Below are 57,671 nucleotides of genomic sequence, written 5' to 3'. Positions count from 1 at the left end.
CGGTCGCAAGCCCTGATAGACAAGTAGTTTGCATTAGCGGAGATGGAAGTTTTCAAATGAATATGCAAGAAATTATGACTGCAGTAGACTTAGGGTTAAATGTAAAAGTCGCTATACTCAAAAATGGCTATCTCGGAATGGTGAGACAATGGCAGCAATTGTTCTTAAATAATAGATACTCAGCGGTGCGCATAAGTTCACCTGACTTTGCTTCATTGGCGAAATCGTTTGGAGCGCATGGTTTTACTGCAAGGACAATCGAAGAGGCACATGCCATTATTAATCTCGCTTTTAAAATAGAGGGGCCAGTCATTATGGAATTCTATGTAAATGAAGAGGCTAATGTATATCCAATTGTCCCGCCAGGTGCTAGTAATCAAGATATGATAGAGAATTAATAGGGTATGGGGATATGTCTTTTTTAAAATGATTGATGAGATTCGGGCAGGGATTGATGATCGTTCTGGATTAATTGATGACGGCTCGATGGTAATTGATGAGATTGCCGTAATAATTGATGAAGGTTTTAGATTAATTGATGAAATTGCTAGACCAGATCATAAATTAAGGCTGTTCCATGTAAGGAACAGCCTCGATTTTGTTATTCTACAATCAATTTTCCAACCATGTCACTATGGCCGGCGCCACAGAAAATAGAACATTCGTATTTGAATTCTCCTGTTTTATCTGCTACGAAAGAAATCGTTTTGTCTCCTTGTACCTCTTGGTTATAGCCATCAAATTTTACTGCATGATTTCCTTCTGTGTTTTTAAGAGTTACCTTTACAGTATCTCCTTTGTTTACTTTGATTTCTTTTAAATCAAATTCGAAGTTTGTTGCATCTATCGTGAATTCTTTTACCTCTCCATTTCCTTCGGCGGCACCACTATCTTTACTGCCACAAGCACCTAATAAAAGGGCGGATAAAATCACTAAACAGAAAGCCAACATCATTTTTTTCATAGTTTTAACTCCTCCTTGAACTTTTATAATTTAAGTTTAAAAGTAAAATGGCACTCTAACTATGATATAAATCACACTTATAAGGAAATGTTGACAGCCTGTCCTAATAGTGAAATTCCGATGAACCGTTGGTATTACTAAGTTTCACTACAAAAATCACACTAAAGTGCAGTTTCGTTCACAAAATTGTTATAAAAAGTCCCAAAGGAATCACCCTTTGGGAAAAAGTTATCTATCTATTTTTTTAGGTATAAATGGCCACCAGTTTGCTTTCCCGAGCATATTGATTAGGACGGGTACAAATAGAGGCAATATGATAAGAGCGTAAAATAATAATCCACTTAATACAAGCGTTGCGATTTGCAGCATCGATAAGACGCCTGATGGAAGCATAGCAGCGAAGGTACCTGCTAAAATGACGGCGGCACTCATAATGACAGTACCCATATTTTTCATCGCCATCATGATGCCTGTCTTCACATCTAGTTCCTTATATTCAGAGAAACGATCCATCAAGAAGATTGAGTAATCGACCCCAAGGGCAATCAGGATGACAAAGCCGAAGAATGGTGTAACCCAGTTGATTCCTGGGTATCCCAAAATATTTACAAAAATTACTTCCGTCATCGCAATGGAAGAATAATAAGTTAATAGAAGTGATGCAATAATATAAATCGGCATGACGAGTGAACGGAGTAAAATAATCAAGATGAGAACTATTCCAATCATCATGAACGTAACTGTTTTCGTATAATCGGAGTTGGACATTGCCTCAAGATCGTGGTTAATACTCGTAACCCCGCCTATTCCTACGTTCGCTTGTTCCAGTTTTGTATTTTTCGTTGCGTCCTTCACTGTTTTTTCGACTTCTGAAATCATCTCCATCGATTCTTTTGCATATGGATTTGAATCAAGCACGACATCCATCGTCGTCATTTTACCGTCTTTTGACATATAGATATCGAATACTCTTTGAAACTCTTCATCTGTTAAAAGTTCATCAGGTATATAAATGCCGGACTGTTGTAAGTCTGTATCTTTAGCTAAATTAGCTAAATAATTCTCGGCTTCCCCAAATCCATCTTCAATTTTCCCAAGACCTTCGCTGCTTTGAGCGAGGCCATCACTCAACTCCTCGAGCTGTCCACCCATGTCTCCGAAGCCCGTTTTTAGCTGTTCTTGACCTTTGGCGATGTCACCAAGACCAGATGCAATCGAAGGAATTTGCTTAACAACTTGATGCTGTCCATTTGTTGCCTGACCTAAGCCTGATTGAAGCTTTTCCAATCCATTTGCAATCTCATTTAACCCTTTAGAAAATTCACCTAATCCACCACTGATTTCACTTAAATTTGTGCTGGCCTCTTTCAGTCCAGCACTCACCTTTTCCAATTCTGCGTTTAATGCCGAAACTGTTCCACTTGCAATGGCAACTTGCTTTGTAGCGTCACCAATGATTGTTTGGATTTTTCCTAGATTTGGATCCTGCGCAATTTCCGGATGGTTTTGAATGAGCTTCGTGAGCGGTTTTTCAAGGGACATCAACTTACCTTGAGCACCTTCTAATGTGGCAGGAACTTTTTCGTATTCACTAATTAGGTTTGCTAGACCACCTTGAGCTTGCTCGTAGCCAGACAATAATTGGGCAGTGCCGCCTTGAAGCTCCCGTGCTTTTTTACTAGCTTCAGAAGCACCTTTTTTCAAATCACCTGCCCCAGCTGTTCCTTGGCGAATTCCATTTTCAATGGAGCTTAATGCAGTTTGCAGCTCCACGACTCCAGATTGTAACTTTTCCGTTCCATCATTTAACTCGCCAATTCCAGCAGTCGCTTTTTCAATTTCAGGCTTTGAGTCTTTAATAGAAGTTGCTGCTTCATTGAGACCATCTTTGATTGTAGCAATCCCTTCAGTTCCTTCTCCAATTCCTTTCCCAAGTCGATCTGCCTGATTTTTCACATAAAGGTCATCAATTTTATCGCCTGTTGGGCGTGTGACACTACGGACCTTATTTACATGGTCTAGGTTTTCCAATCTATTACTAATTGATTCTATTAAAGTGACATACTCCTTCGTTTTCATCGAATCATCGTTTTCGAGCACCACTTGGATCGGCATGATTTCCCCTGGCCCGAAGTTTTCTGCTACGAGATTAAATCCTTTCACAGAATCATAGTCATCGCCAATTTCATCAAGGGAATTAAAAGATAGATCCCCGTCATAGCTAACAAGAAGCGGTACGATAAACATAGCAACAATTCCGAGCGCAATGAGCGGCCTTGTAATAGCGAGATTTCCCATCCATCCCCATAGTTTGCTTTCAGAATGGGAGATATTTTTTTTCACCGGCCAGAATAATGCTGTTTTCAGTGTAGCCATGAAAAACGGAACGATTGTAAAGAGCGCAATCATTAAGATGAAAACTCCGACCGCCACCCCAACGGCTGATTGGTAAAGTTTAAAAGTGGCAAAACCGATGGATGCGAATCCAATCATGACAGCAATGGCACTAAAAATAACCGTTTTCCCAGCAGTTTTGTATGTGGCGACGATGGCGGATTGAGTATCCAGCCCATTTGAAAGTTCTTCTTTATAACGACTAAGCAATAATATACAATAATCGGTCCCAATTCCGAATAAAACCGCCACCATAAAGGTTTGTGTAAAATTAGAAACTGGAAAATTAAGTATATCCACCAAAAACGCGACAATCGCTTGGCTCACCAAATACGTCATTCCAACTGTAAGGAGCGGAATAAACGGAGCAACGGCCGAGCGGAACACAAGTAAAAGGATCACCATGATAAAGATGACGGTAATCACTTCCGTCTTGGCCAAACCTTTTTCAGAACTGATGATGACATCCTCCGTAATTAATGCATTCCCGGTCAAATAAGTATCCACATCTTTTGTGGCAACTGCTTGATCCAGCAGATCCCTTACATCTCTGATTTCTTTATCGCCCATTTTCACATCCAGCAAGGCAATGATGGTGTTCCCATCCTTTGAAACAAGTTGATCTTTAAGGGCTTCGTCTGTAAAATGTGTTGTAATATTACTGATGCCTAGTTGTGACTGATCCTTTTCCAGTTTTTCCATTGTTGCTTCAATTTCTGCTAGTTGTGAATCGGAAAACTTTTTATTATCATGAAAAACGGCGATAAAGGCACTCGTTCCTTTTTCCTTTGAAGAATGCTTCGCAACGATTTCTGAAGCGGCCTTAGAAGGATAACCATCTGCAACTTCAAGCTGCCCCTTGTCTCTAATTAATTGAGCCATATTGGGGGAATTCATCATAAGGACGATCGCTGAAATAATCCAAATCGCAAGGATTGCCCATCTAAATCTTAATATCGATCTCATTCTTCTTCCCCCTTGTAATTCTCTATATAGTCAGCTATTTTTACATATACATTAAGAAAACTTTCCATCTCCGTTTCTGGTATTTTTTTTACGATTGTATCGACAAATTCATTCACTTTACTTTCGATAGACTTATAAAGTTCTGTTCCTTCTTTCGTCAGACCCAAGTAAACATTTCTGCGGTCTTTCTCATCCCTTTGCCGCTCGACTAATCCTTTTTTAACGAGCTTATCGACTCTCACCGTAATTGCACTTTTATGTACAAGCTGCTTTTCTGCAAGTTCAGAAGCACGTACCTGTCCTTTCATGTACAGCAAACGTACAAGCGAAAACTGCTCAAGCGACAGTTCTTCCATCAGCTGTTCCGACATTAATGTAGATATACTCTTCGTACCATGCATGAAAATATCCATGTAACGATCGAAAATAAGTTGGGCTCTTTCTTTATTCATATTAGTTCACCTCATCAATAGTTGACCCACTAAACTATATAACAATACATATGCGCGGTCAATGGCGAAAATGTGAAAGAATCAAAAGCGGAAGCCCCTTTTAGTGAGTTAAAGCTTGATGAGCACAGTCGACAGTTAAACTTTTGCAAAAATAAAAACAACTTTGCCTTCATGGCAAAGTTGTTTTTTGTAGTCTTATCCGCGAATCATCGGGATTAAATAACTGATTATAAACCATAGGATTCCAAAAAAGATGATTAAATAAGCGGCGTATTTTATAAAAGTGGAAGCTACTTTACTGGAATCTGACTTCCTTTCAGTCCTTTCAACTTCCTTATGCTCGTCCATGATAATCTCTCCTTGTTTAAGGGTCTTGTATCTGTCATACCCATAAACAAGAAATGCAAAACAACGCTTAAAATGAGACCAGCTTTTCTGAGGGGTCTGTTCTTTTTCGTATTTTTCTTGCAATGATTTCTTTATCAAAATAGCCAATATTTAATACTCCAACAACTTTTTCTCCCGGTGCGACTTCAAGTGATTGTCGGAATTTCGGATCATGTATATGGATCGGTGTTTTCCAGACCATCCCAATTTCTTGTTCCCAAGCGAGTAGCTGAAGGTTTTGCAACATACAGCTTGTCGCAGCAAAGTCTTCTTCCCATACCTTTTGCCGAGGGTCTACATTCATAATGACAACCAAAAATGCCGGTACATTGACAAATTTATTCCTAATAATTTCATGCTTGTCTTTCTCATGACATTGTAAAATCACTTCAATAAAATCATCTTTGCGATCTCTCGAAATGAAAATAAAACGCCATGGCTCACGAACCCCGTGTGTTGGCGCCCAAACGGCATCTTTTAATAATGACAATACAAGTTCCAGACTAACTTCCTTATCGACGTAGCCGTTTTTAACAGACGTTCTTTCTCGGATGATGTCAGCAATCGACTTTACTGCTAGCATGGATAGCCTCCTTAAATAATAATGATAATCATTATCACTTATCTTATCATTCAGAAATTTGATTGACAAGCAAGAAATGCGAATGCGCCTGTTCATCGACGTACAAACTTCAGGGCCTTTGACTGAGATAAAGGAAACACAGCGAGGCACGAGCTGATGTTGACTTATCGTAGGGAAAAGGACAGGAAGTTTGCTAGTCGATAGGCGCTGTAGCAAGACAAGAAAAAAGAGCCTTCACCACGAAAGCCCACATAGAAAATTCTCATATCGTATAGATCAAAGGCAATGGAGAGGGTTTATCTATGGAATAATCATATGCCTCTGTAATCTGCTTTATGACCTCGACGACCTGTTCAGTATTACTATGAATTGTAGCAATGCTCTTTCCTGCCTCAACTAAATCCCCAATTTTTTTATGTAAAACAATTCCTACACTTAAATCGATTTCGGATTCCTTCGTTGCTCGGCCAGCTCCTAAAAGCATCGCCGCTACACCAATCTCATCAGCGACAATGCCTGTTACATAACCACTCTTTGTCGCATTTACAGGAATTTTATACTTAGCTTGCGGCAGCTTATTTATATCATCTACGACCGAAGCATCTCCACCTTGGGACGATAAAAACTGTTTAAATACTTGAAGGGCTTTTCCGTTAGTAATCACTTCTTCAAGCATTACACGAGCACTATCCTCGGAATCGGCTTTTCCAGCAAGAACAACCATTTTACTGCCGAGCACAAGGCAAAGTTCATGCAAATCTCGAGGTCCTTTTCCTTTTAATGTTTCGATGGCTTCTTTTACTTCTAGTGCATTTCCGACCGCGTATCCAAGAGGCTGGTCCATATTCGAAATGACGGCCAATGTTTTTCTTCCCACTTGGTTTCCAATTTCCATCATAGCTTGCGCTAGCTCCCTTGCATCATCAAGCTGCTTCATAAAGGCGCCTGCACCAACTTTCACATCAAGAACAATCGCATCTGCACCCGCTGCGATTTTTTTACTCATGATGGAACTGGCAATGAGGGGAATGGAATTAACAGTTGCGGTCACGTCTCTAAGGCTATATATTTTTTTATCAGCCGGTGTTAAATTTCCTGATTGGCCAATAACCGCAATTTTATTGCGATTGACTAATTCAATAAACTGCTCCTCAGGAATTTCCACATGAAAACCATGAACTGCTTCCAACTTGTCGATTGTTCCGCCCGTATGCCCTAATCCCCTGCCTGACATTTTTGCGACAGGAATTCCAAGGGCTGCCACAAGTGGAGCTAATATCAATGTCGTCGTGTCGCCTACACCGCCGGTCGAATGCTTATCGACTTTAATTCCTCCAATTCCAGACAAATCGATTTGATCTCCCGATTGCACCATCGCCATTGTCATTTCTGCCGTTTCTTCGGCGGACATCCCATTGAAAAATACAGACATCAATAAAGCAGACATTTGATAATCAGGAATCGTACCATTTGTATACCCCTCAATGATAAAATTAATTTCCTCTTTGTTAAGATGTCCTCCGTCCCTCTTCTTTTCAATCAAATCCACCATTCGCATAGTCATGACACACCTCTTTTTGGATATCTTACTTCCATTATTAATTTTTCAAAAGCTAAAGTCAAAAAACAAATAAATCACTTTACATTTTATTTGTTAACAACTATAATAATATCAGTTACTTACTTTTTGTAATAACATAATGAAGGAGGAAATAATAAAATGACAATTTCTAAATGGAATCTTGATAATGCGCATAGCAATGTTGATTTCTCGGTAAAACATATGATGGTATCTAAAGTTAAAGGTTCTTTCAACCAATTTTCAGCTGATATCCAAGCGGATCCAACTGATCTTACTACAGCAAGCTTGAATTTTACGATTGATGTGGCAAGCATTGATACACGAAACGAGGATCGTGACAATCATCTTCGTTCAGCCGACTTTTTTGAGGTTGAAACATATCCACACTTGACTTTTACGTCAACAAATATTGAGAAAAAAGGCGAAGATGAATACACTGTTACAGGAGATGTTTCCTTGCACGGTATAACAAAGCCTGAATCGTTCACCGTTACATTCGAAGGACTTGCAAAAGACCCAATGAGCGGCGCTGAAAAAGCAGGTTTTAGTGTTGAAGGGAAAATCAAACGCAGTGATTACGGTTTAACTTGGAACGCAGCACTTGAAACAGGCGGCGTCCTTGTTGGAGATGACATTAAAGTAACTATGGAAATTCAAGTATCTAAAGAAGCTTAATTCATTACAAAAATACCACACAAGGACATGTGTGGTATTTTTGTATCAATTCTCAGCTTTTTCTTGTTTTTGTTCTTTTAATAAATCCCTAATTTCAGCCAGCAGTTCTACTTCTGGTGCTACCTCTATTTTCTTCTCTACAACTTCTTCTTCCTTTTTCTTTTTTATGCTATTTAATATTTTTACAAACATAAAAATTGAAAAGGATATAATGAAAAAGTCGACTACGCTTTGAATAAACAATCCGTATTTAACATCAGCATCATTAATTGTGACTGATAGTTTTTCAAAGCTTCTACCACCTAACAATACACCAACTAACGGCATAATGATGTTATCTACCAGCGAAGAAACGATTTTTCCAAAGGCAGCTCCGATGACTACAGCAACGGCCAAATCTAGTACATTTCCTTTAATAGCAAACTTTTTAAACTCTTCCCACATATATTCCAACTCCTAAAAAAATCGTACTATTATTGTACAATAATAGTACGATCATGATAAGGACTAGATTTATAAATATAATATTGGTTTTTTCCATTATTTTTTGAACGATATAAAGCACTATCCGCCTTTGCATATAATGAATCAACATTTTCCTGTACGTCGGCAAACGCGATTCCTATGCTCATGGATACATTGATGTTATTCGGAAGATCATGGAAACGTTGCTCCATAATATTTAGCATTCCTGAAGCGATAATCCTGATATCGTCCTCCTGAACATTTGAGAATATAACACCAAATTCATCTCCGCCAATTCTAACCGCATTATCCTTTTTCCCAGAAAAAGAGGCTATTGTATCTGCCGTAATTTTGAGAATACGATCACCTTCCGAATGACCTAACCGATCGTTCACAAGTTTAAAATTGTCAAGATCAATCATCATTAAAGCAGTGTTTATATTTTTCTTTTCCAATTGCCCCCTTATTAAATCTTCAAAAGCCGCTCGGTTTTTTAACCCTGTTAAGCTGTCATGGAAAGCCAGAAACATTGGTCGTTCTATCCAGCGAGCAATAAAAAGGGAAAGTAATATGGCGGCAGTAAAAATGACAAGCAGCTGCACAACGAATTGTTTTGTATTATCCATTAAAGCTTTATCGAGGGGCGCCTCATTATAAATAATTTCGACAACCCTATCCGTTGAGACCCCTCTTTTCATAATTGCTTCATAAGGAACATATCGATACTTAACATCAAGGCCTTGCCATTTTCCTTTAACTTCTACAGGCTTTCCACTTTCAAGGGCCTTTCTAAAAAATGACCATCTTTCGGATGACGGCTTCATATCTTGTTGTTCATTCGTTTTACTGAGTAGAAAAAGGTGCCCACCACGATTATATATATTGATATTATTTACAAAAGTATATTTTTTCTCGAGTCCTTTTGCTAAATGAAGGAAATTAAAATGCTGAAAGATTTCTCCATCTGATAAAGATGCACCTAACTCGATTATGTACTTTTTATCCGGGGTCGGGGCATAACTATATTTTTTTATTTCACCATCCGATTGTTGGATGTCCATCCCATCATCAACAAATATACCTTCACTTCTCCTTTGATCGAGAAGTTCGGATAGACGCCTACAGCAATCACGGAAATTAAGGCCAACATCCTCTTCGAAACTACTATGTATAATGACATTTTGTTCATTTATTATGTATATATCCATCTCATAATAAGCTTTTAGCGCTTGAAGATTCCATTCATTAAAATCAGGTGTTTTTTCGTAAAGAGCAAGTAATTCATCAGAGTTCTTCTTCATTTTTCTAGCGATGTCATCGTCAAAGAGCATGTATGCCTTATCGATTGTATGTAATGATTCGATGATACTTTCTTCTGTTGCACTTAGTTTAGTCGCATATTCATCTATTAATCTATTCTTCAACTTCACTTGATCAAAAAAAGCTACGATAAAAGAGATAAAAATGGAAAAAGCGATTATTATTAAAGTTAAATGTAATCTAAAATTTTTCAAGAAAAATACCCCTTTATAAAAATCACACTCAGGACCATTATACTATTGTCTAAGGAGTCTCCGCCACTTAATGATTCGGGAGGAATTTGATTATGTTACTTGATAAAAAATTTGAGCATTTAATCGAAAGCAGTAATAAGCCATTTTCCGGTTGGGATTTTTCCTATGTAAATGGGACGGGAAGAATAGATAGTGAGCCCCTTACTTGGTCATATGGGAGCAAGGCATTCACTTTAATTGGAAATTCATCGGCGATGCTTGATATGGGTACTGGCGGTGGGGAATTTCTGTCGATGCTGCGTCCTTTTCCTAAAACCATTTATGCAACCGAAGGCTATGAACCAAATGTCCCGATTGCAAAGGATCGTCTTGAACCAGTTGGAGTAAAGGTTTTTAAAATTGAAGACGATCACAATTTACCATTTGAAAATAGTTTTTTTGATTTAATCTTAAATAAGCACGAAGCGTATTCAAATCAAGAGATCCGTAGAGTTATCTCAACTGGAGGCATGTTCCTTACTCAACAGGTTGGCGGATTGGATTGCCATGAGATTAACGATGCACTTGGCTTGCCTTATAATGAGGAATTTATCGATTGGAATTTAGATAAGGCTGCAACAGACTTGGAGAACAATGGTTTTAAGATAATAGAAAGCAGTGAAGAATTTCCGGTTCAAAGGTTTTTTGACATCGGAGCACTAGTCTATTATTTAAAAGCGATTCCTTGGCAAGCACCAGACTTTAATGTAGAAAAAGAAAAAAAGAAATTGTATGAAATTCACCTATTAATCCAAGAAAAGGGATATTTTGATGTAAAGCAGCATCGATTTTTTATTAAGGCGAAAGCTATTTAGACTTTTTAAATTATATCTTAATGACTGCTTTGGATTGGATGTTCAATGGGAAAGTGCTGAAGGCTTTTATATGATGTTGGGCACTTTGGGCGGCTCATTGTGACCTTTTTCATGAAAAAGAGGAGAACAGGGGCACATTGAACCGCTCATCGTGGCCTTCATCATGAAATAATAGGGAACGAGGGCACATTGAACCGCCCATCGTGACCTTTAACATGAAATAACAGAGAACAGGGGCACATTGAACCACTCATCGTGACCTTCAACATGAAATAATAGGGAGAAGGTCACGTTGAACCACTCAACGTGACCTTCATTCAAATTGAAAAGGGCATGTTGACATGGCTAAAGGTACATAAAAGGATGTTCCATAAAGATGGAACATCCCTTTTTAAATCCAGCCCTTCTCCTGGGCAACGGATATGGCTTCGATTTTATTCTTGGATTCTAATTTTTGAAGAATTTCAGACATATAATTTCTTACAGTTCCTTGAGATAAAAATAATGTTTTCGATATTTCCTTGCCTGTTTTTCCTTCGGCAGCTAATTTCAAAATTTCTTGTTCGCGTTCCGTTAACGGGTTATCTTTGTTATAAGAGTTCATTATTAATTCGTGAGAGAATTCCCTCTTTCCCTTCATTACATTTCGAATGGCACTGGCCAGTTCATCAATTGATCCGTCCTTTAATAAATATCCGTGAACACCTGCTTTCATGGCCCTTTCGAAATAGCCGGGGCGAGCGAAAGTGGTCAATATAATGACCTTGACTGAAGATCCTTCTTGTTTTAACTCACTCGCCACTTCAAGCCCACTTTTCAACGGCATTTCGATATCCATTAGACAAATATCCGGATTAAGTTCCTTTACAAGCTTTAATGCTTCTTCACCATTTTCAGCTTGACCTACTACCTCCAAATCATCTTCAAAGTCCAGTAACGCCCCGAGTGCTCCCCTTAAAATTCGCTGATCCTCAGCAATGACTATGCGTATCATAGGCGTCCTCCACTCCAATTTGCTTTTTTATAATAGGGATGGTGATTGTAAGCAATGTTCCTTTATTTGAACTAATCGTAAACGTCCCTTCTATTAAAGCAAGACGTTCTTTCATTCCTTTCAAACCATTGCCCTTTTGATGATGTTCGCTTAATCCTACCCCATCATCTTTTATAGAAATAGATAAAAAGCCTTCCATATCTTCAAACGTTACAATACATTTTTTAGCCTGACTATGCTTAACAATATTTGTTCCAGCTTCCCGGAGACACATCCCTATTATGTTTTGCTGCAATAAAGGAATATGGGAAAAATCTACATACCCTTGAACATGAAACTCCATTCCAGCAGCTGTTAAAATTTGCTCCATATCTGCTACTTCTTCAGAAATGGTAATGGAACGCATTTCGGATACGAGTTCTCTAACCTGGCTTAACGCAGAGCGTGAAGTTGATTCAATTTGCATTGCCTCCTGCCTCGCACGTTCAGGGGCCTTCTCCGTCAGTCTTTGTACAAGTTGACTTTGCAGTGTGATAAGCGATAGTGTATGTCCCAGTGTATCGTGCAAATCCCTTGCAATTCGTACTCGTTCTTCACGCTTGATCAATTCCTTGATTTGTTGATTTGCCTGATCAAGCTTCTGCTCCAATTCCATCTTTGTGTTCATCGAACGGATGCCAAAAGGAGTAGTAAGCATCACAATAAGAAAAGGAAAAAAGAAATAAAAGTCAGATAAATGTCCTTGTAAAGTAAAATATAATATCGGTAAAGCCATCACTACTGCAAAAGACAGCAACGCCATTTTAAATAGTTTTTTATCAGGAAACCAGCCAATAAAATTTGCTGTAAAAAAACCCATAAACATGTTGAAAGGATTAAACCAAATACTTAGAATAAACAGAATGACAAATTGTAATACAAGCCAAATAGAGAACTTTTTAAAAGGGACTAGAAAATACAACTGCCGGTACGTAACAAGGAAAAGCAGTATTAGAGCATAGCCAATCACTGCTTTAAGACCTTGTTCTTCCCTCATGTAAAAAGTCGGAAGAGCCAGATAAATCATAAATATATATGGAAAAACACCGTACCTTTTAGGAAAAACTTGAAACCTTTTCAATGATTACACCGCTTCCTGTTTCCTTCTTATATAAGTTGATAATACCATGAATACGAGAAGGTAGGATGCTAGAATCGCGATATTTTTCAAGTCTGGAGATTCTCCGCGGATAATTTCCCACGCCCCATTTCCAAAATTATACGAAGGAAGCCAACTTCCCACCCTTTGAACCATCTTAGGCAGTATATCCATTGGCATCCACATTCCACCGGTAATCGCAAGGAGCATATAAACCATATTGCTTACACCTGTTGCTGTATCAACTCGTTTCATCGTTCCTACCAATGCGCCAAGTCCGAGAAATGGCAATGAACCAAGAAGAATCCAAGCTCCGCTCATGAACCAAACGTGAATCGGAAGCGAAACACCATTGATCAATATCCCAGCAATAAAAATTATCATTATTGAAAAGAGATGTACAACAGTCTGCCCCATCATTTTTGCTAAAAAGTACACTGAACCAGAAAGAGGCGTCGTTTTAATAAAAGTAGTCCATCCTTCCTTGCGCTCTTGCACAATTCGGATCCCCATCGTCATGATGGCACTTCCCATTACACTGAATGTCGTCATCGACATTAAATAATGTGCATCCCATATCTTTTTATCTGGTACTTGGATGTTTACGATTTTTGTAAAAATGACATAAAATACGATTGGCATAAAAAGGGACCAAAAAATATAATATGGATTCCTAAACATACGCAATATTTCCGCTTTGCATTGATGAATAATCACGTTCATTTATATAACCTCCTTATGATCACCAGTCAGTTGTTCAAAGGCTTCTTCCAACCGACCGTTTTCTACGCGAATATCTTTAACGATTAGTTTCAATTCAAAAATTCTCGCCAGTACTAAGTCCGTATCTTCCGTCATGATATAAATTCTTCCGTCTTTTTCATACATATCAGATACAAAAGAAAGTTCGAGAAACATCTTTTTTGGTATAGCATGGTCGGCTATAAAAGAAACCGACTGTTTGGAAAGTCTTTTCTTAATTTCTTCTGGTTTGCCATCCGCGATAATTCTTCCTTCATTAAACAATAAAATTCTATCAGCAATATCATCCGCTTCTTGTAAATAATGGGTTGAAAATAGAATCGTTTTCCCTTGATTTGCTAACTCCTTCACGGTTTGCCAAAATATTTTCCGAGCCGATATATCCATTCCCACTGTCGGTTCATCAAAAAATAGTAAATCCGGATTTCCCGCTAGAGCAAGAGCAAAACCTACTCTGCGTTTTTGGCCGCCTGAAAGCTTCTCTGTTCGCTTTTTCAAATCATCTTGATTTAGACCAGTAATTTGTATTAGATGATCCAATGAATAAGGGTTTGGATAATATTGACGAATCAGACTAATGATTTCCTTTACTTTTAACCCATCCATTATGCTTACTTCTTGGAGCATGACTCCAATTTTTTCACGAATACTTTTCGATTTAGCGTCTTTTCCAAATAACTTTACTCCGCCTTTTGACGGACTCAACAAGCCAAGCATCATGAGCATCGTCGTTGTTTTGCCTGCTCCATTTGGTCCAAGAATCGCAACCACTTCTCCACGCTTTATTGAAAAAGAAACATCCGAAACAGCATTTTTATTCTTGAATGTTTTCGTTAATCCTGTAATTTCAACTACACTTTCCATTCAAACCGCTCCTCTGTTTGTTATTAATATCATTCTATAAATTTTTACATAGTAAAATCAGTAAGTATTGTCATGAAAACGAGGTGACATTTGTCATCTCGTTCCAAAGATTAATGTTATAATAGAAGAAAAAGTTCGTAGGTGATGTTATGTTCAAATCCGTTTCGTTTTATACCGATAAGATAAAATCATTAAAGCGATTTTATGGAAACATCATGAATCTTAACATTACAGAAGCAGCAAATGATCGGTTCACTGTTCAGATAGGTGAATCAACCATTACATTTATACAATCAGAGCGAAAGGCATTTTATCATTTCGCGATCAACATACCCGGCAATCAGTTTTCCATGATGAAAGACTGGATGCAAAATAGACTTTCCTTAAATCGGGAAAATGGCAGGGATGAAGTGTATTTTCGTAGTTTTGATGCGGATTCCATGTATTTTGAAGATCCAGCAGGGAATATTATTGAATTAATTGGACGTAGAAAAAGGGATTTGTTCGGCGATTTATCGGTGGCTTCTTTCCTTAACATTAGTGAAATCAGTATTACGACTCCTAATGTAGCAAGCGTTGGAGAAGATATTCAAGATTTTGGCATCCCACTGTTTGGAAGTACGAATGTTATAGCCGATGAATTGAATTTTCTTGGGAAGGGCGACACCTTTATTGTCCTCGTACCACCAGGTAGAAGATGGTACTTTTCCAAAACAAAGAGCGAAACACATCCTCTTGAGATTACGTTAGAGGATGGCCGTAAAATAAATATAAACGAAGAAGGGGAAATCTCTTTCTTTAATGAATAAGGGTGATCATATGAATGGAAAGATTGAATCCTCCAATTTAGAAGGTCTGCTCACGATAGTTCATAGTGAAATTGAATTGAAAAAAGATGCATACTTATTTCAAGAAGGAGATCTGGCCGATGGGATTTACTTTATCCGTTCGGGTAAGGTTCGAATTGGTAAAGTAACGCCGGACGGTCGTGAGATTGCGTTTCAGATATATAGCAAGGGTGATTTTATATATGAGATTTCTCTATACTCCGATCCCGCGCCATACACCGTTCATGCTAGAGCAATTGAAGACAGCACATGCGCTAAAATAAAAAAAGAGGATCTCGAGGAGAACCTTCTTCTTAAACCTAGCTTGAATGTCGAATTTATGAAAATGATGAGCCTTCACCATAAAAAAATGCAATCAAAATTCCGCGATCTCATTTTACATGGAAAAAAAGGAGCCTTATATTCAACTTTGATCCGCCTGACGAACAGTTATGGAATAGATCAGGAAGATGGCATTCTCATCGATTTGTCACTTACCAATCAAGAGCTTGCAAACTTTTGTGGCATGAGTCGCGAAGTCGTCAATCGGATGCTAGGCAGCTTGAAAAAAGATGGGAAACTGTCAATGAAAGATGGCAAATTAATTATTCATGACCTTGATTATTTAAAGGAAGAAAATCATTGCGAAATATGCCCGATTGAAATATGTAAGATCGATTAATGAGGAAATTCAGTCTTGATCGGATGAATATCGAGACTGAATTTCCGTTTTTCTATGATTTCAGTCTCGATTGGACGTGATTCGGGACTCAATTTCTTCTTTTCTGTGATTTCAGTCTCGATCGAACGCGATTCGAGACTCAATTTCCGTTTTTCTATGATTTCAGTCTTGATCGGACGCGAATCGAGACTCAACTTCTGTTTTTGAATCAGCTCAGTCCCGATTGAACGTGAAGCGAGAATAATTTCTTACTTCCATAATCGAATTGTTTTTATTTTTCCACCACTAATATTGCAATTCTAATTTTCTTCTAGCTTTATCCTTTTACCGATCCCGCCAGTAATCCCCTTACAAAATATTTCCCTAATATAATATAGACGAGTAAAGTTGGCAATGCCGCGAGGAGCGCGCCGGCCATCTGCACATTCCATTCTACAATTTGACTTCCTGATAAGTTTTGCAGTGCTACCATAACTGGCTGCTGTTTATTTGTTGTAATGGTGACCGCGAATAAAAACTCATTCCATATATTTGTAAACTGCCAAATTCCCACGACTACAAATCCAGAGATTGATAGTGGCATCATAATATTCCAGTAAATGCGTAAAAAGCCTGCACCATCCATTTTTGCAGATTCTATTAAATCCATCGGAATGTTAGCATAAAAGTTTCGAAACATTAGTGTTGTAACAGGAATCCCATATACGACGTGGACAAATACTAAACCTGGAATACTATTATACAGTCCAATATTTCGCAAAAATTCAATAAGTGGTATCAGAATGCTTTGATACGGTATAAACATACCGAATAATAAAGCGGTAAACACCCATTCAGATCCTTTAAATCTCCATTTTGATAACACATATCCATTCATCGATCCAATCATCGCGGCTAATATTGTCGCAGGAATAACGAGATAAAAGCTATTTATTAAGTTTGGCGCCAATTTATTAAAAGCAAAACGATAGCTTGAAAAATCTAGTGCGGAAGGAAACTTCCACATCGTAGCTAATGACACTTCAGCGAATGGCTTTAAACTCGTGATGATCATGACGTAAAGCGGCATAATGTAAAACAAGCTAAATAAGATTAGCAAAAGATAAAGAATCGTCCGAAGTCCTATTCGCTTTGCCGTCATGACATATCACCTCTTCGGTTCTTAATTAAATATGGAACGATGAAAATGGCTACGGATAATAGCATAATAATCGATATTGCCGATCCATTCGCATAATAATTTCCTCTAAACGTCGTTTCAAACATAAACGTCCCGGGAACATCCGTTACAAAACCTGCACCGGAGCCAGTCATGGCGTACACTAAGTCAAATATTTTCAATGAAATATGTGCCATTATAATGATAACGCTGACGGTAATTGGTGCTAATAATGGGAAAATTACTTTTCGATATAACTGAAATTCTGTCGCTCCGTCAACCCGGGCCGCTTCTTTTATATCGTCAGGTATCGCTCTAAGTCCCGCCAAATACATTGCCAAAGCAAAGCCCGTCAATTGCCAAGTGGCAGCAATTACAAGTGCGATAATCGCTACAGGTATACCGAATTCAATATGTCCCCATTTCCATGCTGGGATAATCGTTGTATCCACATACCACATTGGCTTTATGCCAAATTTTTGTAAAAATATATTGACTCCTGTTGTTGGATTCAATAACCATTGCCATACAACACCCGTTACGATAAAGGATAAGGACATTGGAAAGAAGAAAATGTTGCGAAATAAAGATTCACCTTTAATATTTTGATCGATTAAAATAGCTAGGAGTTGCCCAAGAACTATTACCGCTCCAATAAAGAGAATCGTAAAGAAAAACGTATTCCGTAAATCGGACTGAAACCTAAATTGATCAAACAAATAAGCGTAATTTTTAAATCCTGCAAATGAAAGATCCTTTACGATTGAATTCCAGTTGCTTAACGAAACATATCCACTCCACCCAATAAACCCGTAGACAAAAATCGCGATTAAAATGATCGATGGCAAAATAAACAATAAAGATAAAACACGATCTGTTGTTATTTTTTTCCTCGCCGATCTTCTTACTGGAATGGATATGTCCGTACTGATCTCTTTATTGACATTCATCGCGATCATCTCCCTTACTAATAGAAAGGAAGGGAAGAGTGATCTTCCCTTCTTGTTAGACTTTAAAGTTCTTGTGCTGCAGCGACTAATTGTTCAATAAAATGATCAACATTCTTTTGCGTCACAAACATGACCATCGCATCATTCACTTTTGTTACAAATCCTTCATTTGCAGCAGAACCGTGGGCAAGGCTTGGTCCTAAGTCATTCGTTTTAAAATCCTCCATCGCTGCCTTTCCGTATTCATCATATTTTTCTACATCTGCATCCACCCGTGCAGGGATAGAACCTTTTTTCGGATTAAAGGCATCCTGACCTTCAACTGATGCCAAAACAGCTAGGAATTCTTTCACTGTCTCTGGATTATCAATTTCATTTGGCAACCCAAAAGTATCTGTTATAACTACAAACATTCCACCACTATTTGGTGTTGGAGCCCATCCATAATCAGTTCCAACTTTTAAGCCACGACCGTCAAAATACCCTTTCGCCCAGTCACCCATTACGTTCATTGCCGCTTCGCCGTCAGCAACGAGTTGAGCAGCATCTTGCCAGTTTCGAGCACTATGGTCTTCATTTACATACTCAAGCATTTTGGCAAAAATTTCAGTTGCTTCTTTAACCTTTGCATCATCAAAGGCTAGATCGCCAGTCCAAAGTTTGCCATATTCAGCAGCTCCTAAATGACCTAACAAAACACTTTCATATAAATGGGTAGCCGACCAAGCTTCTTTATCACCAAGCGCTAATGGGGTGATGCCATTTTCCTTTAATGTATCGGCTACTTTGAAAAATTCATCAAAGGTAGTAGGTGCTTTCAAGTTTAATTCATCAAACACTTTTTGGTTATACCAAAGAACATTTCCGCGATGAATGTTGACGGGAACAGAATAAATTTGACCATCTTTACTAACTAAGTCGATTAGTTCTTGAGGGAACTTATCATTTAATTTTTCCGCATCAAAGAAATCATTCAAAGGTGTCATTTTTCCAGCTGCAACCCAACTCTCATTCAACTCCGCTCCACCATGAACTTGGAATGTGGATGGCGGATCCCCGCCTTGCATGCGGCTCACTAGTACGGCCTTAGCATTTGTCCCGGCACCACCGGCAACCGCAGCATTAATGACCTCAATTTCCGGGTGTTTTTGATTAAAAACATCAATTAGAGCGAGCAGTCCTTCTTCCTCACCCGCACCCGTCCACCAACTAAAAATTTCTAATGATGCTTTTTCATCTTCTGTATCAGCTGGTTTTTCTGCTGGAGGGTCATAATTTTCGGCTGGTTCCACAGGATCATTTGCAGCTTCGTCTCCGCCACATGCAGCAAGCACGATCATAAATGCAGTTATCAGTAACGCAAGAAACCACTTTTTCTTCAAATTTACTCCCCCTTACACTAATTGAAAACGCTAACAATATTATATAACTTTAAAACTATGATACTTCGATGTAATTGCTGTACGATTTTACTTCTTCCTTAACATCTTTGTGTTTTTCTCAGGAGAAAGTCCTTTCCGATACATACACCTTCATTTTTTTATGTTGAGTAGCACTTTTTTATAATGGCTATTTCCTTAAAGTTTGTTGTTGTAAAAGCCCAAGAGCCGGCTTTTACGCCTAATAAGGAAGTTTAGCGGTTTTATTAAGCTGGTAGCTCTTTTCCCAATTTAATATCAGTCCACGGATAAGATTTATTTCTCGTTTTTTAGATTACATTAGATAGCAACAAATGGCGGAAAAGAGCTTTATAATCCAATCTTCAATTGACTACTCCGATATTCTGAAGGTGAAAAGCCTGTAACACGTTTGAATACACGGCTAAAATAATTGGGATCCTTATATCCGACTTGAAAACAAATCTCTTTCAAACTTTTTTCTGGAAGTTTCATTAGCTCTTTCGCATGGTTGACACGAACTTCTGTTAAATAATCTATATAGGAGAGCCCACACTGTTCCTTAAAAAGTTTACTAAAATAATGGGGGCTAAACTGGACAATCTCTGCTACATCTTCTAGAGTGATGGATTTCTCATAGTGCTCGTTAATATGGCTTTTTGCCTTAGAGATCAAATCATTATCAGTTGAATGATTCGTTTGAACTTCTCTAGTCGTCTTCATGATTTCATCGAGTACAAGTTCTTGCAACCGGTACATAGATTTAACATCACTGTATTTTGTATGGAAGATAACTTCCACTTTCCTTTCATGCATTTGGCGATTTAATAGCACAAAAAATTCATTTATCTTTTCTTTTATTCGTTCAAGATCTCCACCAGACATGATGATAAGTTCATCAAAGTATTTTCGAAAAGAGTTCCTAGTTTCATCCAATTTCCCGAAAACAATATGTTCAAGCAATGTTTTTTCTCTCTCGAATAACTGATCAATAGATTCATTGCCTGAAAGCAGGTGATTATAATATGTACACGTGAAAGATCTAGTCGTTTTAGCCAAAGCAAAAAGCGCTTCATGATATGATTGGACAAAATCTTCTATTACATCATAACTTGTGCCAATGCCAATTTTTACTGGAGTGTGGGCGTACTTTTGTTGCAGCTTTTCAATGAGGTAACTTCCAATTTTCAATGATTGACTCATGATTGATTCATCATGGCCCCCATTACATAGTTGAATAAGGATGGGTAACTGGTTTAAATGGATTTCACCAACAAAACAAATATTTTCGGAAATGCTTAATTGGTTTGAAATATAATTTGCGATTTTATGCTTTTCATCCCCTGAAAGCTCATCTCCAAATTCTAGTACGATGACAAAACTTGTTTTTTCATAAACGCTTGTCCAATTTTCAGCAAAATTCATTTTTTCCGCTACATCATTTCCAACAATTAATGATGTAATTACGCGTGATTGGATGATTGATAATGCCCTATTATAGTTTTCCTTTAAGTTCAGTTGGTCATTTCGATTATGCCTTTCGATTTCAATTTCATTTGTAACTTTTGTTAAAACTTCAATAATTTCCTGATCTGAGCTCGGTTTTAATAAATAATCATTTACGCCAAGGCGAACTGCATGCCTAGCATATTCAAATGCTTCAAAAGCAGTCACCATAATTACTTTGACATTGCTATCCATTTTTTTAATTTCTGACGTTGCTTCAATACCATCGATTCCCGGCATTTTAATATCCATAAAGATAATATCGGGGCGAAATTCCGCTGCCTTTACTATAGCTGTTCTCCCATTTTCAGCCTCTTCTATGATTGCATCATTCCAAGCTGTAATAATCTTTTTTAAAGCTATTCTTTCAATTGCTTCATCGTCTACTAGTAAGATGCGGTACATTTTCATCCCCCTTTTGGCAATCGCAGTTCAACGATTGTCCCTTTTCCTATTTCAGACTGAATCGTAAAAAAATCTTTGCGATGATAAAAAAGTTGTAATCTACGAATGACGTTTTCCAAACCTAGGCCAGTGGAGTGGCCTGCCCCAGTTTGCTTCCATTTTTCTGTGTTGCTCAAAAAAGACTTCTGAATTTCCTCGCTCATCCCGACTCCATTATCAATAATTTTAAGGATGACATCTTTATTTTCTTCATATCCGATAATTTCAATGGATCCACCACCTTCAAGCGACTCTATTCCATGGATGAAGGCATTTTCTACAATAGGTTGAAGAGTTAATATTGGAATTTCCAAACCTAAACATGCCTCCTCTACTAGAACATCAAAATGCACCCTTTCTCCAAACCTTGTTTTTTGTATAAAAATATAGTCTTCAACTGTTTGAAGCTCATCTTTTAACTTCACTGGCTTTTCCAGCTTGCTTAAGTTATAACGCAATAGTTTTGAGAGTGACATGATCAATTGATTCACTTTTTCCGAACCCTCTATATAAGCAAGCTTTCCGATTGTATTCAATGTATTAAATAAAAAGTGAGGGTTGATTTGACTCTGCAGGCTTTTTAATTCCATTTCTTTAATCAGCTGATCCTGCTCTGATTTTTCCTGAATTTGTGTAAACAAATCAATAACGTCCCGTCTCATTTTGTTAAATGTAGCCGTTAAAAATCCTATTTCATCCTTTTTATGATATATTATTTCCTCCCCATCGAGTTTTCCAAGTGCGATTTCACGGGCTGCGTTCGTCAATTGCTGAATTGGCTTCGTAATATTATTGCTAAATAAGAGTGAAAACAGGAGCACCATAAATAAGATAGCTGAGAATAACGCAAAACCCATATACTCCATATTTTGATTCCTGGAATCCATTTCTACATAATACGATTGAAACTGAGTCAGCTCTTCGTTTAACAGGTGAAGGGTTTGGTCTTGCAAAAAGGATAATAGCTTCAGTGATTCCGCCTGCCTCGTAGGATAGCTTTCTATTTGTTCGCTCATAAACAATCCGATTGTCACATCTGTTTCTTCTATTAAACTTCCAATCATCACTTCATAATTTTTTACGGGAATATAATTGTTGTTATTCATAATCATCTTTTTTAGTTCCCGCTGCTTTTCTTTAAGTTCACGCCTGTATGTATAAAAGTCCGTTAAATCTTCTTGAGTTTTATGAAGAAGAAAGGAATTCATCGAATCAAATGTGTTCTGGGAGATTTGGGAAATATCATTCAATAATAAAAAACGGTCTAATAGATGATCATACTGAGCAACCGTTTGTTTATGATTTAGAAATAGGAAAATAGAGACCCCATTTAATAGGAGAAATAATGCCAGGAAGAAAACCATTAGCTTATTTTTCATTTTACTCATGATCGATCAGCCTAATATCTTTTTTCCGAAGTATTTTTGTCGTTGTATGGTATGTTTTTGGGATTTGACCACCCGTAACCACCTTATATAACATGGAAACACCTTTATACCCCATTTCATATTGATTTTGTTTAACCGTAGCGTGTATTTTATCCTCTTTAATCAATTCTAGCGTTTCTTTCAAATCATCAAACGCGTAAACAAGAATAGGTGTAATTGGATTGATTTTATTAATTGCTTGGGCAATCCCTGCTCCATCTAAAGCACTTGTACCAAAAAAAGCGGTAATTTCAGGATATTTCCGTAACATTTGATGTGCTTTTTCAGCTGCTTGGCTTTTACTAATATTTGAACTTTCAATCGCAACTACTTTAATATTAGGCGCTTTTTCAACCGCATCTAAAAATCCCTGAACTCGTAAAACTAGATTATTCGAATAAAGCAGCCCTGTAATGATCCCAACTACTGCCTGTCCATTGGTATCCTCTATTAGTGCCTCGCCAATCTTGTAACCGGCTTCATAATTATCAGTACCAATATAGGATATGCGCTTGCTGTCTTCGAGATCCGTGTCAAACGTAATCACGGGAACACCTCGATTTATTGCGTTATCAATGGCTGGTTTAAACTCTCGATTTGTCAGTCCTTGCGTTAAAATGCCGTCCACCTTAGCGGCAGTTGCCATTTCGATTAGTTTTATATGTTCTTCAACATTCGTCTGCCTAGGACCAACGTATTCTATAAATATATTTCTCTCTTTAGCCGCCGCTTCCGCCCCTTCAAAAATTTTACGATGATATGGATTATCTTTCTCTTGCCCAATTAAGACAAAATGAAAATCATATTTCGGAATCGGTGCGTTCCCATTAAAAGAAGCTTCATATTTAAATGATTCAAATAGAAAAAAGGCTGCCAACCCTAAGGATGTACAAATACATAAACATAGAAAAAGATAAAGAAAATTAATCTTCTTCATACTATCACCCCATTGTCCACACTGCCTTCCATTGTAGCATAAGCATTAATTTTCTCCGGCCGAAGTTTGTCGATTTATCCTAAGATGGAAAATAAGCAATTGCACTTCTAAAAGCGTCTTAGGACACCAAGTTTTTCTTTTTTCTTTTGCGCATCGTTCCGATAATCCAAAATAATAGTGGTATTCCTATCATATTGATAGGGAGCACGTAATAAACGAAGTATGTTTTCATGTATCCAAAAGTATATGAGGCGGATGGGACAAATTGGGCTAACATAAAGTAAATGATGCCCGTAATCCAAATCATTTTTCTCCAATCTTTTATTTTAAACAGCTGGGCAATCCCATAGCAGGCTAAAAAGAAATATACCGACAACTTAATAAAGACACTCAGAATCCAAACCAACATTCCAATAATATCAAGATTTTGTATGAAATCCATGACCGAGAGATAACTAACAAGATCAAAGGCTGGATGCCGTAACTTTCCAGATATTTCTGGCCCAAAAACGAAAAGTACACATAATGCAACTATGCTTACTATAATGGCTGCACTTGCAAGCCCCGAAATGGCACTTTTCATTGCATTCTCAGGCTTATCCATAAAAGAGACAAGCATTAACATCATCACAGCCGTTTCACCAAAAAAAGCCAGTGGAGTTAATGCTCCTCCCCAAATGGGGCCAAGCCCAGTATCAACAAATATCGGAAGTAGATTTGTTACGTCAAAGTCTTTTATTGAAAAAGAAATCAGAATAACTGCTGAAAATATGATTATGGGCCCAAAGACCTCAGCACACCGTGCAATTCCTTCAATTCCACCAATGAAAGTTACATATATAAGCAGCAAGAGCATCGTAATAAAAAAGACCCATGATGGTGTAGTGGGAAGAAGTACTGAAATCGTAAAATCGGCAAATTCCCTTAATATATTTCCTGCTAATGCGAACCATTGGACAAAATAAACAAGCGTTGCAACTATCCCTAACCACTTGCCTAAAATAAGTTTGCTGTACTGTATTAATGTATGTTTCGGATAAAGTAAAGCTGTTTTGATGGCAATATATACAATAAGGACACTCAATACACTTGCGATTATATAAGAAATCCATACATCTTGTTTGGCTTCTTGCATGACAGGACCAACTGTAAGCAATATAATATTTCCCGTTTCAAATGTAAACATTAACCAAAATATTTGCAATTCAGAAAGTTTCATTGCTTGCGCCCACTTCCCATAGATATGACAGATGATCCCTCGGTACCGATGTTATTAATTTTAATTTTAGCTTCTACTGAAATATTTGTGGTTGGAAATATGTGATCCCATTCATCCTTTAATGATCTCCATCTGATTGGATTCTTCCGATGAATGACTTCACCAAAACCAAAAATATCCGTACCGTATTCTTTTTGAACTTTTTTTATTGTCTGTTCGGCGTGTTTTTGCACCTCTTTTTCAAATTTCTTTTCAAGTAAATGAAGGCTTTTTTTATCCTTCAGATTTAAACCAAAATTGCTTTCCAGAACTGCTCCCTCACCATTCAAATTGACAACAAACCGAATTTGATTATCTCCACTATATTGGGGTTTTATATTGCATTTGATTTTCGTCAATTTAATGCTTGCATTTCCTTTCTTCTCGGATATGCTGATCGTCATTTTTTTTAGTAGTCCCATAATCCATAGTAAATATCTATTCTCTTCGTTATTTAGATGACCACGCATTTTTAAGTTTTTATCAAATACACTAACTCCTGCTATACGCAGCAACTTTTGGTTAGGAGTATCGGCTGCTTCACCTGACATACTTTCGATTGATTCGGTTATTTCAATTGTAGGAATAGATGGACGGATTCCCTTTTTATTCGCAGCAATAAGAAACTTTAAGTAAGCGGTATCCCCTCTGCCGCCACTTTGCTTATGTTCTTTTAACGCGGCAGTCGCGGGGGTTTTCTCTAAAGGGTTGGAAAGAGTAAGCAGTTCTTTTGCCGTCCCTCCTTTTACAACAAATAGATCGGCTCTAAGGCTGACCTCTGTTGCTCTCTGATTCACATCCATTTTTTTCTTTACTCCATGCTTAGCAAACTTTTCTCCAAAAAAGATGACCCGCCGCTGTCCCATAAACGCCTCCCTAGGAAGTTTCGTTTGTAAGTTTTGTTGAGCATCCAGTACATTTTTTCCTTTTGCGGAGATGGTAAAGAAACTTTGTGCATTCCCACCACTAGCATTTTGTTGGGTTTGTAAATTGGCAGGAATGATAATTTGACCACTTATTTCAATTTCTCCATCTTCGGCCAGATCCCATCCTGTCGCAATCCACAGTGCCCGTTCATTTAATTCCTTTCCGTTCCAACAGCCTGATAAAAAAAGGAAGCTGATAAGTAAAGCCATACAGATGACGGACATGTTTCTCATGTCTCATTTCCTCCTTTTTTAGGTTTCGGCTTTTGCCCAGAAGGAAGGCGTGATTTTTTCCGAAAAAATGTGAAGAGTGGTCCATACTGGTTAGCCCATCTTGGCTCCCTTATTAGTACATCCATTAAATCAGCTGGAATTTGCGGTGCCACAGGAGTAAAATATGGAACTCCAAACGAGCGCAGGTTAACAAGATGGATGTTCATGACAATAAAACCAATTACAATACCATAAAGACCAAACATTCCTGCTAAAAGCAGCATCGGGAACCTTATTAGCCGCAGTGCTGTTCCTAGGTTGTACCTCGGAATGCAAAATGAAGCAATTCCGGTTGCGGCTACAACTATAACTGCCGGGGCTGATACAATTCCCGCCTGAACCGCTGCTTGGCCAATGACAAGTGCTCCAACGATACTAACGGCTGAACCAACTGCTTTAGGAAGTCGAATCCCTGCTTCTCTAAGTCCCTCAAAAACAAGCTCCATCATCAATGCCTCAATGATAGTAGGGAAGGGGACATTTTCACGTGCTGCAGCAATACTGATAAGTAGCGAAGTTGGAATTAGTTTTGGATGATAGGTCGATAAGGCAACATAAATGGATGGTAAATAAATTGCGACATTAAACATAAAAAAACGAATAAAACGAATAAAAGAAGTATAGACAAATCGTTCATAATAATCTTCAGCCGACTGAAATCCACTCCAAAAGGTCATGGGGGCGATAAGTACAAAGGGAGTATTATCGACGAAAATGGCAACTCGACCTTCTAAGAGTTGGGCTGCAACAATATCAGGCCTCTCTGTATTTTCTATTTGCGGGAATGGGCTATAAGGTGCATCCTCAATAAATTCTTCGATATATTCCGATTCGAGAATTCCGTCGATTTCAATTCGTTTCAGTCTTAACCGGACCTCTTGCAAAAGTGATTCAGAAACAATTCCTTCGATATAAGCAATAACGACATCCGTCTGCGAAAGCTCACCAATGGTTAATGCTTCTAGTTTTAAGCGTGTGCTGCGGATTCTTTTTCGCAATAAAGACGTATTAACTCTTAATGTCTCTGTAAAACCATCTTTCGGACCACGAATCACAACCTCAGTTGAAGGTTCCTCAACACTCCTTTGTTCTGATCCTTTCATATCGACAATTAATGCTTTTGCTTCACCTTCAACCAATATGCCAAGCTCACCTTTTAAAATACTGTTTACGAGTATAGAGAATTCGGAAACAGTCGTAATAGAAGTACTAGGAAAGAGCTTTTGTTCAACAATTTTCCCTAATGTGACTTCCTTATTTGAATCTGTTTGTAAGCCTTGAATCATCAATGGAGAAAAAAATACTTTGTCGAGAGTTTTTGTATCGGTTAACCCTTCTATATAAAACAATGTAATTTTAGGCTCATTGTTAATAGCGACAGGACGAGTTACAAAATCTGAACAATTACTAAATAATTCTTTTAGGATTTCTTCATTTGTGAATAAATCAGTACTTAGCTGTTTATTTTGGATATCAGTCAGTAACGAAATTGTTGTGTTCTTTTTGAACTTTTGCCTTCGCGTCCAGGATTTTAACATAAAAAAACACCATTTCCTTCGCCCTCTATGAATACTGGTTATTATTCCAGTTGGTGGAAGTATTATGCAGGAAATACAAGCTCATCAAGGGTTAATATGCAAAAAAATTATCTATTCGTACTGAGAGGACTAAACAATTTTTAAGTCCTTTTATTTTTTGTCTAAATTTCAACATCGTGCATTTCTTAACTTGAAGTGTGACTTTTCTCACTGTGATGTGCATCACAAAAAAGTACGATTTAACCATAAACAGCAATATAGGAGGATGTCAGATGGCCAAGAAGAAACACGGTTCAGATGTAAACCTTAAAGGAACGCTCATCAGTGTTTTTGCAGTTGGAATTATCATTTTAGTTATGTGGTTTGCCGTTTACGGTCTTTATGTTGCGAGATAAAAAGGAGAAGTAGGTGAAATCATGGATTTTCATAAGTATGAAAAAATTTGGTTAGTTTTCGGTATTTTATCATTAGTCATTTTTTTAAGTATTGTTGGGGTAACAGCCTTTGGGCAAGGACATACACCTGCGGGTGGAATGGACATCATTGATCCGGAAAAAGTGAGTGAAACAGCTCCATTCGATAACCCGGGTGTGAGGCAAATTGATGATAATACGTATGAAGTAGCAATCATCGGAATGGCGTTCGGATACAATCCTTCCGAAATAAAGGTTCCTGTTGGAAAAGAAATTATTTTTACATTAACAAGTACAGATGTTGTTCACAGTTTCACCATCAAAGATACAAAAGTGAATATGATGGTTGTACCTGGAAGGATCACTCATAAAAGCTACACATTTAATAAACCGGGAAAATATTTAGTCCTTTGCAATGAGTATTGCGGTACGGGCCATCATTTTATGCAAACAGAGATTGAGGTGTATGAACCATGATAGAAAATCGGAAGCTCGAGTTATACGAGAAAGAGATTGATTCAAACCGTTCTCCCATGGTAGGGATACAAGATCGTAAGCTGGCATTATGGAATGTTGGAGTGGCATACATTGCATTTATTATCGGAACCTTTTGCGGATTGCTGCAAGTGTTTGTGCGAAACGATGCACTCAATCTTCCTACATGGCTGAATTATTATCAAATATTAACGGCACATGGCGTCTTACTGGCACTTATTTATACAACATTTTTCATATTCGCTTTCCTGATCGCCGGAATGAGCAAAACTTTAGGCGGTTTTGGACCAAAAGTAAATTTATTCGGGTGGTTGGGATTCATCGTAACGACAATTGGGACGGCACTTGCGACAGTTATGATTATCTCAGGAAAAGCATCTGTAATGTATACATTTTATGCACCACTAAAAGCTAGTGGATGGTTTTATGTCGGCCTCGCATTAGTCATTGTCGGTACATGGTTGAGCAGTTTTGCCCTTATAGGTCATTATATTGTGTGGAAGAAGCGAAATAAAGGTCAGTTAAGTCCACTATTTGCATACATGACAATCTCAACATTAATATTATGGATCATTGCATGTCTTGGCGTTGTTGCGACAGTTGTCTTCCAATACATTCCTTGGGCATTTGGTTGGGTAGATACCATTAACGTTGAACTTAGCCGTTCTCTATTCTGGTATTTCGGACACCCACTCGTTTATTTCTGGCTCTTGCCTGCATATATCGCGTGGTATGTAGTCGTACCGAAAATACTTGGTACAAAAGTGTTCAGTGACTCTTTAGCTCGTCTGTCATTTGTATTGTTCATTTTATTTTCAATACCAGTTGGATTCCATCACCAGTTAACTGAGCCTGGAATCTCAAGCTTCTGGAAGTTTTTACAAGTCGTTTTAACATTCATGGTTATTATACCTTCTTTAATGACTGCCTTTTCTATGTTTGCAACATTTGAAATTTCAGGTAGAAAAAAAGGTGGTACTGGATTATTCGGATGGTTTAAAAAACTGCCATGGAAAGATGTACGCTTTACATCCATTTTTATCGCGATGGCGTTTTTCATCCCTGGTGGCGCCGGCGGGATTATTAATGCAAGCTTCCAATTGAATGAGCTCGTGCATAATACACTTTGGATTGTCGGCCACTTTCATATTACTGTTGGAACTCCAGTAGCCATGACATTTATGGGAATTACCTTCTGGCTTATTCCATATTTGACAGGGCGGAAGTTCACAAAACGTTTACAAAGATTAGCCTTTATACAAGTCATTTCATGGTCTGTTGGTATGCTGTTAATGTCAACCGCGCAGCATATTTTAGGATTGCTTGGTGCACCAAGAAGGACAGCTTATTCTGGTTATAACGGAAATGTAAATGCATTGGAATGGTTTGACGGAATATTATCAAACCATGTCACAATGGCGGTAGGAGGGACAATTTTATTCCTATCAGCAATGCTATTACTCTACATCGTTGCCAACCTATTATTCGTTGCACCAAAAGCGCAATTGAATGGGGAATTTGAAGAATTTCCAATAGCAGAAAGTGATAAATCCCATACCCCTAAATTCTTAGAAAACTGGTGGATATGGATCGGTGTTGCAGTCGCCCTCATCATCATGGCGTACGCATTACCACTAAGCCACATGATCCAGCACTCCCCTCCTGGATCCGGCCACCACATCACATGGTAGGAGTTGATAAACATGTTTTTAGCCATCGGAGCTATGTTAATCGTCCTTGTAACCACTACAGTAATCTGCGTCGAAGTAAATACAGTCGAAGAAGAATAGGAGAGTTGTTTGAATGTTGTTTGGGTGCCAGGCACCCAAACAACTTCGAAACAATTTAAAACATTTTGAATTAAACCAAAGCTGTTCCAGTGCCTGGCACTGGAACAACTTATTTATCCTAATATAGGTTTGTCGGTAAAGTTTACTGCTTGCTTGTGTTTATGCAGTTCGAAGACGATGATTTCATTGTCGCCTTTTTGGAGATATGGTGCTGGGATGTATAGTGTTTGTTGCGGGCCGATTTCCCAGTAGCGACCAAGGTTATGGCCGTTGATGAATACGATGCCTTTTGTCCATTTGGACATGTCGATGAATGTATCAGCTACTACATCAATAGTTAATGTGCCACGATGGAAGTGCGGATGATTTTCCTTGGTCACCACTCTTGCAAATGATAATTTGCTTACATCATTTAATGGTAATGGATAGACTGTCCAATCAAATAAAAATTGATTGTTCAATCTAACTCCTTCTGTAATTCCTTTAAAATCAACAAGGAATGGACCATAATTGATACGTCCCATATTCTCGACAATAATTTGAAGTGTCGTTTCATCCTCGGTAATATCTACTTCTAAACTGGATTCGCCACTAATTCTATCTACCAATCCAACATATTCCCCATTCAAATACACTTGTCCTCTGTCATGAACATCTTGAACGGTCAATCTTTGCTTGCCATAAGCTCCTTTAATAACCGTTTCATAAACAATAAAGCCGTAGCCTTGACCATATTCCTCCATCGTTAACGGAGCTTCACTTTTTTGAGGAGTGGACAACTGCTCCAAAGAATCAAATAAAGCAACACTCTCTGTTAATTGAACTTCACCGTATTGCTTTTTCGGCACAGGAGCGGGCAGCTTTAGTTCTGGAAGATCTACATATTTTTCAAATGTTTTTCTGACGGCATGAAACTTCTCCGTTACATCACCAGATTCCGTCAACAATCCATCATAATCATAACTCGTGATCGTAGGTTGATAGATTTCTTCATTATGGTTTGCTCCATTATAAAAACCAAAATTCGTTCCACCATGTGCCATGTAAAAATTGACTGAGCCATTTCGTTCTAGCATTTCTTCCAATGTTTCTACAACACTATCAGCGGATCTCGTATGATGTTCTTCTCCCCAATGGTCAAACCAGCCATGCCAGAATTCCATGCACATGAAAGGAGCATTTGGTTGCAACTTTTCCAGCTCCACAAATGCGGTTTCAGTCCTTGAACCAAAATTCACTGTCTCAAATACGTTTTCGATCATCCCGCCATGAAGCATGCTTGGGAGTGGACCGTCTGAAGTAAAAAGCAATTCATCTCCAACTCTTTTTTGAATACTGTCGCGCATATATTTTAAATATTTTTGATCATTGCCAAAGCTTCCATATTCATTTTCAATTTGCAGGGCGATGATTGGCCCGCCATTCGAACTTAAAAGTGGCTGAAGCCTTTTAAATAATTCATCAAAATAAGCATCTACTTTTTCCAAATATGGCTTATTGAAGCAGCGTAATTTGATATTTGGGACTGTCATTAACCAATACGGGAATCCCCCAAATTCCCATTCAGCACAAATATAAGGACCTGGCCTAACAATGACATGGAGCCCCACTTTTTCAGCGGTCCGGATGAAGCGTTCGATATCAGCCATTCCGTCAAAAACAAATTCGCCTTCCTTAGGTTCGTGCATATTCCAAGCTACATATGTTTCTACCGTATTCAGACCGCATTCTTTTAATTTCTTTAACCGATCTTCCCAATATTCGGGCACCGTTCTAAAATAATGCATAGCCCCACTTAATAGCAAAGTTTCTTTGCCATCAAGTAAAAATGATTTTTCATTATACGTTAACTTTGGCATGTTGAACCTCCTCAATTGGACGATGTGCCCCTTGATCGATCTTAATCACTTTCCCACCTGAACGAATGGATTCAGTTGCTGCACAACCAACCGCAACACTCATACGGCCTGCAAATGGAGTTGTTAAAGGCTCTTTATTGTATAAAACTAGATTAACAAAATCCGAACAAATACGTGGATCTGCTCCATCGTGGGTTCCAGGCCTTTTTTTCATTTCATAAACAATATCGCTCATTTCATGCCAAGTACCTGATTTTCTCGTTTTGACGTATACCTTATCGTTAATATCATCATTTTCAATACGGCCTTTCGTACCGATGAACGTGTAATTACGAGAATATTCTGGGGTAAAATGACATTGCATATAAGAGGCCTTAATGCCGCCTTCAAGCTCCATGATGACCATATTATTATCTTCAACATCAATTTCTTCACGGAATGCACATTGTGTTAATGTGGTTAAACTTACATCCGGACATGTATCCTTTAATTCGCAATCTGGACAGTGTAAATCATTTGGCTTGTTCCCACCAAAATAATCTAGGCTCCCAAAGGCCGATACCTTTTTCGCATATTGCCCAGTTAACCAATGGATGACATCGAAATCATGGGATGCTTTTTGTAAAAGTAAAGATGTCGTATTTTTAGAAGCGCCATGCCAATCATGGTAATAATAGTACCCTCCACGTCCGACGAAATGTCTGACCCAAACTGCTTTAATATCGCCAATGACTCCGGAATCAATGATTTCTTTCATCGTTTGGTACATGCTCATATAACGCATATTGAAGCCAATCATTAAATGCTTTCCGGAAAGCTTCCATTCCTCAAGAATGCGATCACATCCCTCTGGAGTAATGGCAAGCGGTTTTTCACAATAGACATGTTTTCCTGCTCGGAGCGCCGCAATTGCATGTTCCTCATGTAAATAATCCGGTGATAAAATAGCTACTGCGTCAATATCTTCTCTAGTAAGTAACTCTCGATAATCCGTCGTTACGAAACCTTCTTTATTGATCTCTTGTTTAAATTGTTCAAGTGCTTTTACTGAAATATCCGCAGCTCCAACAACTACTGAATTTCCTTCTGGTTGATGCCAATACTTCACGATATTACTTCTAAGTCCAATTCCGATAATCCCGATTCTCAATTGCGTCATAATTGCACCCCTTTATAGCTGAATTTGAACTCTTGTTACCTTTTTAGCAATGCTAAAAATGATATCCCTTGATTTACTGACCGTCCTTGCGGATTTACTGGCCGTCCTTGCGGGTTTACTGGCCGTCATCCCCAGTTAACTGGCCATCCTCTCGGATTTACTGGCCGTCATCACGGGTTACTGGCCAACACATAAGCGAAGTCAACAATTTTGCTTACGCTTGCCTTCTTTTTAAAAAGTTATATACCGCCCCGACCATGCCAGCATGGTTTGATAGTTTCGCTAAGACAATTTCAGTATTTTTATAAATAGAAGGTTGTGCGTACTTTTGGACTTCCTGTTGGATTTCTTTTAAAAGTGTATCACCACGTGCGGTAACACCGCCGCCGACAATCACTTTTTCGGGATTAAAAATGTAAATTAAGTTTGTGATCCCAATCGCCAAGTGCTTGAAGAAGGTATCTACCGCCAATTTAATATCGGCATCGCCTTCATCGTACAATGCAAAAATTTCTTTTCCAGTCCACTCGCGGTCTTCTTTGTATTTTCTAGCAAGATTGACCAAACCAGAGACAGAAGCAACTTTTTCAAACTGCTCCCCCTCAATTAACATATATCCCCACTCACCTGCGCTGAACGTGTGACCGGAATACATATTTCCATCAATGACAATCGCCCCGCCAATTCCAGTACCTACTGTAAGTGCGATAAAATTATTTACATCATGACCACCAAGCCATTGTTCGCCCAATGCAGCGCAATCGACATCGTTTCTTACTTCAACAGGCAACTCGAGTGCCTCTTCGACTAGGCGTTTTATTTCCACGTCCTTATAGTTTGGAATTGTGTCACCAGCTCCAACGATTGTTCCCGTATTGAAATCGACTTGGCCTGCTGTACTGATTGCAATCCCACAGGCGGAGTGATCCTGCAGCAAACTTTTCCCTTTGGCAATCACTTTATCAATGATAGATGGACCGCCCTTGTGCGCTTCCGTATCCATTAATCCGTGTGAAATAATATTTCCATCTTCATCAACGATGCCATATTTTATTTGTGTACCGCCAATATCGAATGCTACATATTGCTTCATTTTTCAATTCCTTCTGCAAATGATTTAGTAATCAATTGTGGTCTTGTAATCGCACTTCCCACAACGATCGACCATGCACCTAATTCGAGCATTTTCTTTGCGTCCCGTGGTGTATTGATGCGACCTTCGGCAATAACAGGAATCGGGGAAGTCTTACTTAGTTCTTCCAATAATTCAAAATCAGGTCCTTCAAGCTTTGGACTATCAGCAGTGTACCCCGATAGTGTCGTTGAAATCATGTCCGCTCCACACCTAGTCGCATATTCGGCATCTTGTATTGTTGCAATGTCTGCCATGACTAGCGTATTGCTATGCTCATGAATATAGCGGATCAACTCTTCTAACTTTTCCCCGTTCGGTCTTTTACGGATTGTCGCATCGAGTGCTATGACATCCGCTTCTACTTCAAGCAATTCCTTTACTTCCTTCAGGGTGGCTGTAATAAATACTTCACTATCTTCATAGTCGCGTTTGACCAAGCCAATTACAGGCAGTCCCGTTTGTTTCTTTATCGCCGCCACATCTTGCGCGGAATTACTTCTAATGGCGACTGCTCCGCCTTCCTTTGCTGCTTGTGCCATTTTCGCCATGATTTCTGATCCGTGGAGCGGTTCATGTTCAAGTGCTTGGCAGGATACGATTAACTTCTTATGTATTGCATTAAAAAACGATTGTTTGTCCATTCGTTTATCCTCCTACAATTGTTAAAAGGAACAGGCAAATCATTCGTGTTTTACCTGTCCCAGTTTCCTTTATTATGATTTTAACCAATCAAGTGTAAAGCTGCCAAATTGAATGTCCATATTATTCCAATCCGAATAATCAACGACACGCTCATATAGAATACCGATCTCTCCATTTTTAAGGACCGTTAAACATGAATAACCAAAATAGCCGTCTTCTACAACTTTGCTAAAAGGCCATGTTTTTCCTCCATCCTCACTTAAACGAACGGTACCTTTCACCCTCGTTTTTTCATCAGCAGGATTTGAGAAAAGGACACGTACCTTGCCATCGCCTAAATCCGGATAAAGAACAACGCTTGATTGACAGATTGGATCGATAAGTGCTTCGTCGAAAGTCACATCTCCCCATGTTTCCCCGCCATCTGTACTTGTCGTTACAGCTGTTCTTTGGAGACCGTAATGATTACGAAGATAGTATTTCAATTCTCCCGTAGGCAATTGAATCACTTGGGATTCAGTTAAGAATTGTTTTTCCTCGGAAATAGTTTTTGCAGTTAAAACTTCTCCATCCAATTCTCTTCCATCATTCGGAGATTCTCCACGTTTCCAAGTAGCACCGTGGTCATCACTATAAATACAAGCACAAGATAAATGCCCTGTTTCATTAGAGAAATAAATTGGAAAAATGAGTCTTCCTGCTTTCTCACCATGCTTTAGTTGTATTCCGCATCCAGGACCCGATCCGATAAATCGCATCCATTCTTCCTTTAACATCGGATTCAGTTCTCTAGGCTTTGACCAAGTAAGTCCGTCATCATCACTTTGGATGACCTGTAAAAAGGAGGTTCTCGCTTCAAGCAAACTTTCATTTGGATCTACGCCTTTTTTAAAATAAATATTCCCTCTAGCTTCGCCGTCTTGAAAAACAAATCCTTTTTCGTCCACAGTATAGTCTGTTTCACTTTGAACAGAATTTAAAACTTTCCCGTCTTCTGCTAGGAAATAAACATTACCTTCTTTATCATATAATTTTCTACGCCCTTCAGAATCAAAGCCCATTCCTGCTTCACTCGCCCATAGTCCAATTCCGCCTGGAGTATGCATAAATAACATAAAAATAGTTCCAGTTTTTTCATCTTGCAATATTGAGGTATCAATAGCTGCTGCACCATCTAACCCTTCTCCTGCATAGGCAACTAGCTTTTGAACAGGCCCCCATGTCTTGCCATTATCTTCGCTTCGTCTGATCGTCACATCAATTTTGTTTGGATTATCCGTTTGATCCACTATTCTCGCATCAATTCCTGCAATAACTGTTCCTTTCGTTGTCGTGATCATTGATGGAATTCGATACGCTTTTGACCCAGCAAAATCTGGATAAAAAATCGCTTCCGCTTGAATATTTGGCATGTCGCAAATCTCCCTATCCTTAATAATTTGGCGCCGCTAGCCCAACTAATAAAGGGTCCCGCTAGTGTCTAGCACTGCGGGACGACCTTTTTATTATTGTTTACCTTGTAAAAGGTCGGAAACTAATGGTGCTTTATCTAATTCTTCAATCATTTCCTTACCGCCATTTTTCATCCAGCTGTCAACATATTTATCCCATTCTTTGTCGACATCCACTTCACCAACAATCGCTTTCATTCTGAATTCATCTACAATTGTTTTAAGTTGTCCACCATAACGCTTGTCAATTTCTCTTAAGTTTGTTTGATTTAAAAGATCCCATTTGTAAGGACGAATTAACATTTTTTCTTTAACATCTTCACGAGCATACCATTCATCTTTTAATTTTAATGTGTATTCGGAAGTAAACCATTGCATTCTTTCTTTATCATACGTACGGAAGTTGTAAGCCCAGAATCCAGTTTCGCCTTCTTCTAATGAGAATTCAGGACGAACTTTAATCGCTGACTTATTAGGTTCTCCTTCCCAATCAGAATGCTCACCAATTTCTCCGTACAATGTCCATCTTGCTTCATTGTCAAAGTTAATGTAATCAAAGATTTGAAGAATACGTGCTAATTGCTCGTCCGTTACTTTTTTAGAAATATAAAAGCTGTCTGCCAAGTTAACGACCGGTAAATACGCTGCAATCCCTTGTTGACCATCTGGACCAATTTCAGGTGCAGTAGCTAGAACTTTTGCTGTAGAATTTTCACTTTCTACGATATTTTGTGGAGCACGTCCTCGTGTCCAGTCATCCATTGCAAGGTAAGCAGGCTGTGCAATAAAATAACCAATTTTACCTGTTTTGTATTTTTCCCAAGTCATTTTTTCATCTAATGTTGTAAATTCAGGATCAACAATACCTTCTTTGTACCATCTTGCCATAACTTTTAAGAAGTCTTTATAGTTCTCAGATACTTCCATACGAACTAATTTATCGTTTTCAATAAAGTTGTAGCCGTTACCTAATTGGAAAGCTCCTAGTAGTGTTGCTGCCCAGTTAAGGTTGTTGTTAGCAGGTAAAATACCATATGTGTCATTTTTACCGTTTCCATCTGGATCTTTGAATGTGAAGTCTTTTAAAATTTTCTCTAACTCTTCTAAAGTATAACCATGTTCAGTAAAGTAGATTTTCTCACGACCACCGCTTGGACCTACTGGTTTTGCATCGGCAGGTACTTCATAGCCTAAATTTTCAAGCCAATCTAAACGTAATGTTGGGCCCCAAGCCATTCCATCTACGTGTGCATATTGTGCAATTAATTGTAAATATTCATTATCTGTGTCCTTTTTCAAGTTCATGATAGGACCAGGTTGATTTTCTTCTAACATTTTCATATAACGTGGTGCATATTTTTCTAACATTTCTTTAGGGATGGTTCTTGTTAAACCTGAATCAAACATTTCTTGAGGGGTTTGACCACCTGCAGTGAATGAAAAAGTATCAGGTAAGTCTCCGGAAGCAACCATTAAGTTTGTTTGTTCCGCATCCCAAGTATCTACTTTCGTGTTAACGATTTTAACGTTAAATTGCTCTTCTAAACGTTTTTGAACATAGCTGCCATCTTCTGCTTTCCCTCTCGTAAACGATCCAGAAAGTTTTAATGTTTGTTCTTTTGAGAAATCTCCAACTTCAGGCAATTGCGAGACATCAACTTTTTCAGCCGCCTTGTCATTGCCGGCTTTCGAACCACATCCAGAAACGATTAGAGCTGTTCCCAAGAAACCTGCTATCAATGCTTTCTTCATCTTTTTCATTCTTTTTCCTCCTTTTTTTGATCGGTTACCCCTTAAGCGAACCAATCATAATCCCTTTTATAAAATATTTTTGAACGAATGGATATACAAGAACAATCGGACCGATTGATATGATAACTGTCGCAGCACGCACATTAGCTAGCAGCAAGTTTTGGGATGAACCCCCGCCTGCACCAATGGCCGCTGCGTTTTCTGATTGTGATGCATCCATCGCGGTCAACATTTTTCGAACAACGATTTGTAATACACTTTTGGCATCGTCTTGTATATACACAAGAGCGTGGAACCATTCATTCCAATGGAAAACAGCTGCCCATAGTGAAATCGTTGCGATTACTGGTTTTGATAACGGCAGAATAATTTTTGTTAAAATAGTGAAATATCCTGCCCCATCCATCATGGCTGACTCTTCAATTCCTTTATCGATGGTCATGAAGTAGTTTCTCATGATAATGATGTAAAAAACGTTTACAGCTGTTGGCAAAATTAAAGCCCATCTTGTATCAATCAAACCCAAGTTTTTAACTAATAAATAATCAGGAATAATTCCACCCGAGAAAAACATAGCGATCAAAAAGAAGATGGTGATCGTATTTCGGAATGGCAAGTCTTTTTTTGATAACGGATATGCCGCTAACATTGTGAAAGCTACGATTAAAAATGTCCCTGATACTGTACGGAAAACGGTATTGGCATATGCCTTCATCGTATTTCCGTAAGTAAATACATATTGATAAGCATCAGTAATCCAATCTTTTGGCCACAAATTCATTCCTAATCCTGAAATTTGTTTAGGATCTGAAAAGGAGATGACGATTGTTTGCCAAAAAGGATATAAGACTAAGATTGAAAAGAATATAAATCCAATGATCAAACAAAATTCAAATATAGAGAATTTTTTCTTCACTTAAATGATCCCCTTTCTACCAAATTCCATGTTCACTTTTTCGACGAATAATGGCATTGGCACCTAGAATAAAGATGATGCCGATCACGTTTTTAAATAATCCAACTGCGGTTGCATAATCGAACTGGAATTGTTCCAAACCACTTCGATAAACATACGTATCGATAATATCCGCAACTTCGTAAACAAGAGGATTATACAAGTTCAAGATTTGGTCAAACCCGGCATTCAAGATGCCTCCAAGCCTGAGGATAAAAAGAATAATAACCATCGGCATAATCGAAGGAAGTGTAATATGAATCATCTTTTTAAATCTGCCTGCTCCATCCATTTCAGCAGCTTCATATAATGCCGGATCGATTGATGCAATCGTTGCTAAATAAATGATGGCACCATATCCAATTTCCTTCCAAATATCGGTTAATAAAAGAACCGGAATAAAGAATACTTTACTAGCCAAGAAGTTTACAGGATCTCCACCGAACGATGTGATGATAAAGTTTATGATCCCTCTTTGCGGTGAAAATACTTCAATAATCATCGCTGACAAAATTACCCAAGACATAAAGTGTGGTAAGTAGGAAATCGATTGGGTTACTTTTAAGAATTTTTGATTACGGATCTCATTGAGCAAAAGGGCAAAAATAATAGGTGCCGGAAATGCTATAGCGATTTTCAAAATACTAATAATTAACGTATTTTTTAACGCTCTCAAAAACATAAAGTCTGTAAATAATCTTTTAAAGTGTTCCAAATCATTCCATGGGCTATCCCAAATCCCGAGTCCTGGTGAAAAATTCTTAAATGCTATAATGACCCCATACATGGGGAGATAATTGAATATAAATAACATGATTGCTGGGAACAGCAGCATGACATAAAGCAATTTCATTTTCTTCACTTGTTCCCAAGTAGAGTTTTTTGGGTTTTTAATCTCTACTGTTTTATCTGCGATGTTCGCTTTCGCTTCCATTTTTTCTCCTCCTTTACATCAAAATGCTTAATTATGCGTAAATCTTTATTAAGCTCTCAATCTCTTGATTAAGTTCTCGCAATGATTCCCAATCATTTTCTTCTACCGGCAATAAAGGTAAACGAGGTGAACCCGTTTCAATGCCTCTTAAACTTAAGATTGCTTTTGTCGCACCGTATAAGGAAGGATAGCTTAATAGTTTTGTAATAATAGTGTTAATTTTATTTTGTAGATCTTGAGCTTTTTCAATTTGACCTTGTTTGAAAAAAGTGTCTAGTTGGCAGAACAATTCAGGCATCACACCGTACGTACCGCCAATTCCTCCGTCTGCGCCCATAATTCGTCCACCCAAAAATTGCTCATCAGGACCGTTAAATACTAGAAATTCTTTTCCACTATTTGCTTTAAATTGCTGAAGTTCAAACACACTCTCGCCAGACATTTTAACTCCAATAACCTTATCTTGTGCTGCCATTTTCTTAAATAAGCTTTGCGTCAAGTTAAAGCCTGTTGTTTGAGGAATATTATAGATAATGAAAGGAAGTGATGAACTATCAATCATTTCTTGCCAATGTCTTTCAACCGCTTTCTCAGACAGGCGATAATAAATTGCAGGTACTGCTGATATGGCATGAGCGCCTAGAGCTTCTGCATGAATAGCTAATTCCTTGCTTTCTTTTGTTGAGTTGGCCGCAACGTGAACAATGATTGTTAGTTCTTGTCCAACTTCTTCCATAACCGCTTTCAAAACTGCTTTTCTTTCATCAGCGGTTTGGAGAATCCCTTCACCAGAGCTCCCACCGACATATAATCCTTTTACTCCGGAGTTCACATAATATCTAGCAAGCTTCTTTACTCTTTCCGGGCTTACCTCTCCCGCCTCGTCATAAGCAGAGTACATCGCTACAAAAACACCTTTAAACTTGTCCAAATCCCATGCTGTCATATTTTCATCTTCTTTCTTATTTATTGACATAGTATATATTCAAAACTATCATACTATGGTCTTACCAGTTAGATAGATTCTAATTTTAACCAACTTAAATCTTACAGTTGATTAAAATTTTTCCAACGTGTAAAATTAACTTAACGGTCATCTGATGGTCTGACCACTTGAAGCTTGTAATTTAAAATTAATCGCTTTCAGGAAAAATGTCAATCATTTTTTATAAAAAATATTTTAGTAGTTATTCTGCGAGAATCTATCGTTATAATAGAGTAGTAAGAATTCCCTAATTCCACTTAAATTAGATTGGGGCGTAAGCCATGTTTGTCCAACGTAAACAGACGTTATCAGAAGTTGTTAGTGAAAGAATCAAATCATATATATCCGAAAATAAATGCCAGCCTGGTGATCGTCTCCCTACTGAAAAAGAAATAATAGACATGCTTGGGGTGAGCAGGACTATTGTAAGGGAAGCGTTAAAGACATTACAATCACAAGGGATTATTGAAATTAAACAAGGACTTGGCATTTTTGTAAAAGAAATTAAGATTCAAAGCATTTTACGAAATATATCCCCTTTTTTAACGATTGATAAGGTGAAATTTAAAGAAGTCATTGATACGAGAATCATTTTTGAACTAGGTGCAATAGGTCTTGCCATAAATCATGATGACCCAGAAAAAATTAAGCAAATGTCCTATTGGAACGAAGCCCTTTTGGTAAAAGCAAAAAAATGGAGAAAAGCCCAAAAACGAAGATTTGCATTTTCATCGTTCGTTAATGAATGCTACGGGCAATGAAACTTTTATCCAGTTATCCTCCATCATTACTGAATATTTTAGCATGAATCAACTAGAAAAAATTGTGGATTTAGATGAATATGTTGCCTCTTATAAAGAACATCAAACAATTATTGAGTGTATTCTAAATAAAGATGTAGAAAAAGCAAAGCAAGCGATGGAGACGCATCTACATCATTTGTATAGTTTACTCGATGATTGGAAAGAAGATTAAAACAAATTAAGGCTGTGATTGTATTGAAACGGATTGAAGATAGAGAAAGATTTACTTTAAGTAAAATTGTTAGTGAAAATTTAAGACAATATATTATTGACCACCAATTGAAAACAGGTGACAAGCTTCCTTCTGAACGGGATTTAGCCGTAATGTTAGATGTTAGCAGGGTGATTGTAAGAGAAGCGTTGCGCGCATTGGAATCAACTGGAATTATTGTGATACGCCACGGGGAAGGCGCTTTTGTTAATACAGATGATACTAGCGTCATTCTAAACCATTTATTATTTTTCTGGAGAATGAGTAATGACCGGATTGAAGAGCTTTTTGAACTAAGACAGTTACTTGAAAAAACGGCGATTGAACAGATTATCAACAATTCAAATACAACGCAACTGACAGTATTGGAAAATATAATCTTTGATATGTCGCAAACAAAGGATTCCAATACATTCAAAGAACTAGATATCGAGTTTCATAAAGAATTAATTAAAGCAACGAATAATGAGCTGTTTAAGCAATTAACCGATGTCATCGTTCAATATTTTTCGGGCGTCTCCCTTGATATGGACGAAAAAAATAGAAACAAAACGACCGTTGAGCACCAATTAATAGTTGATGCGATAAAAGATAAAAACAAAAAGCTTGCGATTCAGCTTTTAAATGACCACTTGCAGTATTCAAAACATCATACAGTTAGTATTTAGAGTGGCAAATGCAATCGCCATTCTAAATGCCTTGGAACGAATAAAATTGTAACCATTCCGTGTACCTTAGAAATCGAGCATATGCATTTATGCTCTTTTTTATTTTGCTTGCTTTTGGAAGCAAAAACGAAATCTTATTCATATTTTTTATTTAGTGGTTCAAACTATAGAGGCAAATATGGAAGGGAGCGAAAAAATATGAGTCGTGGCAAAGGTTTTAACCATAAAGAAAAAGGTCATCCCGGTAACTTTCCCAAAAATAGCCTAACTGAAGAGAAGAATCACACTAGGCAAACCGAGCAAATGGAAAACATTGTTACTCATGAAGCCTTTAAAAATCGTATTAAAGAAGACGAAATGCCTTGATATAAGTTAATCAAACAGAATAGCAATATTCCTCGAGGCAAGCTAATATATCTGCAAATTTTCTAGTTGGCGACTCTTTGTTGGAGTCGTTTTTTTTATGAAGGTACTGGCCTCTTGTCACGGAATTCCTAGGGACTTTTTAAATTAGAAACTGAAAAATAGGTCGCCTTATACCTTTTTAATAAAAGTTATAGCTGCACCAATCCATCATTCAATAAAACGCAACTACACATTAATTCACAAAAAAATAATTTTTATGAAACTTAGAAAAGTAGGAGTCAAGCTTTCATACATCCAGTAAAATAAAAATATATTTAACTCAAGCCTATTTTTTTTGAAGCGTGTAACTCCTCATTATCAAATTCGTCTAAATAAATGCAGGCTGTTTTTTTAAAGTTTATTGTTTGTAAAAGTCCAAAAGCAGGCTTTTACAGCTATTTGGAAGTTTAATGAATTTTAGAACAAAATCTACATTTAATAAGAAAAGAGCCAACATAAACCTGGCCCCTACGGAGGTGAAATACGTGATTGCTATGTTAAAAGAAGATTTACTATTCATTTACTTTTTTCTTTCCATTTGCTTTATTGATATTGTTTTTAGATTATCGACGATCAATACGTTTTCGTATACAGATATTGTTATTTCCTTTTATTTTCTAGCTGCCTACATGGTGGCAATCTATTTAATATGCAGCTTTTTCCAAGGTACTGCACGATTGCTACTTTCTAGTTTTCTTTTTATCGCAGTAATTTTTATATATGTTTCTCAGCTTATTTATTTTCAATTTTTCCGAACATTTTACAGTATGTACTCTTTAGGAAAAAGCGCTCAGGTTTTTGAATTTTGGAAGGATGTTGTCCAATACTTACTTAACCATTTGATCGTTGCCATCCTATTATTATTTCCTATTATAATATTTATTGTCTTTGGCAAGAAAATGTTTCCGTTAAATAAGATAAGCTGGGTAAAACGCGGTGTATTTATATTTTTATTTTTCCTATGTTATTTAGCAGGGATTGTTTCGGTATATGCAAGCGGAGATGAGCAAAACACTGCTTATGACTTATATTTTAACAATAGTTCTACCCTGCTTTCGGTTGAACATCTTGGATTACTCACCTCAATGCGAATCGATTTCCAAAGATTGGTTACTCATTGGTCTCCCGATGTAAAGGCTCCCGTTATATCTGAGCCCGAACCAAATCCAATTGAACAACAACCTGCCGAAGAGCTGCCAGAAAAGCAACAGGAAGAAAAGGTAGTGGAATACAATGTGTTGGATATTGATTTTTCCAAACTTATTTCCGAGGAAAATGATCAAGCAATCCAAGACATGCATAAATATTTTGCTAATATTCAACCGACGAAAAAAAATGATTACACTGGGAAGTTTAAAGGATACAATCTTATCCTTCTCACAGCGGAAGGTTTTTCACCAGCCGCCATCGACAAGAATGTAACGCCTACTTTATATAAACTCGCCAATGAAGGGTACCAATTTACAAATTTTTATACACCTATTTGGCAAGTAAGTACTTCAGATGGGGAATATGTTGCCTTACAAGGATTAATTCCAAAAAGTGGCGTTTGGAGTTTTCAAGAATCAAGTAAGAACCATCTCCCCTTTGTCCTTGGGAATCAGTTGCAAAAGAGAAATTATTCGACGAGGGCTTATCATAACCATACGTACACATATTATGGCAGAAATACTTCACATCCGAATTTAGGATATGACTATAAAGCTCTTGGAAAAGGACTTAATGTGAAAGAAACTTGGCCAGAATCTGATTTGGAAATGATGGAAAAAACGGTTCCGGAATACATTGCTGATGAGCCATTTCATACGTATTACATGACAGTTAGCGGCCATATGCAATATTCTTTTACTGGAAATTACATGTCGTGGAAAAACAAAAAATTTGTAGAAGATTTGCCTTACTCCGATCAGGCAAAAGCTTATTTAGCCGCACAACTCGAACTAGACCGTGCTTTAGAGCATTTGTTGGCTGAATTAGAAAAGGCAGGAATTGCCGAGCGAACTTTGATTGCTTTGAGCGCTGACCACTATCCATATGGCCTCGACGACCAGACAATTGATGAACTTGCCGGTCATCCTGTTGAAAGAAACTTTGAACTTTATAAAAATACCTTTATCCTTTATACAAAAGGAATAAAACCGGAAGTCATCACAAAACCTGCATCAAGCTTAGATATCTTACCAACACTATCTAATTTGCTGGGTCTTGATTATGATTCCCGACTTCTAATGGGAAAAGACATTTTTTCTGACGCTGACCCGCTTGTACTATTTTTAAATAAAAGTTTCATAACCGACAAAGGAATGTACAACGCCGAAACCCGCACATTCACAGCAAACACCGGCGAACAAATCGATAAAGACTACATTAAATACATTTCCTCCATCGTAGAAGCAAAATTCTACTACTCAACGGAAATACTCGAAACAGATTACTATCGCAAAATTGAGTGAGTGCCAGGCACCCAAACAACTCCGAAACAATTCGAAATTGGTTGAATTGTTCGAGTGCCTGGCACCGGAACAATTAAGGAGTGGCATGTGTTGATTATTTGGATTAATGGGACGTTTGGGTCGGGAAAGTCGACGACTGCATATGAGTTGCAGCGAAGGATTGAAGTGTCTCATGTGTATGACCCGGAGAGGTTTGGGTATGTTTTGATGAGGAATGTGCCTAGGGAGATAGCGGAGGGTGATTTTCAGGATTATCCTTTATGGCGGGAGGCAAATTATAAATTATTAAGACATGTGGCGGAACAGTATGATGGTATTCTCATTGTACCGATGACTCTAACAACTGAGGCTTATTTTGAAGAAATTGTTGGACGGTTAAGAGCTGACGGTATTGAGATTAAGCATTTTACTTTGTCTGCTTCGAAAGAGACAATTGAAAAAAGATTGAAAAAGAGGTTAGATGGAAAGAATTCATGGGCACACAAACAAATAGAGGGACGTCTGGAAAGCTTATCGAAAAATACATTTCGAGAGCATATCTATACCGATGATATGACTATTGATGAAGTCGTTGAGAGGATTGCTCGACTATCCAATGTGATATTACTTCCGGACCGCCGGACAAAAATTAAAAAAACAATCGATAGACTGTCAACCGGGTTAAGGGAGATAGGATTATTTAAATAAAACTTGGCAAATGAAAACTAGCAGGACTCTTTAAGTAGAAATACAACGGAAAGCGCACATTGAACTTTTCATCGTGTGGGCTTTCCATTGAAAAAGATGAGTGAACGGGCACATTGGAGCCCTCATCGTGACCTTTCCATTGAAAAAAACGAATGGACGGGCACATTGGAGCCTTCATCGTGACCTTTCCATTGAAAAAAACGAGTGAACGGGCACATTGGAGCCCTCATCGTGACCTTTCCATTGAAAAAAACGAGTGAACGGGCACATTGGAGCCCTCATCGTGACCTTTCCATTGAAAAAAACGAGTGAACGGGCACATTGGAGCCCTCATCGTAACCTTTCCATTGAAAAAGATGAGTGAACGGGCACATTGGAGCCTCATCGTGACCTTTCCATTGAAAAAAACGAGTGGTCGGGCACATTGTACTGCTCATCGTGACCTTTTTGTAGAAAAAAACTGGTGTATGGGCATATTGAACCGGTCATCGTTGCCTTTACATAAAAAAGCAAGGATACGGGTGCATCTATGCATTTTACCCGTATCCTTACCATCTTCTACACAATTACATTTTCGTTGCCGTCTATTCCATCCACATCACTTTCGCTCTTATCCCCACTATCGCCATTTTCACCATTCTCACTAATCAAACTTGCCAGCACATGTACTCTTAAAATGATCCCTTTTATTTGCCTTTCCTCATCCACGACGACAATCGGATATTTAGATTCTAGCACTTTTGGAATAATGTCCTGCACATATTCAGCAGGATCAACCGTGTTGACGTCTGTGTCTAAAACATTTTGCAACGTTTTCTTTTGTTTCAAACCTTCGATCGCCCCGTCAATCGTAACAAGTCCTTGGATCCGCCGACCTCGATCGACGACAAAGGCACTCGATATCCCATTTTCTCTCATCACTTTAATCGCCACGTTCAATCCGTCTTTTAAAGACACTAGTCCAAATGGCTTCACCATTATATGTTCGGCTTGTAAAATTTTGGAGCGATCAATATCTTTTATAAAATCAGAAATATATTCATTCGCGGGCTGTTCTAATATTTCCTCCGGTGTTCCAATTTGTTCGACATTTCCATCTTTCATCACTGCGACACGGTCTCCAATTTTAAACGCTTCATTCACATCATGGGTAATGAAAATTATCGTTTTCTGAAGTCGATTTTGAATATCTAGAAGTTCCAGCTGCATTTCTCTACGAATTAATGGGTCAAGCGCACTAAATGGTTCATCCATTAATAAAATATCAGGATCATTCGCCAAGGCACGCGCAATCCCAACGCGCTGCTGCATCCCTCCGGAAAGCTCATCCGGATACTTATCTTCATACCCTTTTAACCCAACTACTTCTAAATGATTTTGCGCGATTTTTCGTCGTTCCTCTTTAGGCAAGCCTCGTACTTCCAAGCCATATTCAATATTTCCGAGGACCGTGCGATGGCTAAAAAGACCAAAATGCTGGAATACCATTGCAATTTTCTTTTGGCGATAATATTTTAGCTGTTGCGCATTATATTCAACGATATTTTCGCCATCTACATAAATCGCTCCGGTTGTAGGGCGATTCAACATATTTAAACAGCGAATTAAAGTTGATTTCCCGCTTCCGGAAAGCCCCATAATAACAAAGGTTTCCCCTTCCATTATTTCCATGGATGCATTATAAACGCCGACAGTATGGCCTGTTTTCGCTAAAATGTCACTTTTTGATTCTCCCTTTTCAATCATAGGGATTACCCTTTTTGCTCTTTTACCAAATATTTTAGATACATTTTCAAGTTTCATTTTTACAGTCACGAGTCTTCCCTCCTGTGCTTTTGAAGACGCTCAGCAATTCCACCTGTAATGCGGTCGATTATAATTGCCAGGAAAACGATGCTAATTCCTGCTTCAAATCCTAATGAAATATCGATGCGATTGATTGCGTATAAAACTCGTTCACCAAGTCCTTGCGCACCAACCATGGAACCGACGACCGCCATCGCAAGGGCCATCATCGTTGTTTGGTTAATTCCAGCCATCATCGTCGGCAATGCCTGAGGCAGTTGTACTTTTACTAACATTTGCATGGTCGAAGATCCGAATGACTGCGCTGATTCAACAACTTCCTTGTTCACATTTCGGATCCCAAGTTCGGTTAAGCGACTAACAGGCGGCAATGCATAAATTACCGTCGCAATCACGGCCGGAACGTTTCCGAGCGGGAAAAAGAAGATAACTGGAATTAAATAAACAAAACTCGGCATCGTCTGCATCGCATCAAGCAAAGGCCGCATCGCTTTTGATAACACTTTATTAAATGCCATTAAAATTCCAAGTGGGATTCCGATGATTAGAGAGAGTAAAACGGAGATCAGTACGATGGCAACGGTGGTCATCATTTCTGGCCACAAATTGAAAGACCCGACTAAAAACATGAAAAACGAAAATAGCAAGCCACCGTACACATTTGTAAAATACCAACCTAGTAAAAAAACAATAATGATGAAAACCCACCATGGAATCGAGATTAACGCTGATTCCAATCCTTTGATCGACATTGATGCGATGACAAATATAAAATCAAAGAACGCTTTAAAATTTTCCGCTAAAAAGTCAATAAACTTTTCTACGCCATTACCAATCGGTATGCGTATATCAGGAAATTCACTCATATGAATTGGGCTGATTAATACAGCCGCCCCAACACCTTTCCAACACAAATTTTATCCACTATCTTTAAAAAAGAGGAGAACTGCAACTAATGCAGCTCTATCCTCATTCCTTTACTTCAATGATTCCTTCACTTTTTTCGCTACATCTTCAGGTACCCATTTAGTCCAAACATCTTCATACTCCTGCATCCACCACTTCGCGGCATCATCTGCTTCCGCTTCGTTTTCTTCCATATAATCGAGCGCTTTTTCTGTTAGATCGTTGCTTGTTTCATAGTTTTTTAGAAACTCAAATACTTCTTTTGCTTGATTCGGAAAATCTTTATGAACCGCAATGACAACATCATTTGGCGGGAATTCAGTTCCTTTATTCTCTTCCCACACTTCTTCATCATAAGGATGATCTTCAAGCAGTGTTAAGTCGTAACCAGCTGTTACCCAAGTTGGCGACCAATAATACCCAACCCATGGCTCTCCTTTTTTATATGCTCCCGCTAATGATGCGACAATGGCAGAATCCGATCCAGGCGCCAAGTAATTAAATTTATCATCCAACCCATATGTTTCCACCTTAGTCGCTAAATGCTCACTTACGACCCAACTTGATGGTGCACCAACGATTCTCCCCTTACTTGTATCTTCCGGATCTTTAAAAACCTCTGGATATTTCGCTAAGTCTTCAACTGTTTTTAAATCCGGGGCAACTGGTTCAATTCCTCGTTCCGCATCTCCTTCGATCACATACGTAGGAACATATAAGCCTTGGGTATTATCATCAAAATTGGTCGAAGCCTTAACAATACTTCCTTTTTCAATTGCCTTTTCATAAACTTCTTTAATATTATCTGTCCATAGTTCCATGTATACGTTGACATCGCCTTGTTCCAACGCTTGCACTGTTGCTGCCGTCGTACCAACAGTTACATCAGTGTCATACCCATATCCTTCTTCGATGATAAGCTGCGCGATGCTATTATGGACACGAATACTATCCCAGCCGGCATCTGCAAATTTTATTACTTTAATACTTTCTGAACTTGCGCCGCTACTACATGCAGAAAGTAAGAGTAGCATACTAGTAAACACAAACATGTAAATTTTTCGCATAACAAATAAAACCCCTTTTTCATAGTTTTTTAAATTAAACAGGTTGTTTTTAAAGAATAGAACTTTTACAGATTTATGGAAGGAAGAATCTGAAGAATAACTTGAGCACCGAAGCGGATAAACGACCTATATTTAATGGTACGGGGATTCCGGATTCATTACAAATAACTAAATACGATGTATAAGTGCATATGCTTCCATTCAATAACCTCTCGTCATGTTACACAGACTTTTCATTAAAATTACTGCCATATCCTCCGCAATCATCGTTTTTAATGTTGTTTACCACAAATACGACATGATAAACATTAAAAAAAGATGGCGCCGACATAAATATGCAACAACATCTTTATCGTGAATTGTTATCAGTTTCCGTGAAACCTTATTTCTTTACGGATAAACGGACTTCATGTATTTTTTGCCTTTTAACTGTCAATACTTCTGCTAATCTTGGACATGCTCCTTACCAAATTTTTTAACCGTTTTTTTAAGCAAAATATGGGTATCTATACTAGGTTTCATGTTATAATTGCTAAAAATACATGATGTTTTTTCTACTACAATTATCATAAACTTTATTATAAGGAATTTTATTATCACTAAGTTAACAAGGGAGGCGTGTAATGGTATGACTGCAGAAAATTTGGATAAACAAACGATAACTGTTAATTCATCCATCTCCTTAAAAGGAATCGTGAAAGCAATTTTCAAAGATAATGTTCATGTCCAAATTGGTGGAAAAGTGATTTCTTTACCTTTATCCAATAAAGACGTAGTAAAATAATTTAAACAGGTGATGCCGCAAACGGGCATCACCTTTCTTGTCTTTTGGATTCTTTCTTTTCAGGATTCATTAATAATGTTAGCGATTGGTCATTTCCATTCATCAAATTATAGACATAAGCGGATGTTAGCTTAAATCCATTTTCAATTTTTTCTGCTAAAAAGCTGGCACGTTCAAATAGTACTGATCGAAGGTGGCTTATTTCTCTTAATATTTTCTCCGTTAATGCCTCTTGATTTTCTAACCTGCTTGATACTTGTTCCTGAATATCCTTTTGTCCTGAAAGTTCTTCTTTCATTAGTTTTTGCAATTCAATCTGTTCTTTCATTTTTAATGCGAGCTGTTCATTGGCAGATTCAGATTTTTTTAAACGATTGACGATTTCTTCATTCATTTCACTTAATTTCGACATTTGTTCAAGCCATTCTTGTTTTAAAGCATGTTCATTTTCTATCATCTGTGCATTCTTTTTATTCAGCTTCGACAGCCATTCAATGACTTCTCCTTCAAAATGTTCATGCTTCAAATGAATATCCCTTAATTCATCCAGATGATCACCAATTTCTGTCCACTGTTCCGTATGCGTTTTTTCCTGCTGTTCATATAAAATTTTTAAATCGAGGAAAGAATGAGTCAACACCTCATTGGCTTCCCTCTGCTGCGTAATCAATTCTGACAAGTAATCAACCTTATAAAACTCTTGGTTATGTGTACGAATTTGTTCATTATTTTTAAAAACATTTGGATTCTCGTTCTTATTAATAAATAGCCCCACTCCGTTTTCACCCCTCACTGCATGGATTGTATTATCTTATGCATTGGGTGTATGCAGGGGGTACAATTGTTGGGATTTCGTTAAGGAATTTATCGGCCTAGTAAACTAAAAAAAGCCTAAAGTTTATGAACTTGAGGCTTTTTCAGATTAGCAGTACCAAGTACTACAATTATTCCAATTCGATTTGTTTTGTTTCTTTTCCTAAAAAAATGACAGCAATTACGCCAATGACAATGGCGATACAAAATATCCCGAAAACAATGCCGATATCGATTTTGGCGGCGACAAGGGACCCGACTAATAACGGTCCCAATACTCCGCCTATCCTGCCGGCAGCAGCAGCCATCCCGGCACCAGTTCCGCGGATAATTGTCGGATATTGCTCCGGTGTATATGCATAAAGCGCTCCCCATGCTCCCAAGTTAAAAAATGATAGGAAGATACCAGAGGTGAGTAGGATAGCTGTTGTGTCAGCATTCCCAAAAATCAGTGCACTAATAGCCGTACCAAGCAAATATAGAGCTAGTACAAATTTTCTGCCCATTCGCTCAATCATCCAGGCCGCCGTAAAATAGCCCGGAAGCTGTGCAAGTGTCATTATTAGAACATATTCAAAGCTCTTAATGAGGCTGAAACCTTTCATTACCATAACACTCGGCAGCCATAGAAACATACCGTAATACGAAAATACAACCATGAACCATACAATCCACAACATAATGGTCGCTTTTACATATTTTTTGGACCAAACATCACGGATATTTTGAAAAACAGATTGCGTCAATTTTTTCTTCGCTGAAAACTGCGGCGAATCAGGAAGCTTTATACGCAAGTAAATCGCATAAAATGCCGGTAAAGCTGTGATAACGAGCGCTACCCTCCAACCATATTCGGGTATGACGAAATAGGAGATCAGTGCTGCCACTAGCCAGCCAACCGCCCAGAAGCTCTCTAAAAGGACAACAATACGACCTCTTTCCTTCGCCTCAACACTTTCAGAAACGAGCGTCGATGCAACTGGCAGTTCTCCTCCAAGTCCCGCTCCGACGAAAAAACGCAAGACCATAAACGCCGTTAATGTCGTCGTAAGTGCCGACAATCCACTTCCGACTGAAAATAGGACCAATGTTAACATGAACACATTTTTACGCCCAATCTTATCAGCCATTATTCCAAATACTAATGCACCTACAACCATACCGATGGAATTAACACTACCAATCCAGCCCATTTGCTCCGGCGTTAAATTCCATTCAATCGCAAGCGCTGCAATGACGAATGATAATATTCCGACGTCCATGGCATCAAATGCCCATCCAAGACCGGCGATACTAAGTAATTTTTTTCGTGAAATAGTGGATTGAGTTTTTGTTAAGTTCACCTTCGCATACCCCTGTCTTTACACGTGTAAGTTATATTATTCACAAATGAATATACACCTTTACATACAATGTTGCAATAGGAAATTTTCCTTTACAATAGAAAAATTCGTTCAAAAAAAACTCCTCCCTTTGGTATGCCTTAGTTGATCATAATTATAAGAATGTGAAATTATTAACATCTTTTTGTTTAGATGGCTGTTTTCTTAAAGTTTGTTGTTACTATATTGACGGCTTTTATCCCAGATTAAGAAGTTGGATTCTTCATTTTGAGAAAAAAGGCATTAAAAAAAGGCACCTGATAGGCCCACTTGATTAGATCACTTTATTTATCTTTAGCTATTGACGCAAGACCTCTCCCAATCAAGTTAGCTGATACAGGTTTTACACCTAATTCTCTAGCCCAAATGGACAATTGGCCAATATGATGAATTTCATGAGCAATCACATGTCTCATAACTTCTCCCCAAGTATCAGTGACGATTCGTCCATCGGGCAATGTATCGTGAAGCAAGTTATCCTCCATGTCCTCTTGCCAATTTAGAACGAACTCTTCAACTTCAGATTTAAATTTTGCATCAAGCTCCCGTACTCTTTTTAAACTATAGAATTCCTCAAAATTCTCCTGAAAATCCGGTTTTCCTTGAAGAACTCGAATCCAGCTCCACTCAACATCAACTATGTGGAAAAGCGTCTGCAATATTCCTCCTACTCCACCTGTTCTGTTAAGAAGCAGTTCTTCTTCAGCGATGTTTTCACACCAACGATACCAGTCTTCCCTGACTTGCCAATTGTAGTGAAACAATGTTTTCATATCTTTTCCTCCATTTTTCTTATCGATTAATAGCTTCAAATAATATTACTGTACAGCTATCTACTTAAAATATTTCATGCCGACAGCAAATTCTTTGAATCCGAGACTATCATAATAGGAAGCAATATTCTATTCGCTGAACAATTCAATATGGACTTTTTCTTTGAGGCTTTCCTCATAAGAGAGTTTTTTTGTATTTCGTTAAGGTCCCTCTTCATGATTCTTCTTAAATAAGATTGTGCCACAATAATCGCAAGTAAAACAACTATGATTATACTTAATAACAGGACCATACGTTATTCACCTAATTTATATCCGATTCCCCATATCGAAATGAACAAGCTAGCAAAAAAGAGACTAACCATTACACTTAAGAAAACCCAGTCTTTTACGGAGACGGAGAATTTATGGAAGTACGTGCGATTTCGTGATCCGGTAAATCCTTTTGATTCCATTGCAATCGCTGTTCGTTCAGCTTTTCGAATGGCGCTTGCGAGTAAAGGGATGATGAGTTTGGTCTTGGACGCTAGCTTTCCGTGTAACCCTTCCATACGATTGACCCCTCTAATGTGGTGAGCACGGCGGATTATTTTTAATTCATCATGTAAAAGCAGAAAAAATCGATAGCCTGCAAGGATTCCATACGCAAGTTTCGGCGGCATTTTACACTGCTGAACAAGACTTAAAATGAAGTGAATCGGATTTGTTGTCATAATGAATAAAAGAGATAGACTCGTAAAACACAATACTCGCAGTCCAAGGGCTAATCCAGTGGAGAGACCATAGTCTGTGATGGTGATTGGCCCTATTTTAAATAGATTGATTGTCTCTATTTCTGCAGGGGGATGGGAAAATACTGCTATTGTCGATATATAGCCGAATGCCAATATGAAAAAAGGAAGAAAAAAGAGCAACCATCTTTTCAGCTCTATCTCCCCAAACAAAAAAGTCACAGCCAAAATAAGGAGCCATAATAGAAATGGGGTCACTGGATCATATGAAAATGAAATGCAAAAAATTAGAATGATAACTGCCAATGCTTTTATACTTGGGTTAACGGAATGTAGTTGCAAATCGTTCCCTCCGCTGTTTCCATTGTTTTCTTACTTCATATTTTACCGGCAGTTGAAGCTGTGCCTTATCCAGCCATTCTTCCGGACTGGTGAAGAGTTGATAAGGAGTTCCTTGAAAAGTCACTTCTCCGTCAACTAATACGATTGTCTGATCTGCATATGAATCAACAAGTTCCATATCATGAGTAATCATCAAAGCTGAAACTCCGAATTGTAGCCGTTTTTCAACCATATTCATCATCTCTTTTGTCGTATCCGCATCTTGTCCGTAAGTTGGTTCATCCAAAATTAATAAAGTTTGTTCATCTACAAGCATCGTTGCTACACTTAACCTTCTTTTCTGCCCTTGACTAAGTGAAAAAGGATGATGATGTTCAACTTGTTTTAGCCTAAATGACACGAGAACTTCTTCTATCGTCTCATTCATTTTTTTTACATCTACACCTTGCATTTTCAGTGAAAAAGCCACTTCCTCGTAAACCGACTCAGCAATAAATTGATGTTCAGGATTTTGAAAAACATAGCCAATCCTTTTACTCAAATCCAAATCCGAATAAGCTGCCAGATTTCGATTTTCCAACAAGACGTCTCCTGCTTCTGGCTTTTCCAGGCCGCTTAATACATACGAAAGTGTCGTTTTACCTGCCCCATTCGGGCCGACTATCGCTGTTAAGGAGCCTCTTGGAATATTGATATTAATGTTTTGTAAAATACGATTCTTTTTCCGTGAAAAAGTAAGATTTCTTGCTTCTAGTATGTTTCCCTTAGGGAGTCTTGATTTTTCTATTATATCCGGGATTTCTTCAAGCTCCTCAATGAGTTCATCAATGGTTAAAGGAATTGCATTTGAATTCGAAAAGTTTTCTTTAAGTAATAATGTTTGCGGCAATGATATACCTAGTTCTTTTAATAGATCAAGATGGGATTGAAAGCAACTTCGTGTTTGCCCGTCAAACATGATTTTTCCGGAATCCGAAAGGATTAAGCAACGATCGGTAAAGCTAAGCCAATGATCAAGCTTATGCTCAATGATAATTAGGGAAAATTGCAATTCTTTTTGCAGACGCCGAATGGTTTCAGCAAAATCTTTAGTGGACAAAGGATCAAGCAGGGCTGTCGGTTCATCTAAAATGATTAACTTCGGTTTCATCGCTAATACACATGCCAATGCAACTTTTTGTTTCATTCCTCCCGAAAGAGCAGCTATTTTATCAGATAAATTGTTTTCTATTCCCATTACGCTTGCTGCCCATTTAACCCGCTCAGCTATTTCCTCACGCGGCACGTTCAAATTTTCCAAGCCAAAAGCAATTTCATCTTCTACGGTCAACATACAGAATTGGGTTTCAGGATCTTGGAAGACGATACCGACCATTTGATTCACTTTACCCGGTGAATATTCACCAATATTTTTACCAAACAAATAAATATCACCTTTGCTAAATCCATCAATGGATCTGGGAAAAAGTCCATTGATGCATAACGCAAGTGAACTTTTCCCTGATCCACTCGGACCTATAAGTAAAAGGTTTTCCCCTTTTTCAATTGAAAAAGAAATATCATTTAAGATATGCATTTCTGAGTCGTCATACGAAAAGGAAAAGTGACTTATTTCCAACAACTGAGTCATGCCGTTTTTCTCCTTTTTCTTTCCTTTCCAAGTGCCATTCCATTCAGCACTCCTGTCTTCGCAAGCGTATCGCTTATATATTTGCCTAATAATCCCGCCAACAAAGCTCCAGAAACGAGCCGGATGATCAGCATCCATAAAACATATTGAGGCGACAAAGCTTGAAAGCCAGAGAGGAAATACCCCCAAGCGAAACTAAAAACGGAAGACCCCATACCGGCCGCGATTAAAATCGGGACGCTATATCGCTTCCATCCTGTAGCCGCAAAAACAAGCTCCGCCCCCAAGCCTTGAATCATTCCGGATAATATCAATCTCGGACCATTCACATTTCCTATTAAAACTTCAACGAAGGCGGCAATCGTTTCAGCTAAAAAGGCAGCTCCGGGTTTTCTAATAATATAAGCTGAAATGATTGAAACAATAAACCAAATTCCAAAAATCGGTTCATATCCTATTGGTCCCATAAAGCCAACCATGATGCTTCCGACCTGAAAAAATAATAAATAGACGATAGCGAAAGCAACAGCCAACGTAGACATGACGACAATTTCACGCAAATTCCATTCCATATTTCTACTCCTCCCAATCTAGCCGTATTGTCAAAACATCTATAGTAAAAAGTTAATAATTCCTTGATATAAAAGGGTTTATAAGCAAAAAACTTGCCACCCCCATAATTTTAGGATAAAAGTGAGGTTACCACACACACACCAAAATCC

At 38.1% G+C, this 57,671-nt stretch carries 54 protein-coding genes (1 of these 54 running past the window's edge); 15 read left to right on the top strand and 39 right to left on the bottom strand.

The window, feature by feature from the left end:
* A protein-coding gene (gene ilvB, locus NQ185_RS12950; protein WP_257582304.1) for a biosynthetic-type acetolactate synthase large subunit crosses the window boundary here: on the top strand, nt 1–398 show its end. It extends 1,273 nt beyond the left edge of the window; only the last 398 of its 1,671 coding nucleotides appear in the window; its start codon lies off the left edge, out of view; its stop codon occupies nt 396–398.
* A gap of 203 nt (nt 399–601) precedes the next feature.
* On the opposite strand, the gene NQ185_RS12945 is transcribed toward ilvB, so the two are convergent.
* From NQ185_RS12945 to NQ185_RS12920, 6 genes are all read right to left on the bottom strand, one after another.
* Nucleotides 602–964: a cupredoxin domain-containing protein gene (locus tag NQ185_RS12945; protein ID WP_257582303.1), complete on the bottom strand. Its 363-nt coding sequence runs from the start codon at nt 962–964 to the stop codon at nt 602–604.
* Nucleotides 965–1,192: 228 nt separating this feature from the next.
* Nucleotides 1,193–4,324 carry an MMPL family transporter gene (locus NQ185_RS12940; RefSeq protein WP_257582302.1) on the bottom strand — a complete coding sequence of 1,044 codons (3,132 nt, stop codon included), beginning with the start codon at nt 4,322–4,324 and terminating at the stop codon, nt 1,193–1,195.
* Nucleotides 4,321–4,776: a MarR family winged helix-turn-helix transcriptional regulator gene (locus NQ185_RS12935; RefSeq protein WP_257582301.1), complete on the bottom strand. Its 456-nt coding sequence runs from the start codon at nt 4,774–4,776 to the stop codon at nt 4,321–4,323. The genes NQ185_RS12940 and NQ185_RS12935 overlap by 4 nt, the downstream gene beginning before the upstream one ends.
* Before the next feature lie 195 nt (nt 4,777–4,971).
* Nucleotides 4,972–5,124, bottom strand: coding sequence for a hypothetical protein (locus tag NQ185_RS12930; protein WP_257582300.1), 153 nt, complete (start codon nt 5,122–5,124; stop codon nt 4,972–4,974).
* Nucleotides 5,125–5,191: 67 nt separating this feature from the next.
* Nucleotides 5,192–5,746: a nitroreductase family protein gene (locus NQ185_RS12925; protein WP_257582298.1), complete on the bottom strand. Its 555-nt coding sequence runs from the start codon at nt 5,744–5,746 to the stop codon at nt 5,192–5,194.
* Between the two features lie 262 nt (nt 5,747–6,008).
* Nucleotides 6,009–7,304 (bottom strand): pyrimidine-nucleoside phosphorylase, encoded by a 1,296-nt coding sequence (locus NQ185_RS12920; protein ID WP_257582437.1) that lies wholly within the window; start codon nt 7,302–7,304, stop codon nt 6,009–6,011.
* Between the two features lie 162 nt (nt 7,305–7,466).
* On the opposite strand from NQ185_RS12920, the gene NQ185_RS12915 reads away from it, so the two are divergent.
* A complete protein-coding gene (locus NQ185_RS12915) occupies nt 7,467–8,003 on the top strand; it encodes a YceI family protein (protein WP_257582297.1) in 537 nt (178 codons plus the stop codon).
* Between the two features lie 45 nt (nt 8,004–8,048).
* Here the strand turns inward: NQ185_RS12915 and mscL are convergent, their stop codons facing one another.
* Together mscL and NQ185_RS12905 are read right to left on the bottom strand one after the other, a co-directional pair.
* Nucleotides 8,049–8,447, bottom strand: coding sequence for a large conductance mechanosensitive channel protein MscL (gene mscL / locus NQ185_RS12910; protein ID WP_257582296.1), 399 nt, complete (start codon nt 8,445–8,447; stop codon nt 8,049–8,051).
* 29 nt (nt 8,448–8,476) lie between these two features.
* Nucleotides 8,477–9,982 (bottom strand): GGDEF domain-containing protein, encoded by a 1,506-nt coding sequence (locus tag NQ185_RS12905; protein ID WP_257582295.1) that lies wholly within the window; start codon nt 9,980–9,982, stop codon nt 8,477–8,479.
* A gap of 92 nt (nt 9,983–10,074) precedes the next feature.
* Here NQ185_RS12905 and NQ185_RS12900 point away from each other — a divergent pair, with 92 nt between their 5' ends.
* A complete protein-coding gene (locus tag NQ185_RS12900; RefSeq protein ID WP_257582294.1) occupies nt 10,075–10,836 on the top strand; it encodes a class I SAM-dependent methyltransferase in 762 nt (253 codons plus the stop codon).
* Nucleotides 10,837–11,227: 391 nt separating this feature from the next.
* On the opposite strand, the gene NQ185_RS12895 is transcribed toward NQ185_RS12900, so the two are convergent.
* Genes NQ185_RS12895 through NQ185_RS12880 form a run of 4 tightly spaced genes read right to left on the bottom strand, consistent with a single transcriptional unit; the run spans nt 11,228 to nt 14,594 of the window.
* The gene (locus tag NQ185_RS12895) at nt 11,228–11,830 is read right to left on the bottom strand and encodes a response regulator transcription factor (RefSeq protein ID WP_257582292.1); all 603 of its coding nucleotides are present in this window, start codon (nt 11,828–11,830) and stop codon (nt 11,228–11,230) included.
* Nucleotides 11,808–12,950: a sensor histidine kinase gene (locus tag NQ185_RS12890; RefSeq protein ID WP_307000929.1), complete on the bottom strand. Its 1,143-nt coding sequence runs from the start codon at nt 12,948–12,950 to the stop codon at nt 11,808–11,810. The genes NQ185_RS12895 and NQ185_RS12890 overlap by 23 nt, the downstream gene beginning before the upstream one ends.
* 3 nt (nt 12,951–12,953) lie before the next feature.
* Nucleotides 12,954–13,691 (bottom strand): ABC transporter permease, encoded by a 738-nt coding sequence (locus tag NQ185_RS12885; RefSeq protein WP_257582291.1) that lies wholly within the window; start codon nt 13,689–13,691, stop codon nt 12,954–12,956.
* Nucleotides 13,692–14,594: an ABC transporter ATP-binding protein gene (locus NQ185_RS12880; RefSeq protein WP_257582290.1), complete on the bottom strand. Its 903-nt coding sequence runs from the start codon at nt 14,592–14,594 to the stop codon at nt 13,692–13,694.
* 149 nt (nt 14,595–14,743) lie between these two features.
* Between NQ185_RS12880 and NQ185_RS12875 the strand changes: the two genes are divergently transcribed.
* Together NQ185_RS12875 and NQ185_RS12870 are read left to right on the top strand one after the other, a co-directional pair.
* Nucleotides 14,744–15,403 carry a toxoflavin lyase-like VOC family protein gene (locus NQ185_RS12875; protein WP_257582289.1) on the top strand — a complete coding sequence of 220 codons (660 nt, stop codon included), beginning with the start codon at nt 14,744–14,746 and terminating at the stop codon, nt 15,401–15,403.
* Nucleotides 15,404–15,413: 10 nt separating this feature from the next.
* Nucleotides 15,414–16,103, top strand: coding sequence for a Crp/Fnr family transcriptional regulator (locus tag NQ185_RS12870; protein ID WP_257582286.1), 690 nt, complete (start codon nt 15,414–15,416; stop codon nt 16,101–16,103).
* Between the two features lie 316 nt (nt 16,104–16,419).
* Here NQ185_RS12870 and NQ185_RS12865 read toward each other — a convergent pair whose 3' ends face one another.
* From NQ185_RS12865 to NQ185_RS12825, 9 genes are all read right to left on the bottom strand, one after another.
* A complete protein-coding gene (locus NQ185_RS12865) occupies nt 16,420–17,244 on the bottom strand; it encodes a carbohydrate ABC transporter permease (protein WP_257582285.1) in 825 nt (274 codons plus the stop codon).
* Nucleotides 17,241–18,212, bottom strand: a complete 972-nt coding sequence (locus NQ185_RS12860; protein ID WP_257582284.1) for a carbohydrate ABC transporter permease — start codon at nt 18,210–18,212, stop codon at nt 17,241–17,243. Before NQ185_RS12860 ends, NQ185_RS12865 begins: the two co-directional genes overlap by 4 nt.
* Before the next feature lie 62 nt (nt 18,213–18,274).
* Nucleotides 18,275–19,552 carry an ABC transporter substrate-binding protein gene (locus NQ185_RS12855; protein WP_373370805.1) on the bottom strand — a complete coding sequence of 426 codons (1,278 nt, stop codon included), beginning with the start codon at nt 19,550–19,552 and terminating at the stop codon, nt 18,275–18,277.
* 408 nt (nt 19,553–19,960) lie between these two features.
* Nucleotides 19,961–21,520: a response regulator gene (locus tag NQ185_RS12850; protein WP_257582282.1), complete on the bottom strand. Its 1,560-nt coding sequence runs from the start codon at nt 21,518–21,520 to the stop codon at nt 19,961–19,963.
* Nucleotides 21,521–21,522: 2 nt separating this feature from the next.
* Nucleotides 21,523–22,947 (bottom strand): sensor histidine kinase, encoded by a 1,425-nt coding sequence (locus tag NQ185_RS12845; protein WP_257582281.1) that lies wholly within the window; start codon nt 22,945–22,947, stop codon nt 21,523–21,525.
* Entirely contained in the window at nt 22,940–23,923 is a 984-nt protein-coding gene (locus NQ185_RS12840) for a sugar-binding protein (protein ID WP_257582280.1), read from the bottom strand. Before NQ185_RS12840 ends, NQ185_RS12845 begins: the two co-directional genes overlap by 8 nt.
* Before the next feature lie 118 nt (nt 23,924–24,041).
* A complete protein-coding gene (locus NQ185_RS12835) occupies nt 24,042–25,142 on the bottom strand; it encodes a GerAB/ArcD/ProY family transporter (RefSeq protein WP_257582279.1) in 1,101 nt (366 codons plus the stop codon).
* Nucleotides 25,139–26,341 (bottom strand): Ger(x)C family spore germination protein, encoded by a 1,203-nt coding sequence (locus tag NQ185_RS12830; RefSeq protein WP_257582277.1) that lies wholly within the window; start codon nt 26,339–26,341, stop codon nt 25,139–25,141. Before NQ185_RS12830 ends, NQ185_RS12835 begins: the two co-directional genes overlap by 4 nt.
* Nucleotides 26,338–27,918: a spore germination protein gene (locus NQ185_RS12825; RefSeq protein WP_257582276.1), complete on the bottom strand. Its 1,581-nt coding sequence runs from the start codon at nt 27,916–27,918 to the stop codon at nt 26,338–26,340. Before NQ185_RS12825 ends, NQ185_RS12830 begins: the two co-directional genes overlap by 4 nt.
* Nucleotides 27,919–28,190: 272 nt before the next feature.
* On the opposite strand from NQ185_RS12825, the gene NQ185_RS12820 reads away from it, so the two are divergent.
* The 3 genes from NQ185_RS12820 to NQ185_RS12810 are packed head-to-tail and all read left to right on the top strand — an operon-like array spanning nt 28,191 to nt 30,517.
* Nucleotides 28,191–28,313 carry a cytochrome C oxidase subunit II gene (locus NQ185_RS12820; protein ID WP_257582273.1) on the top strand — a complete coding sequence of 41 codons (123 nt, stop codon included), beginning with the start codon at nt 28,191–28,193 and terminating at the stop codon, nt 28,311–28,313.
* Nucleotides 28,314–28,334: 21 nt separating this feature from the next.
* A complete protein-coding gene (locus NQ185_RS12815) occupies nt 28,335–28,808 on the top strand; it encodes a cytochrome c oxidase subunit II (RefSeq protein ID WP_257582271.1) in 474 nt (157 codons plus the stop codon).
* Between the two features lie 56 nt (nt 28,809–28,864).
* The gene (locus tag NQ185_RS12810) at nt 28,865–30,517 is read left to right on the top strand and encodes a b(o/a)3-type cytochrome-c oxidase subunit 1 (RefSeq protein WP_257582435.1); all 1,653 of its coding nucleotides are present in this window, start codon (nt 28,865–28,867) and stop codon (nt 30,515–30,517) included.
* Between the two features lie 212 nt (nt 30,518–30,729).
* Here NQ185_RS12810 and NQ185_RS12805 read toward each other — a convergent pair whose 3' ends face one another.
* The 9 genes from NQ185_RS12805 to NQ185_RS12765 all read right to left on the bottom strand — a co-directional run bounded on the left by NQ185_RS12805 (nt 30,730) and on the right by NQ185_RS12765 (nt 41,449).
* A complete protein-coding gene (locus NQ185_RS12805) occupies nt 30,730–32,475 on the bottom strand; it encodes a glycoside hydrolase family 35 protein (RefSeq protein ID WP_257582270.1) in 1,746 nt (581 codons plus the stop codon).
* Nucleotides 32,456–33,634 carry a Gfo/Idh/MocA family protein gene (locus NQ185_RS12800; RefSeq protein ID WP_257582269.1) on the bottom strand — a complete coding sequence of 393 codons (1,179 nt, stop codon included), beginning with the start codon at nt 33,632–33,634 and terminating at the stop codon, nt 32,456–32,458. The genes NQ185_RS12805 and NQ185_RS12800 overlap by 20 nt, the downstream gene beginning before the upstream one ends.
* A gap of 214 nt (nt 33,635–33,848) precedes the next feature.
* Nucleotides 33,849–34,727 (bottom strand): ROK family protein, encoded by an 879-nt coding sequence (locus NQ185_RS12795; protein WP_257582268.1) that lies wholly within the window; start codon nt 34,725–34,727, stop codon nt 33,849–33,851.
* Complete coding sequence (locus tag NQ185_RS12790) at nt 34,724–35,410, bottom strand: N-acetylmannosamine-6-phosphate 2-epimerase (protein ID WP_257582267.1); 687 nt, start codon at nt 35,408–35,410, stop codon at nt 34,724–34,726. Before NQ185_RS12790 ends, NQ185_RS12795 begins: the two co-directional genes overlap by 4 nt.
* Before the next feature lie 72 nt (nt 35,411–35,482).
* Entirely contained in the window at nt 35,483–36,823 is a 1,341-nt protein-coding gene (locus NQ185_RS12785) for a sialidase family protein (RefSeq protein WP_257582265.1), read from the bottom strand.
* A gap of 93 nt (nt 36,824–36,916) precedes the next feature.
* On the bottom strand, nt 36,917–38,623 hold the full coding sequence (locus NQ185_RS12780; RefSeq protein WP_257582264.1) for a type 2 periplasmic-binding domain-containing protein: 1,707 nt from the start codon (nt 38,621–38,623) through the stop codon (nt 36,917–36,919).
* A 25-nt stretch (nt 38,624–38,648) separates the two neighbouring features.
* Complete coding sequence (locus NQ185_RS12775; RefSeq protein WP_257582263.1) at nt 38,649–39,530, bottom strand: carbohydrate ABC transporter permease; 882 nt, start codon at nt 39,528–39,530, stop codon at nt 38,649–38,651.
* 16 nt (nt 39,531–39,546) lie between these two features.
* Complete coding sequence (locus NQ185_RS12770; RefSeq protein WP_257582261.1) at nt 39,547–40,503, bottom strand: ABC transporter permease; 957 nt, start codon at nt 40,501–40,503, stop codon at nt 39,547–39,549.
* 31 nt (nt 40,504–40,534) lie between these two features.
* Nucleotides 40,535–41,449 (bottom strand): dihydrodipicolinate synthase family protein, encoded by a 915-nt coding sequence (locus tag NQ185_RS12765; protein WP_257582259.1) that lies wholly within the window; start codon nt 41,447–41,449, stop codon nt 40,535–40,537.
* A 320-nt stretch (nt 41,450–41,769) separates the two neighbouring features.
* On the opposite strand from NQ185_RS12765, the gene NQ185_RS12760 reads away from it, so the two are divergent.
* The 6 genes from NQ185_RS12760 to NQ185_RS12735 all read left to right on the top strand — a co-directional run bounded on the left by NQ185_RS12760 (nt 41,770) and on the right by NQ185_RS12735 (nt 46,715).
* The gene (locus NQ185_RS12760) at nt 41,770–42,249 is read left to right on the top strand and encodes a FadR/GntR family transcriptional regulator (protein ID WP_257582258.1); all 480 of its coding nucleotides are present in this window, start codon (nt 41,770–41,772) and stop codon (nt 42,247–42,249) included.
* Nucleotides 42,230–42,463 (top strand): FCD domain-containing protein, encoded by a 234-nt coding sequence (locus NQ185_RS12755; protein WP_257582256.1) that lies wholly within the window; start codon nt 42,230–42,232, stop codon nt 42,461–42,463. Before NQ185_RS12760 ends, NQ185_RS12755 begins: the two co-directional genes overlap by 20 nt.
* 23 nt (nt 42,464–42,486) lie before the next feature.
* On the top strand, nt 42,487–43,170 hold the full coding sequence (locus NQ185_RS12750) for a FadR/GntR family transcriptional regulator (RefSeq protein ID WP_257582255.1): 684 nt from the start codon (nt 42,487–42,489) through the stop codon (nt 43,168–43,170).
* A gap of 198 nt (nt 43,171–43,368) precedes the next feature.
* Nucleotides 43,369–43,536 carry a hypothetical protein gene (locus NQ185_RS12745; protein WP_257582254.1) on the top strand — a complete coding sequence of 56 codons (168 nt, stop codon included), beginning with the start codon at nt 43,369–43,371 and terminating at the stop codon, nt 43,534–43,536.
* Between the two features lie 533 nt (nt 43,537–44,069).
* Nucleotides 44,070–46,028, top strand: a complete 1,959-nt coding sequence (locus tag NQ185_RS12740) for an LTA synthase family protein (RefSeq protein WP_257582434.1) — start codon at nt 44,070–44,072, stop codon at nt 46,026–46,028.
* Between the two features lie 90 nt (nt 46,029–46,118).
* Entirely contained in the window at nt 46,119–46,715 is a 597-nt protein-coding gene (locus NQ185_RS12735) for an AAA family ATPase (RefSeq protein WP_257582253.1), read from the top strand.
* Nucleotides 46,716–47,273: 558 nt separating this feature from the next.
* On the opposite strand, the gene NQ185_RS12730 is transcribed toward NQ185_RS12735, so the two are convergent.
* The 3 genes from NQ185_RS12730 to NQ185_RS12720 form a co-directional block, all read right to left on the bottom strand.
* On the bottom strand, nt 47,274–48,530 hold the full coding sequence (locus NQ185_RS12730) for a quaternary amine ABC transporter ATP-binding protein (RefSeq protein ID WP_257582252.1): 1,257 nt from the start codon (nt 48,528–48,530) through the stop codon (nt 47,274–47,276).
* Entirely contained in the window at nt 48,527–49,435 is a 909-nt protein-coding gene (locus tag NQ185_RS12725) for an ABC transporter permease (RefSeq protein WP_307000917.1), read from the bottom strand. Before NQ185_RS12725 ends, NQ185_RS12730 begins: the two co-directional genes overlap by 4 nt.
* A 63-nt stretch (nt 49,436–49,498) precedes the next feature.
* Entirely contained in the window at nt 49,499–50,494 is a 996-nt protein-coding gene (locus NQ185_RS12720; protein WP_257582251.1) for an ABC transporter substrate-binding protein, read from the bottom strand.
* A 628-nt stretch (nt 50,495–51,122) separates the two neighbouring features.
* Between NQ185_RS12720 and NQ185_RS12715 the strand changes: the two genes are divergently transcribed.
* Nucleotides 51,123–51,278, top strand: a complete 156-nt coding sequence (locus NQ185_RS12715; RefSeq protein ID WP_257582250.1) for a hypothetical protein — start codon at nt 51,123–51,125, stop codon at nt 51,276–51,278.
* 28 nt (nt 51,279–51,306) lie between these two features.
* Here NQ185_RS12715 and NQ185_RS12710 read toward each other — a convergent pair whose 3' ends face one another.
* The 6 genes from NQ185_RS12710 to NQ185_RS12685 all read right to left on the bottom strand — a co-directional run bounded on the left by NQ185_RS12710 (nt 51,307) and on the right by NQ185_RS12685 (nt 57,521).
* Complete coding sequence (locus tag NQ185_RS12710) at nt 51,307–52,053, bottom strand: hypothetical protein (protein ID WP_257582249.1); 747 nt, start codon at nt 52,051–52,053, stop codon at nt 51,307–51,309.
* Between the two features lie 169 nt (nt 52,054–52,222).
* Nucleotides 52,223–53,434, bottom strand: a complete 1,212-nt coding sequence (locus NQ185_RS12705) for an MFS transporter (RefSeq protein ID WP_257582248.1) — start codon at nt 53,432–53,434, stop codon at nt 52,223–52,225.
* A 323-nt stretch (nt 53,435–53,757) separates the two neighbouring features.
* Nucleotides 53,758–54,246: a DinB family protein gene (locus NQ185_RS12700; RefSeq protein ID WP_257582247.1), complete on the bottom strand. Its 489-nt coding sequence runs from the start codon at nt 54,244–54,246 to the stop codon at nt 53,758–53,760.
* A 296-nt stretch (nt 54,247–54,542) separates the two neighbouring features.
* The gene (locus NQ185_RS12695) at nt 54,543–55,319 is read right to left on the bottom strand and encodes an energy-coupling factor transporter transmembrane component T family protein (protein ID WP_257582244.1); all 777 of its coding nucleotides are present in this window, start codon (nt 55,317–55,319) and stop codon (nt 54,543–54,545) included.
* Nucleotides 55,300–56,949 (bottom strand): ABC transporter ATP-binding protein, encoded by a 1,650-nt coding sequence (locus tag NQ185_RS12690; protein ID WP_257582243.1) that lies wholly within the window; start codon nt 56,947–56,949, stop codon nt 55,300–55,302. The genes NQ185_RS12695 and NQ185_RS12690 overlap by 20 nt, the downstream gene beginning before the upstream one ends.
* Entirely contained in the window at nt 56,946–57,521 is a 576-nt protein-coding gene (locus NQ185_RS12685) for an ECF transporter S component (RefSeq protein WP_257582242.1), read from the bottom strand. Before NQ185_RS12685 ends, NQ185_RS12690 begins: the two co-directional genes overlap by 4 nt.
* Nucleotides 57,522–57,671: the final 150 nt, after the last annotated feature.

It is taken from the genome of Lederbergia panacisoli, from assembly GCF_024626525.1.
GTDB lineage: Bacteria > Bacillota > Bacilli > Bacillales > Bacillaceae_C > Lederbergia > Lederbergia panacisoli.
The sequence above is the reverse complement of the archived record's forward strand: the minus strand, read 5'-3'. Positions and strand labels throughout refer to the sequence as shown.

What these genes read in the sequence shown, in the direction of transcription:
- NQ185_RS12945 (WP_257582303.1), bottom strand. Translation starts at nt 964, where the DNA reads ATGAAAAAAATGATGTTGGCTTTCTGTTTAGTGATTTTATCCGCCCTT.
- NQ185_RS12940 (WP_257582302.1), bottom strand. Translation starts at nt 4,324, where the DNA reads ATGAGATCGATATTAAGATTTAGATGGGCAATCCTTGCGATTTGGATT.
- NQ185_RS12935 (WP_257582301.1), bottom strand. Translation starts at nt 4,776, where the DNA reads ATGAATAAAGAAAGAGCCCAACTTATTTTCGATCGTTACATGGATATT.
- NQ185_RS12930 (WP_257582300.1), bottom strand. Translation starts at nt 5,124, where the DNA reads ATGGACGAGCATAAGGAAGTTGAAAGGACTGAAAGGAAGTCAGATTCC.
- NQ185_RS12925 (WP_257582298.1), bottom strand. Translation starts at nt 5,746, where the DNA reads ATGCTAGCAGTAAAGTCGATTGCTGACATCATCCGAGAAAGAACGTCT.
- NQ185_RS12920 (WP_257582437.1), bottom strand. Translation starts at nt 7,304, where the DNA reads ATGCGAATGGTGGATTTGATTGAAAAGAAGAGGGACGGAGGACATCTT.
- NQ185_RS12915 (WP_257582297.1), top strand. Translation starts at nt 7,467, where the DNA reads ATGACAATTTCTAAATGGAATCTTGATAATGCGCATAGCAATGTTGAT.
- mscL (WP_257582296.1), bottom strand. Translation starts at nt 8,447, where the DNA reads ATGTGGGAAGAGTTTAAAAAGTTTGCTATTAAAGGAAATGTACTAGAT.
- NQ185_RS12900 (WP_257582294.1), top strand. Translation starts at nt 10,075, where the DNA reads ATGTTACTTGATAAAAAATTTGAGCATTTAATCGAAAGCAGTAATAAG.
- NQ185_RS12895 (WP_257582292.1), bottom strand. Translation starts at nt 11,830, where the DNA reads ATGATACGCATAGTCATTGCTGAGGATCAGCGAATTTTAAGGGGAGCA.
- NQ185_RS12885 (WP_257582291.1), bottom strand. Translation starts at nt 13,691, where the DNA reads ATGAACGTGATTATTCATCAATGCAAAGCGGAAATATTGCGTATGTTT.
- NQ185_RS12880 (WP_257582290.1), bottom strand. Translation starts at nt 14,594, where the DNA reads ATGGAAAGTGTAGTTGAAATTACAGGATTAACGAAAACATTCAAGAAT.
- NQ185_RS12875 (WP_257582289.1), top strand. Translation starts at nt 14,744, where the DNA reads ATGTTCAAATCCGTTTCGTTTTATACCGATAAGATAAAATCATTAAAG.
- NQ185_RS12870 (WP_257582286.1), top strand. Translation starts at nt 15,414, where the DNA reads ATGAATGGAAAGATTGAATCCTCCAATTTAGAAGGTCTGCTCACGATA.
- NQ185_RS12865 (WP_257582285.1), bottom strand. Translation starts at nt 17,244, where the DNA reads ATGACGGCAAAGCGAATAGGACTTCGGACGATTCTTTATCTTTTGCTA.
- NQ185_RS12860 (WP_257582284.1), bottom strand. Translation starts at nt 18,212, where the DNA reads ATGAATGTCAATAAAGAGATCAGTACGGACATATCCATTCCAGTAAGA.
- NQ185_RS12855 (WP_373370805.1), bottom strand. Translation starts at nt 19,552, where the DNA reads ATGATCGTGCTTGCTGCATGTGGCGGAGACGAAGCTGCAAATGATCCT.
- NQ185_RS12850 (WP_257582282.1), bottom strand. Translation starts at nt 21,520, where the DNA reads ATGTACCGCATCTTACTAGTAGACGATGAAGCAATTGAAAGAATAGCT.
- NQ185_RS12845 (WP_257582281.1), bottom strand. Translation starts at nt 22,947, where the DNA reads ATGAGTAAAATGAAAAATAAGCTAATGGTTTTCTTCCTGGCATTATTT.
- NQ185_RS12840 (WP_257582280.1), bottom strand. Translation starts at nt 23,923, where the DNA reads ATGAAGAAGATTAATTTTCTTTATCTTTTTCTATGTTTATGTATTTGT.
- NQ185_RS12835 (WP_257582279.1), bottom strand. Translation starts at nt 25,142, where the DNA reads ATGAAACTTTCTGAATTGCAAATATTTTGGTTAATGTTTACATTTGAA.
- NQ185_RS12830 (WP_257582277.1), bottom strand. Translation starts at nt 26,341, where the DNA reads ATGAGAAACATGTCCGTCATCTGTATGGCTTTACTTATCAGCTTCCTT.
- NQ185_RS12825 (WP_257582276.1), bottom strand. Translation starts at nt 27,918, where the DNA reads ATGTTAAAATCCTGGACGCGAAGGCAAAAGTTCAAAAAGAACACAACA.
- NQ185_RS12820 (WP_257582273.1), top strand. Translation starts at nt 28,191, where the DNA reads ATGGCCAAGAAGAAACACGGTTCAGATGTAAACCTTAAAGGAACGCTC.
- NQ185_RS12815 (WP_257582271.1), top strand. Translation starts at nt 28,335, where the DNA reads ATGGATTTTCATAAGTATGAAAAAATTTGGTTAGTTTTCGGTATTTTA.
- NQ185_RS12810 (WP_257582435.1), top strand. Translation starts at nt 28,865, where the DNA reads ATGGTAGGGATACAAGATCGTAAGCTGGCATTATGGAATGTTGGAGTG.
- NQ185_RS12805 (WP_257582270.1), bottom strand. Translation starts at nt 32,475, where the DNA reads ATGCCAAAGTTAACGTATAATGAAAAATCATTTTTACTTGATGGCAAA.
- NQ185_RS12800 (WP_257582269.1), bottom strand. Translation starts at nt 33,634, where the DNA reads ATGACGCAATTGAGAATCGGGATTATCGGAATTGGACTTAGAAGTAAT.
- NQ185_RS12795 (WP_257582268.1), bottom strand. Translation starts at nt 34,727, where the DNA reads ATGAAGCAATATGTAGCATTCGATATTGGCGGTACACAAATAAAATAT.
- NQ185_RS12790 (WP_257582267.1), bottom strand. Translation starts at nt 35,410, where the DNA reads ATGGACAAACAATCGTTTTTTAATGCAATACATAAGAAGTTAATCGTA.
- NQ185_RS12785 (WP_257582265.1), bottom strand. Translation starts at nt 36,823, where the DNA reads ATGCCAAATATTCAAGCGGAAGCGATTTTTTATCCAGATTTTGCTGGG.
- NQ185_RS12780 (WP_257582264.1), bottom strand. Translation starts at nt 38,623, where the DNA reads ATGAAAAAGATGAAGAAAGCATTGATAGCAGGTTTCTTGGGAACAGCT.
- NQ185_RS12770 (WP_257582261.1), bottom strand. Translation starts at nt 40,503, where the DNA reads ATGGAAGCGAAAGCGAACATCGCAGATAAAACAGTAGAGATTAAAAAC.
- NQ185_RS12765 (WP_257582259.1), bottom strand. Translation starts at nt 41,449, where the DNA reads ATGACAGCATGGGATTTGGACAAGTTTAAAGGTGTTTTTGTAGCGATG.
- NQ185_RS12760 (WP_257582258.1), top strand. Translation starts at nt 41,770, where the DNA reads ATGTTTGTCCAACGTAAACAGACGTTATCAGAAGTTGTTAGTGAAAGA.
- NQ185_RS12755 (WP_257582256.1), top strand. Translation starts at nt 42,230, where the DNA reads ATGAATGCTACGGGCAATGAAACTTTTATCCAGTTATCCTCCATCATT.
- NQ185_RS12745 (WP_257582254.1), top strand. Translation starts at nt 43,369, where the DNA reads ATGAGTCGTGGCAAAGGTTTTAACCATAAAGAAAAAGGTCATCCCGGT.
- NQ185_RS12740 (WP_257582434.1), top strand. Translation starts at nt 44,070, where the DNA reads ATGTTAAAAGAAGATTTACTATTCATTTACTTTTTTCTTTCCATTTGC.
- NQ185_RS12720 (WP_257582251.1), bottom strand. Translation starts at nt 50,494, where the DNA reads ATGCGAAAAATTTACATGTTTGTGTTTACTAGTATGCTACTCTTACTT.
- NQ185_RS12715 (WP_257582250.1), top strand. Translation starts at nt 51,123, where the DNA reads ATGACTGCAGAAAATTTGGATAAACAAACGATAACTGTTAATTCATCC.
- NQ185_RS12700 (WP_257582247.1), bottom strand. Translation starts at nt 54,246, where the DNA reads ATGAAAACATTGTTTCACTACAATTGGCAAGTCAGGGAAGACTGGTAT.
- NQ185_RS12690 (WP_257582243.1), bottom strand. Translation starts at nt 56,949, where the DNA reads ATGACTCAGTTGTTGGAAATAAGTCACTTTTCCTTTTCGTATGACGAC.
- NQ185_RS12685 (WP_257582242.1), bottom strand. Translation starts at nt 57,521, where the DNA reads ATGGAATGGAATTTGCGTGAAATTGTCGTCATGTCTACGTTGGCTGTT.